Genomic DNA, 57671 nt, shown 5'->3' with positions numbered 1-57671 from the left:
GGCGCTTGCGCTGATCACGGAGAAGGCCGGTAAGGCGCCTGCCGGCAAGACGAGCAAGGCGAAAGCCAAGCCGAAGGCGGCGGCCGCCGAAGCCAAGACCACCAAGACGGCGGCCAAGCCGAAGGCAACGAAGGCGAAAGCGCCCGCGAAATCGAAAAAGAGCTGACGTGAGCAGAATACCGCGCGACAGAACGAACCCTGCGGGCAAGCGCCCGGGCAAGATCGGCCGTGCCGGCAAGGATGCTCCCGCCGTCGAGCCGCTGAACATCGTCCACGGCGCGCTGCCGTCGCGGGAGGTGATCCTGCGCTTCATCGCCGATCATCCGCAGAAAGCTTCCAAGCGGGAACTCGCCAAGGCTTTCGGCCTGAAGGGCGACAACCGCGTCGAGCTCAAGCACATGCTGCAGGAGCTCGAGCAGGAAGGCATGCTGCAGAAGAACCGTAAGTCGCTGATCCGTCCCGGCGCGCTGCCGCCGGTCACCGTTCTCGATATCACCACGCGCGACAAGGACGGCGATCTGATCGGCCGGCCGGCGGAATGGCCTGAGGATCAGGGTGTCGCACCCGCCGTCGCCATCCGCCAGCAATCGCCCGCAGGCCGTCAGGGCAAGGGCAAGGCGCCGGTCGCCGGCCTCGGCGACCGCATTCTGGCGAAGATCTTCCCGGCCGTCGATCGCGGCGGACCGGCCTATACGGCGCGGATCATCAAGGTGATCGACAGGCGCCGCGGCGCCTCGATGGGCGTTTTCCGCGCAGCACCCGGCGGCGGCGGCCGGCTGCTGCCGATCGAGCGGCGCGGCGAGGAGATGGTGATCGATCCCGACTTCACCGGCGGCGCCAAAGATGGTGACCTGGTCGAGATCGAAGTCGCCCGTCTCGGCCGCTTCGGCCTGCCGCGCGCCAAGGTCCTTTCGGTCGTCGGTTCGGTCGGCTCGGAAAAGGCGATCTCGATGATCGCCATCCATGCGCACGGCATTCCGCATGTCTTCCCGCCCGCCGTTACAGCCGAGGCGGAGGATGCAAAACCCGCGACGATGTCGCATCGCGAGGACTGGCGCGACGTGCCGCTGATCACCATCGATCCGGCCGATGCCAAGGACCATGACGACGCCGTCTATGCCGAACTCGACCCCTCGCCCGACAATCCCGGCGGCGTCATCGTCACCGTGGCGATTGCCGACGTCTCCTGGTATGTCCGCCCGAAGTCGCCGCTCGACCGCGAGGCGCTGAAGCGCGGCAACTCGGTCTATTTCCCGGATCGTGTCGTGCCGATGCTGCCGGAGCGAATTTCCAACGATCTCTGCTCGCTGAAGGAAGGCGTCGACCGCCCGGCGCTTGCCGTGCGCATGAGCTTTTCTGCGGAAGGCCGCAAGATCGGCCACACGTTTCATCGCGTCATGATGAAGAGCGCGGCCAAACTCTCCTACCAGCAGGCGCAGGCGGCGATCGACGGCACGCCGGACGATAAGACCGGACCGATGCTCGAGCCGATCCTGAAGCCGCTCTGGCACGCCTATGCGGTGATGAAGCGCGGACGCGACCGGCGCCAGCCGCTCGAACTCGACATGCCGGAGCGCAAGATCCTGCTGAAATCCGACGGCACCGTCGACCGGGTCTACGTGCCGCCGCGGCTCGACGCACACAAGCTGATCGAAGAGATGATGATCCAGGCGAACGTCTCGGCCGCCGAGACGCTGGAAAAGAAACGCCAGCCGCTGATCTACCGCATCCATGACGGCCCGACGCTTGCCAAGCAGGAAATCCTGCGCGAATTCCTGGCGACGCTCGGCATCCCGCTTGCCAAGGGCGGCAATATGCGTGCCAACAACTTCAACGGCATTCTGGCGAAGGCGGACGGCACGCCGCACCAGACCATGGTCAACGAGATGGTGCTGCGCTCGCAGAGCCAGGCGATCTACGGCCCGGAGAATATCGGCCATTTCGGCCTCAACCTGATGAAATACGCGCATTTCACCTCGCCGATCCGCCGTTACGCCGATCTCATCGTGCATCGCGCCCTCGTCGGCTCGCTCGGCTTCGGCGAAGGCGGCATCACGACAGAGGAAGAGGCAGGCCTCGACGATATCGCCGCGGAAATTTCGACCTTCGAGCGCCGGGCCATGGCGGCCGAGCGTGAGACGGTCGACCGGCTGATCGCGCATCATCTGAGCGGCCGCGTCGGCGAGGAATTTGCCGGGCGGGTCTCGGGCGTTACGAAATCCGGGCTTTTTGTCGCCCTGCCGGAGTATGGTGCCGATGGTTTCGTCCCCATATCGACGCTCGGCAGCGACTATTTCATCTATGACGAGGCGCATCAGGCGCTCTCCGGTGAACGGACGGGGCTCGGCTATCGCCTTGGCGACAACGTCACCGTGAAGCTTGCCGAAGCGATCCCGCTTGCCGGGGCGCTGCGCTTCGAGATGGTCAGCGAAGGGCGCGAGATGCCGACGGCGGTGCGCTCCTTCCACAAAGCCGGCCACCGCGACCGGGGCCAGGTTCGCAAGAAGCCGGGAACGAGGCCACCGCGCGGGCGGCATTGAAATGTTCCAGCTGTCCGAAAGCGGCATTGGGCGAGATTCACGAGCCCATGCGGCCTGAAGAGGAATATGCGATGAGCACACCGACCGAACCGGTCGTCCGCTATGGCGACAGACCCGAGGCCGAGCGTCCGCTGGGACGCTCCATCCTGCGTGGGCTGATGAACCGCTGCCCGGCCTGCGGCAGCGGCAAACTTTTCCGTGCCTTCCTGAAGCCGGTCGATCATTGCGCGGCCTGCGGCGAGGCGATGCATCACCAACGCGCCGACGACCTGCCGCCCTATATCGTCATCCTCGTTCTCGGCCACGTCGTGGTCGGCGGCTATATGCTGACCGACATGACCTTCGTGCTGCCGGTATGGGTGCATATTGCCATCTGGGCGCCGATCACGGTCATCACCGCGCTTGCCTCGATCCAGCCGATCAAGGGCGGCGTCATCGGCCTGCAATGGGCGCTGCGCATGCACGGTTTCGGCGGCGAGAGCGACGGTCCGGACGATTATGACATCCCCGGACGCCCGGATTGATCGCTTTCACCTTCCAGACATATTTACCGTGTAGTGCCAGCGCTCCACCGACCACTACCCAAATGCGGCAGCCGACGATCCTCAACCCGACATGGTAAGCATTTCTTGGCCGAACGGGCTTTACATTCCGCAGATGGTCACTCACATCGGAAATACTGCGAAGCGGCATCCGTCACCCGGATTTGGCACGTTTGTGTCTATCTGTCCGACGGGACCGGCCGATTCGCTCGCGCAGCTTTCTAAGGATGGATAAATGTCTCAGCCGAGAAACGGCACACCGGGCGATGTCGAGGAAATCCATTGGCCTTCTCTGGTGGCAGCCATCTCGTCGATATCAGCCGTTGGCATAGCAATCGGCCTCGGGCTCCCGCTTCTCAGCATCATCCTGGAAAAACGCGGCATCTCGTCCACCCTGATCGGGCTGAACACGGCGATGGCAGGCGTCGCCGCGATGGCCGCTGCGCCCATCACCACCAGGCTCGCGCATAAATACGGCGTTGCGCCGACCATGCTCTGGGCGGTGCTGATTTCGGCGCTGAGCGCACTCGGCTTTTATTATGCCCAGGATTTCTGGATGTGGTTTCCGCTGCGTTTCGCCTTTCATGGCGCAACGACGACGCTGTTCATCCTTTCCGAATTCTGGATCAATGCCGCCTCGCCGCCGTCCAAGCGCGGCTTCGTGCTCGGCATCTATGCGACGGTGCTTTCCCTCGGCTTTGCCGCCGGGCCGCTGTTGTTTTCGATCCTTGGCAGCGACGGCATCTTCCCCTTCCTGATCGGCGCCGGCGCCATCCTGCTGGCCGCCATTCCGATCTTCATCGCCCGCGACGAGAGCCCGGTGCTCGAGGAAAAACCGGAGCTGCATTTCATGCGCTACGTTTTCCTGGTGCCGACGGCAACGGCGGCGGTCTTCATCTTCGGCGCGGTCGAAGCGGGCGGGCTGTCGCTTTTCCCGATCTTTGCCGTGCGCGCCCATTTCACCGAATCGCAGGCCGCACTTCTGCTCACCATGATGGGCGTCGGCAACGTCATCTTCCAGATCCCGCTCGGCCTGCTTTCCGACCGTATTCCCGACAAGCGGCCGCTTCTGGCCGGCATGGCGCTGATGGGCTTCGTCGGCTCGATGATGCTGCCGCTGCTGGTCGACAACTGGCTGCTGATGGCCGGACTCCTGCTTTTCTGGGGCGGCTGCGTCTCCGGCCTCTATACGGTCGGCCTCAGCCATCTCGGCTCGCGGCTGACGGGCTCCGACCTTGCCGCCGCCAATGCAGCCTTCGTCTTCTGTTATGCGATGGGAACCGTGGCCGGGCCGCAGGCAATCGGTGCGGCGATCGATGTCGCCGGAAATAACGGTTTTGCCTGGGCGATTGCCGCGTTCTTCGGCCTCTATGCCCTACTTTCCGGCATCAGACTGATGTTCATTCGAAAACGGACTTGACTTTTCGGGCGGGATTCGTAGTTTCGCGCCAGGATTTGCCGTGGAGCCCATCCGGCTTCCACGGCTTTCATTTTCTTAAAGGCAGGACGACCATGGCCAAGGCTACAACAATCAAGATCAAGCTGCTGTCGACAGCCGACACCGGTTTCTTCTACGTCACGACGAAGAACAGCCGTACGATGACGGACAAGATGACGAAGACGAAGTACGACCCGATTGCTAAGAAGCACGTCGAGTTCAAGGAAACTAAGATCAAGTAATCACTTGGTTGCCGGATTTCGCAAAAAGCGCGCGCCCTCGGTTGCGCGTTTTTTATTGCCCGAATTGGCCCTCTTGGCGATGACAGCGCAAACAGAAAAACGCCGCCCTTCCATCTTCGGGAAGTGGCGGCGTTTTCTTGAAAGGGGGTCGGCCAGCATGCAAAACGGCACGAGGAACCGCTATAACTTGCCTACTAGCCGACCGACCCCACGACCCAGGAGATGCGGCGGACCTGAGCATCATGGGGTATCGACAACTCCTCAGCGGGAGCGCTTCTCTTATGAGCCGATAATTTGCGCAAAAATGAAAGAAAATCAACAAATTCTTAATGATGATTTTTGCGGACTTGATTCTATGGTTAAAAGTCCAGTTTTGGTACATACAAAGATTTATCGCCTCTGCTTAAGGATGAAGCCTAGGCGCTGACCCACCCAAGAAATTCGACAATATAACGTAATAACCTACACCTCCCCTCCCGCTACGTGAGGTGGTGCGGCGGCACTCTATTTCCGCCCATCGGCGGAAGGCATTTTTTATAGTCGGCATTTTATTTTTAGCTATGGCCGGACGCCTTGAAGACTATCGGGCAGCGGCGCATCCGCAGCAAAGCCGGAAATCCATTTTTGGGCTATTTGATTGCAAATTTTTCACGCCGCGCTGTGCGGGCGAGCATTAAAAATCGGTAACAATCCGCTTACCACGGTGGAAAACCCATAAACGGCACATAAGGCGACAGGTGATTCGTCAGGCGGCCGCGGCGACGACGCGATTGCGGCCGGTATTCTTGGCCTCGTAAAGCGCAAGATCGGCCTGCTTCATCAGCTGATCCGGGGTCAGCACCGAGCCGATGCGCGAAGCGATGCCGAAGGAAGCGGTGACATTCAGCGCCTCCCCCGCGTGTTTCAGCATGAAGGGCGCGTTTTCGACGGCCGCGCGCAGGCGCTCGGCAACAGCGGCGGCAATTTCCGGCGAGGTATCGGGCATGACGACGACGAATTCCTCCCCGCCGTAGCGGCAAGCGAGGTCGGCGCCGCGAATGGTCGAGCGGACGCGGTTGGCAAACTCCCGCAGCACTTCGTCGCCGCCGTCATGGCCATAGGTGTCGTTTACCTGCTTGAAGCGATCGATATCGGTGATCAGCACCGAAAGCGGCCGGCCCCGCGCCATCGAACGGTTGAAAAGCACGTTCAGGTGATTGTCGAGATAACGCCGGTTATAAAGGCCGGTCAGCGGATCGGTCACGGCAAGCTCGATCGTCTGCTTGACGCTGGCGCGCAGGCGGTCGTTGCAGCGCTTGCGACGGATCTGCGTCAGGCTGCGGGCAACCAGCTCGTTGGGATCGACCGGGCGGATGATGTAATCGTTGACGCCGAGATCGAGCGCGCGCACGACCATCTCGTCCGCGCCCTGCTCGGTGATGATCAGGATCGGCAGGAAGCGGGTACGCTCCAGCGAGCGCAGCTGCGAGCAGAGGCGCAGCGGATCGTAGTCGTCGAAATTGGCGTTGACGATGACGAGATCGAAGGCGCTTTCGGCCGCCTCGAAGAGCGCTGCCTGCGGATCGGAAAGGGCAAGCACGTCGGCGACGGGCTTCACCGCCTTAATGATGCGCTCCTGCGAATTGGCGCGGCCGTCAACGAGCAGGATCTGACCGGTCTCGTCGGCGCGGCCCTCGCCTGCCCGCATGAGATCGTCGATGCCCATCGTATGGGCGGTGTCGGCGCGGATGCGCAGTTCATCGCTCAACGTCTTCAGCCGCAGCAGGCTCTTCACCCGTGAGATCAGCTGAAGGTCGTTGACCGGCTTGGTGAGGAAATCGTCGGCACCGGCCTTCAGACCGCGGACGCGATCGGCCGGCTGATCCAGTGCCGTGACCATGACGACAGGAATATGGGCAGTCTTGCGGTTGGCCTTCAGCCGCTCGCAGACCTCGAAGCCGTCTATGCCGGGCATCATGATGTCGAGCAGGATCAGATCGACCTGGTTGCGCTCGCAGATCGCCAGCGCCGTGTAGCCGTCAGCCGCGGTCATCACGTCGAAATACTCCGCAAGCAGCCGCGCTTCGAGCAGCTTCACATTGGCCGGAATATCGTCAACCACCAGTATTCGCGCAGTCATAGCTGTCTTTCCGATGCGTCAGGCATCGCCCAGATAGGTCTTGATCGTCTCGATGAATTTCGGAACCGAGATCGGCTTGGAAACATAGGCTTCGCAGCCGCCCTGGCGGATCCGCTCCTCGTCGCCCTTCATCGCGAAAGCCGTGACGGCGATGACGGGAATCACGTGCAGCTCGTCGTCTTCCTTCAGCCATTTGGTGACTTCGAGGCCGGAGACCTCGGGAAGCTGTATATCCATCAGGATGAGGTCGGGGCGATGCTTGCGCGCCAGATCAAGCGCCTCCATGCCGTTTCTGGTCTGGATCGTGGTATAACCGGACGCCTCGATGAGGTCGCGAAAGAGCTTCATGTTAAGCTCGTTATCTTCTACAATCATCACCTGTTTGGGCATGACAAGCTGTCCCTACGTCCGTTCGCGCAGCGGTTCGTCCCATGAGAAAGGCACATGCGGACAATTGCTCCGTGAAACCGATAGCGCACGCTAGCGGTATTTGGTTGAAGAAAAGGTAACTTACCCCTCGAAATGCAAAGCAACTTCAAGACTTCGAAACAACCGGCCGCCGACCCGCACGCGACCGCGATCGCCGTGCTCGGCTGGCTTGCCGACGATCCCGACATGTTCGGCCGATTTCTTGCGCTGACCGGTGTTGCGCCCGGCCAGGTGCGCAGCGCCGTCAACGATCCCGGCTTTCTCGCCGGCATGATGGATTTCCTGATAAACCACGAACCGACGGCGATGGCTTTCTGCACGGCGAGCGGCATCAGCCCGGAAACGGTCACCGCCGCCTGGCAGCATTTCTCCTCGCCGGGCCTCGATTCCGGGGAATATTGACGGTGACCGGCATAGCGCAACTCGATACCTCGCATATCCGGCTCGGCGAACGGCCGCTGATCGTCTGCGACGTCGACGATGTCGTGCTGCAGTTCATCGGCCCGTTCCAGCTTTTTCTTGAAAGCCGGGGGCATGCCTTCCTGCCGCGCTCGTTCCGGCTCCACGGCAACATCGTCTCGCAGGCCGATGGCGCGGAGATCGAGGATCAGCGGGTCAGCCGGCTGATCGAGGAATTCTTCGAGGCGCAAGAGCTGTGGCAGACGCCGCTCGATCGCGTCGTCGAGACGCTCGGCCGGCTTTCCGAGGCCGCCGACGTGCTTTTCCTGACGGCCATGCAGCCGCGGTTCCAGGACCAGCGCCGCCGCCTGCTCGACAGGATGGGCCTGCTTTTTCCGCTGCTTGCCAGCGAAGAGCCCAAAGGGCCGATCGTTCACGCTTTGCATGCCAGCCGCTCCCTTCCCGTCGTCTTCATCGATGATATGGCGCGCAATCTGCATTCCGTTAGGGAACATGTTGCCGATTGCCTGCTGATTCACCTGATGCCCGACTCCCCCGTCCATCGTTTCGCGCCGGCGGCAGCCGACGACATCACCCGCGTCAGCGACTGGACTGATGCCGCCGCGCTGATCGAGGCGCACTTCCTTGCCGGCGCTTTCAGCCCTGCAGTTCCAGCCGCATGAGCGGTCGGCCGTCCTTGCGCCGCGCCACCGTCTCGAAACCGGCCGCATCGAAGATCGCCGTCGAGCCGATGCACAGTGTCACCGATTTCGACTGCTTCACATGATCGATCGGACAGGCTTCGAGCAACCGCGCGCCCTGGCGCCGCGCATGATCGATCGCCAGCGAAAGCAGGCGATGGCTCATGCCCTTGCCGCGGAAGCGCGGCAGCAGGAAGAAGCAGCTGACGGCCCAGATCGACGGATCGTCCGCATCACCCTTCTCCAGCGGCCGCGAAACCGTGCGCGGCGAATTGAACTGCGGCACGTCATGGCGCGGCCCGACCTGCACCCAGGCGACCGGCGCCCCGTCGGCATAACAGAGAATGCCCGGCGGCGGCCCGGCCTTGATCCGGTCGTGCATATGCACCTTGCGCTCGTCGGCCGCCATCTTCGTTCTGATCGCATGCGGCAGGCGCAAGGCGACGCACCAGCAATTGTAGAAGGCACCCTGCGGTCCGAACAGGGTTTCGAAGTCGTCCCAGCGTTCTGCCGTTACCGGCTCGAAACGAAGATCGTTATCCAAAGGCAAAGCTCCCGCCTCTCTTGAGACTCGGAAGCTTAAGGCGTAGTGTCGCGGCGTTCAACCTTTGTTCTCATGATGACGCCCGCGCCCGACAAGACACCCGGCTTCTGTCGCGACTGCCTTGCCGAGCAGAAGGGCGAGGCGCGCCGCTGCGTGTCCTGCGGCAGCCCGCGTCTGGTGCGCCATCGCGAGCTCTATGCCTTGACGCTTGCGCATATCGATTGCGACGCCTTTTATGCGGCCGTCGAGAAACGCGACAATCCGGACCTTGCCGACAAGCCTGTGATCATCGGCGGCGGCAAACGCGGCGTCGTTTCCACCGCCTGCTATATCGCCCGCATCCACGGCGTGCGGTCGGCGATGCCGATGTTCAAGGCGCTGGAAGCCTGCCCCGAGGCGATCGTCATCCGCCCCGACATGGAAAAATACGTCCGGGTCGGGCGCCAGGTCCGCGCCATGATGCAGGATCTGACGCCGCTGGTGCAGCCGCTGTCGATCGACGAGGCCTTTCTGGAGCTTGGCGGCACCGAGAGGCTGCATCACGACCCGCCGGCCCGCACCCTGGCCAAATTCGCCCGCCGGGTCGAGAAGGAGATCGGCATCAGCGTGTCGGTCGGGCTTTCCTATTGCAAATTCCTCGCCAAGGTCGCCTCCGACCTGCAGAAGCCGCGCGGCTTTTCGGTTATCGGGCGCGAGGAAGCGGTCGAGTTTCTGGCGCCGCGTCCGGTGACCACGATCTGGGGCGTCGGCAAGGCCTTTGCGGCGACGCTGGAGGCTGATGGTATCCGCACCATCAGCCAGTTGCAGCAGATGGAGGAAAACGACCTGATGCGCCGCTACGGCAGCATCGGCCAGCGGCTCGCCCGGCTGTCGCGCGGGATCGACGACCGTGAAGTGCATCTCAACGACGCGGCCAAGAGCGTTTCAGCGGAGACCACCTTCTTCGACGACATCTGGCGTTATGACGATCTGGTGCCGATCCTGCGCAATCTCTCGGAAAAGGTCTCCTGGCGGCTGAAGAAAAACGACATCGCCGGCCAGACCGTGGTCCTGAAGCTAAAGACCGCCGAGTTCAAGTTACGCACGCGCAACCGCAAGCTCGAAGACCCGACCCAGCTTGCCGACCGGATCTTTCGCACCGGGCTCGAGCTTCTCGAAAAGGAGACGGACGGCACGAAGTTCCGGCTGCTCGGCATCGGCGTCACCGATCTCAGCGATGCCGCCCGTGCCGATCCGCCCGATCTCATCGACCGGCAATCGGGCCGGCGGGCGGCGGCCGAAGCGGCGATGGACAAGCTGCGCGACAAGTTCGGGAAGAACACCGTCGAGACCGGCTACACCTTCGGCAGCGGCAAGCGCGATCACTAAAGCGTGAGCCGTGAGCGCCGCGCGGCCCATAAAATCTTCCTTAAACTTCGTCCCATAATGTGCCGGGCAAGTATTGCGTATGGTTGGCTATCATGTTCTCGCGTCTCGTCTTCGGCCTCGGCTTGCTGTCGGCCACCGCACTCGTGCACCCTGCTCTTGCCGCGGATGCGCGCACGCTGCAGATCATCGTCTCGAAGGACAAGCAGTCGCTTGCGGTCTATGACGGCACCGAGGTCGTCGCGACCTCGAAGGTCTCGACCGGCAAGGACGGGCACGCGACGCCGAGCGGCATCTTCTCGGTGCTCGAAAAGCAGAAGTACCACGAATCCAATCTCTATTCGAACGCGCCGATGCCCTTCATGCAAAGGCTGACATGGTCGGGCATTGCGCTGCACGAATCCAATTCCGTGCCGCGTTATCCGGCCTCGCACGGCTGCGTGCGCATGCCCGGCGCTTTTGCAAAAAAGCTTTACGGGATGACCGAGCCCGGCATTCCGGTCATCATCAGCGACGGCGAAGTCGTGCCGCAGCCGATCGACCATCCGACCCTTTTCCATCCAGAGGCGCCGGCGCCGATGCTGCTGCTTTCGGATGTCGAACTGCGGCCCTCGATGCCCGACAGCCCGGGCGCACCGGTGCAGGTGGCGATGAACGACACGGCTGCGATGCCGATGCCGGCAGCACCGCCGGCTGCGGCGCCCGAAGCCGAGCGGCCGTCCGAACCGATCAGCATGCTGATCACCCGCCGCACGCTGCGCGAGACGGTGATCGACATCCAGACCCTGCTCAACCAACTCGGCTTTTCCGCCGGCGATCCGGACGGGTTGCTCGGGCCGGCGACCGTGCAGGCGATCAAGACGTTCAAGACGCTGCGGCCGGCGGAATTTGCCGGCGACAGGAGCCTCATCTCCGACACGCTGCTCAAATCGGTCTATGCCGCCACAGGCAAGGGCGAACCGCCGAACGGCGTCATCATGGTGCGTCGGGCGTTCAAGCCGATCTTCGAAGCGCCGGTGACGATCGCCGATCCGGGCTTGGCGCTCGGCACGCATTTCTTCACGCTGCATGCACTCGATGAAAAGGCCGGCACGACGGATTGGCTCGGCATCACGCTCGAAAACAATCTCTCGCGCGAGACGATGAAGCGGCTCGGTGTCACCAATCAGGAAAGCTCGATCGTCAGCGGCAGGCCGATCGCCCGGTCGCTCAGCCGCATCACGATCCCGGAGGAAACCCGCCGCAGGATCGAGGCGCTGATCGCGCCCGGCTCGACACTGACGATCTCCGATACCGGCCTTGGCCGGGATACCGGCGAAGGCACGGATTTCATCACCATCACCCGGGGTTGATCGCAATCACCCCGGGATGATCAAATCGCGCGGGTTGATGTGCATCACCCCGAGATGATCAGACAAGCTCGACATCGACGACGCCGGGGGCGGCGCGGAGAGCGGCGGCGATCTCCGGCGTGATGCGGTATTTCTCCGCCAGCGCCACTTCCACCTCACGTTTGCCCTCCTCCTTGATGACGATGAAGGAAACGAGGCCATCACCCCTGGCGTTGAGATGGCCGGCGACCATCTTCAGAGGCCCGGAATCTCTGACATAGACGCGCAACGCCTTCTGCATCTGCAGCGACTTTTCCTCCAGCGACTGGATCGTCTGGATGCGCAGGCCGATGCCCTCCGGCCGCTCCTCGCCGGTGGCCGTCAGCACGAAGGATTTTCCCGACTCCAGCACGTCGCGATACTGGTTCAGCATTTCCGAAAACAGCACCGCTTCGAACTGGCCCGAAGAATCGGAAAAGACGATGATGCCCATCTTGTTGCCGGTGCGGGTCTTGCGCTCCTGCTTCGAAATGACGGTGCCGGCGAGGCGCGCATTGAAGGCGCCCTGTTTGATCGCCTGGGAAAACTCGGCAAAGGTCTGAACCCGCATCTTCTGCAGGAGGTTGTTGTAGGAATCGAGCGGGTGGGCGGTGAGATAGAAGCCTAGCACCTGGAATTCCTTGAGCAGCCGCTCGGAGGCAAGCCAGGGCGAAAAAGGCGGGAGGGAAATCTTCTCGGGCCCCGAGGTCAAGGTGCTGCCGAAAATATCCGACTGGCCGCTCAGCTTGTTCTCCTGGGCGCGCTGGGCATAACCGAGGATACGGTCGAGGCCGGCTGAAAGCTGGGCGCGATCAGTGCCGAAACAATCGAAGGCGCCGGCAAAGATCAGGCTTTCGAGCACACGGCGGTTGACCTGGCGCGGATCGATGCGCAGGCAGAAATCCTCGATGCCGGCAAAGGGCTTGTCGCCACGCACCTCGACGATATGGTCGACGGCGGATTCGCCGACGCCCTTGAGGGCGGCCAGCGCGTAATAGATGCGGTTGTCGCCGGTCTGGAAATGGCGGAAGGAGGTCTGCACCGAAGGGGCGATCACCTCGATGCCGAGCCGCTTGGCATCCTGGCGGAAATCATTGACCTTTTCCGTGTTGGACATGTCGAGCGTCATCGAGGCGGCGAGGAATTCGACCGGATAATGCGCCTTCATATAGGCCGTCTGGTAGGAGACGATGGCGTAGGCGGCGGCATGCGACTTGTTGAAGCCGTAATTGGCGAACTTCGCCAGCAGTTCGAAAATATTGTCGGCCTGCGGCTTCGAGACGCCGTTCTTGACGGCGCCGACGACGAAGCGTTCGCGCTGCTGGTCCATCTCGGCCTTGATCTTCTTGCCCATGGCCCGGCGCAGAAGATCGGCCTCTCCGAGCGAGTAGCCGGACAGGACCTGGGCGATCTGCATCACCTGTTCCTGATAGACGATGACCCCTTGGGTTTCCTTGAGCAGGTGGTCGATCATCGGATGGATCGATTCCAGCTCTTCGTCACCGTGCTTGCGGGCATTGTAGGTCGGGATATTCTCCATCGGGCCCGGGCGGTAGAGCGCCACCAGCGCGATGATATCCTCGATGCAGTCCGGCTTCATGCCGATCAGCGCCTTGCGCATGCCGGCACTTTCCACCTGGAACACGCCGACCGTCTCGCCGCGCGACAGCATCTCGTAGGTCGGTTTGTCATCGAGAGGAATGGCCGCGAGATCGACATTTATGCCGCGTTTGGCGACGAAATCGACGGCGACCTTCAGGACGGTCAGCGTCTTCAGGCCAAGGAAGTCGAACTTGACGAGGCCGGCCTGCTCCACCCATTTCATGTTGAACTGAGTGACCGGCATGTCCGAGCGCGGATCGCGATACATCGGCACCAGCTTGGAAAGCGGGCGATCGCCGATGACGATGCCGGCGGCATGCGTCGAGGCATGGCGGTAAAGCCCCTCGATCTTCTGGGCAATGTCGAGCAGGCGCGCGACGACAGGCTCTTTCGCCGCCTCCTCCTGCAGCTTCGGCTCCTCCTCGATCGCCTTGGAGAGCGGCGTCGGATTGGCCGGATTGTTCGGCACGAGTTTGCAGATCTTGTCGACCTGGCCGTAGGGCATCTCAAGCACGCGGCCGACGTCGCGAAGGGCGGCGCGCGCCTGCAGCGAACCGAAGGTGATGATCTGCGCCACCTGTTCGCGGCCATACTTGGCCTGGACATAGCGGATCACCTCTTCGCGGCGGTCCTGGCAGAAGTCGATGTCGAAGTCCGGCATCGAGACGCGTTCGGGATTGAGGAAGCGTTCGAAGAGCAGCGAAAACCGCAGCGGATCGACGTCGGTGATCGTCAAGGCGTAGGCGACAAGCGACCCGGCGCCCGAACCGCGGCCGGGACCGACCGGGATGTCGTGCTGCTTGGCCCATTTGATGAAGTCGGCAACGATCAGGAAGTAACCGGGAAAACGCATGCGCTCGATGACGCTGAGCTCGAAATCCAGCCGCTCGCGATAATCCATTTCCTCGTAGCCCGGCGACATGCCGAGCGTTGCAAGCCGCATGTCCAGCCCCTCCACAGCCTGGCGGCGCAACTCGCTCGCCTCGGCGCGTTCGGCCTCCTCGGCGTCGTCGGTCGCGCCGGTGAAGCGCGGCAGGATCGGCTTTCGCGTCTTCAGCACGAAGGAGCATCGCTTGGCGATCTCGATCGTGTTTTCCAGCGCTTCCGGCAAGTCGGCAAACAGCTTGGCCATCTCGGCCCGGCTCTTCAGATAATGGTCCGGGGTGAGGCGAAAGCGGCTGTCGTCGGAGACGATGGCATTGTGGGCGACCGCCATCAGCGCGTCATGAGCGTCGTAATCGTCGCGTGTCGGAAAGAAAGCCTCGTTGGTCGCAACGAGCGGCAGGTCATGGGCATATGCGAGCCCGACAATCTTCTGCTCGTGGCGTTTGTCGTAAGTGCCGTGCCGCTGCAATTCGACATAGAGCCGGTCGCCGAAGAGACGCTTCAGCGCAAGCAGCCGGGCTTCCCCTTGCGCGGGATGGCCTTCCTTGATCGCCGCGTCGACAGGCCCGGTTAGGGCGCCGGTCAGGGCGATCAGCCCTTCCGTGCCGGCCTCCTCCAACCACGAGGCACGGATATGGATCGCCTGGTTGCTTTCACCGCCGAGATAGGCGCGGCTGACGACATCGACGAGCCGTTCGTAACCGGCATCCGTGGCGGCAAGAAGAACGATCGACGGCAGCTTGACCAGCGCCTGCTGGCCGCCGCGCTTTTCCGTTTCCAACCCGTCTTCCATGTCGATCGAGACCTGGCAGCCGATGATCGGCTGCAGGCCGTCGTCCATCGCCTTCTGGGAGAATTCCAGCGCAATGAACAGATTGTTGGTATCGGTGATGGCGATCGCCGGCTGGCTGTCGCCGGTCGCCTTGTAAAGTATCTTCTTCAGCGGCAAGGCGCCTTCGAGAAGCGAATAGGCGGAGTGGACCCTCAGGTGGATGAAGCCCGGCGTACCGCCGGTCGCCTCACCCGTTGAACCCATTGCCATATCCGCCATGTCATGCCTTCCCAATCACCCGAATGAATCGGACGCATTGTCGGCATAGAGGGCGATGATGTCCAGAAGAAGTCCCGCGTCCGGACCGCATGTTTGGCATGCGGTCCCCTGAAAACTTTAGATCGCCATGACGATGAGCGAGAAGCTGGCGACGAACATTGCGATGGAGGTGAATGCTGCGATATCACGGATCATGTCAGTCATTTGGCTCTCCTTTACTCGTTATGTTTTCAATTTGTTCGATATATGTTCCATTGTCAACAGGAATCTTTTCCTTCTTTCTTGCGTTTGAAAATCCCGGGACGCGCATCGCGAATCGGCGGGGACCTGTGCGCGATCCGTTGGGCCGCTCCGGTCCTTTCGCAATCGGTGACGCTGGGACATGCTGCTTGCGCGGCAGACCGCCTCTTACGGCGACCCGCTTGCTTCCCATTATTGTTCTGTTTTTGTTCTTTACATGCCGCAGCATATTTGCCAGCATCCGGCGGAGAGGAGAACGGGATATGCTCGACATTGCAATGCTCAATGAATTCGTCGTGGAAGCCAAGGCTGCGACCTATGTCGGCGGCGGTGTCCCACGCGCCCTGCCGGCCGGGTGCCCACGATATCGGTTATGAGCGCGGCGACTGGCGCTATCTCGACAGTTATTTCGGCGGCACCGATTTCGCCGGACAGGAGGTTGTCTGGTTTGCCGGCGAGCCTGTCTGGGTGATGAATTATTTCGGTTGGATCGTTGCACCGGATCTCATCGACGGCGCTGCCGCCGGTGCGGTGATCAAGGCGGCACTTTCAGCCATGTATCGCCAGCGGCGCTTTCTCGGCGGAATGGAATTCGATCATCCGCTCGGCCGCTATATCGATCACAGCGAAGGGAACTGCGAGCGGTTCAGCGGCAATGAATGCATCATGGTCGATAACCGGAAAGCCTATATGCTCGATTATCGCGGCGGACTGGTCATCCCCTAAAGCACGTCGCATCAAACTTGATTCACGCGACGCGTTTTAAGCTCAGCGTCAGAAATCGACGATCTTGCCATCCGAGATCGTCACGCGCCGATCCATGCGGCGGGCGAGCTCGTGATTGTGGGTGGCGATGAGGGCCGCGAGGCCGGACTGACGCACCAGCGCCTCCAGCGCATCGAAGACGTAGCTTGCCGTTTCCGGATCGAGATTGCCGGTCGGCTCATCGGCAAGAAGCAGGGTCGGCGCGTTGGCGACGGCGCGGGCGATGGCCACGCGCTGCTGCTCGCCGCCGGAAAGCTCGCCAGGGCGATGGGCGCCGCGGTGGCCGATGCGCATGTAGTCGAGAAGCTGGCCGGCCCGCTCTCCGGCTTCCTTCCAGGACAGCCCGGCGATCAGCTGCGGCATCATGATGTTCTCAAGTGCGGAAAATTCCGGCAGCAGGTGGTGGAACTGGTAGACGAAGCCGATTTCGCTGCGGCGGATCGCGGTGCGTTTCTCATCGCTCAGGCCGTCACAGGCATGGCCGCTGATGTTGACTTCACCGCCGTCCGGATGCTCCAGAAGACCGGCGATATGCAGCAGGGTCGATTTGCCGGTGCCGGAGGGAGCGACGAGAGCGACGATCTCGCCCTTCGACATCGAAAAATCCGCGCCCTTCAGGATCGGCAGCAGCGTATCGCCCTGCCCGTAATGGCGCTCGACGCCGGTAAGATTGAGAACGACGTTGCGTTTCATGAAGGCGGCATTCCTTATTCGTAGCGCAGGGCCTGCACCGGATCGAGCCTGGAGGCGCGCCAGGCCGGAAAGATGGTCGCGATGAAGGAGAGCGTCAGCGCCATGACGACGATCGAGATCGTTTCGCTGAGCTGCATCTCGGCCGGCAGCTGACTGAGGAAATAGACCTGCGGATTGAAGATCACCGTGCCTGAAATCCAGGAGAAGAACTGGCGGATGGATTCGATGTTGACGCAGACGAGGACGCCGAGCAGCACGCCGGCAACAGTGCCGACGATCCCGATCGCCGCCCCGGTCATGAAGAAGATGCGCATGATCGCGCCGGCGCTGGCGCCCATGGTGCGGAGAATGGCGATATCGCTGCTCTTGTCCTTCACCAGCATGATCAGGCCGGAGATAATGTTCAGAGCCGCGACAAGCACGATCAGCGTCAGGATCATGAACATGACGTTGCGCTCGACCTGCAGCGCCGAAAAGAAGGTCTGGTTGCGCTGGCGCCAGTCGGTAAGGTTGATCTGGCGGCCCGCCGCTTCCTCCACCTTGGGCCGCAGAGTGTCGATATCGTCGGGGTGATCGACGAAAAGCTCTATCGACTGCACCAGTCCCTCGGCATTGAAATACAGCTGCGCTTCCTCGAGCGGCATGAAGATGATCGAGGAATCATATTCCGACATGCCGATCTCGAAGAGGCCGGAGATCTTGTAGGACTTGACGCGCGGGCTGACGCCCATCGGCGTAATGTCACCATCCGGTGACGTCAGAGTAATGAGGTCGCCGACGCTCAGGCCGAGCTGGTTGGCCATGCCGGTGCCGATCAGCACGCCCTGGCCGGAGGCAAAGCCCACCATGTCGCCTGATTTGATGTTGCCGGAGATCGTCTTGAGCTTGGTCAGGTCCTCGGCGCGGGCGCCGCGCACCAGCGCACCGGTGCTGCCGCCAGCCTGGGCCGAGGCAAGCACTTGGCCTTCCACCAAGGGCAGCGCCATCTTCACTCCCGGCACGGCGGCCAGCCTGCTGGAGAGGTCGGCATAATCGGTGAAGGGGCCATCGGACGGCTGGACGATCATATGGCCGTTGATGCCGAGGATGCGTGAGACGAGCTCGGTGCGGAAGCCGTTCATGACGGCCATGACGATGATCAGCGTCGCAACGCCGAGCATGATGCCGACGAAGGAGAAGCCGGCGATCACTGAAATGAAGGCCTCCTTGCGGCGGGCGCGCAGATAGCGCCACGCCACGAGGCGTTCGAAGGTGGAAAATGGCTTGCCAGCCGGACCCAAGCCGGATTTCGAACTCCGGTCCACTGCTGCCTCTGCCATTTCGCCTCCGTTTCCTTAAGCCACGAACCTGTTGATCGCCGCTTCGATGGTCATCGTTTCGCGGGCGCCGGTCTTGCGGTCCTTCACCTCGACTTCGCCGTTGGCGACCGCGCGCGGGCCGGCGATGATCTGGAAGGGCACGCCGATCAGGTCGGCGGTCGCGAACTTCGTGCCGGCCCGGTCGTCGGTATCGTCGTAGAGCACATCCTTGCCGGCCTTGGTCAGCGCGGCATAGATCAGCTCGCAGGTATCGTCGCAGGCCTGATCGCCCGCCTTCATGTTGATCACCACGATATCGAAGGGCGCGACCGACGCCGGCCAGATGATTCCGTTGTCGTCATGCGATGCTTCGATGATGGCGGGAACAAGGCGTGTCGGGCCGATACCGTAGGAACCCATGTGAACGAAGTGTTCCTTGCCGTCGGGCCCCTGCACTTTCGCGCCCATCGCCTCGGAATATTTCGTGCCGAAATAGAAGATATGGCCGACTTCGATGCCGCGCGCCGACAGGCGGTCGCCTTCGGGAACGGCGTTGAAGGCCGCCTCGTCATGCATTTCCGAGGTCGCCGCATAGAGCGAGGTCCACTTGTCGAAGATCGCCTTCAGGCCGTCGACGCTGTCGAAATCAGTGCGGTCGTCGGGAATATCGAAGCCGACGAAATCCTTGTGGCAGAAGACTTCGGACTCACCGGTGTCGGCAAGGATGATGAATTCATGGCTGAGATTGCCGCCGATCGGGCCGGTGTCGGCGCGCATCGGAATGGCGCGCAGGCCGAGCCGGTCGAAGGTCCTGAGATAGGCGGCGAACATCTTGTTGTAGGAATGCTCCGCCCCTTCGCGCGTCAGATCGAAGGAATAGGCATCCTTCATCATGAATTCGCGCGAGCGCATGGTGCCGAAGCGCGGGCGGATCTCGTCGCGGAACTTCAGCTGGATATGGTAGAGATTGAGCGGCAGGTCCTTATAGGACTTGACGGAGGAGCGGAAAATATCCGTCACCATCTCCTCGTTGGTGGGGCCATAGAGCATCGGCCGGTCCTGGCGGTCCTTGATGCGCAGCATCTCCTTGCCATAGGCGTCATAGCGGCCGCTTTCCTGCCAGAGTTCGGCCGATTGCAGGGTCGGCATCGACAACTCGATCGCGCCTGCCCGGTTCTGCTCGTCGCGGATAATGGCGTTGACCTTGTCGAGCACGCGTTTGCCGAGCGGCAGCCAGGAATAGATGCCCTGCGACTGCTGGCGGATCATGCCGGCGCGCAGCATCAGCCGGTGGGAGACGATTTCCGCCTCCTTGGGGTTTTCCTTGAGGATGGGCATGAAATAGCGGGACAGACGCATGGCGGATTCCGAAGCAGTTGAGATCCCGCCGCAAGCGGAATCGAGAGACAATGGTTAATGTCGGGAGCGTTCATAGCCGCTTCGCGGCAGGAAGGAAACCCGCAACTGATGTCGGCAACCTCCCGCACGCGCATGTTCAGCCCCGCAAAATGACAGGGCATGAAAAAGCGCGTGTTTATAAGGACTTGAACGAAAATCTTGTCAACAGAAAAATTTTGCTAGAGTGTAGCAAAAATGCAAAAAAAGCTAATGACAAAGCCCAATGTTTGAGCTAGCTTTAGCTCACAAAACAGGCAGGAAGGATAAATTCTTGCCGAATTCGCGGTCAAGTCTTGGGAGGATCAGATCTTAGGCGCGCTCGTCGCTGCCCCGGCAACGGTTACAGATCACGCGATACTTAAAACAAGGCTTTTAGCCTTGTTTTTTTTTGGCTTTTCGGCTTCATCCGCCCCTAAAAATCCAGCCAACTTTCGTAAGGGAATGATCCTCATTCCGTTACGGCAGCTCTTTGCCGCAACAGCATGACGCTGGTATGACGAAGGTCGCTTTTTAATGATATACATATGCCCAAAGTTTGGGCAAAAGTTTGATCTTAATAGAAGCTCGGCCCGAGTTGTGGAAGGGCATCGAAGCCCCAGCCGAAATAGGTGTCGCAGACATACCAGGTGCCGTAGATCAGAGCGGAAATCAGCGTCGTCAGCGAAAAGGTGAAGACGGCTCGAAAGCGGCTCGGCGCGCTCGGAACAGTGCCGAGCACGACGTCATTGTCCTCAGCCTGGGTGCGCAGACCGATCGGCAGGACAGCGAAAAGCGTCATCCACCAAATGATGAAATAGACGGCAAATCCCTGAAGAAAAATCTGAAGCATTGGGGTTCCCGATAGTGTCGCGCCGACAGCATGCGACAGACGTTCTGTCACTTCCAGTTCGGCCCTTATACGGCGGAATGGCAGCCAACTCAAAGCCGATGAAGCGTGTGGCCGCCTAGAGGGCATTCTGCCGCAGGCTTCACGCCTGTTCGAGTTCGATCAGCGTGCCGAAGAAATCCTTGGGGTGCAGGAAAAGCACCGGCTTGCCATGCGCGCCGGTCTTCGGCTGGCCGTCGCCGAGCACCCTCGCCCCGGCCGCGACCAGCCGGTCACGTGCAAGCAGGATATCGTCCACCTCATAACAGATATGGTGCATGCCGCCGGAGGGGTTCTTTTCGAGGAAGGTTGCGATCGGCGAGGTTTCCCCAAGCGGCTGCAGCAATTCGACCTTGGTGTTCGGCAATTCGACAAAGACGACGGTGACGCCGTGCTCCGGCAGAGCCTGCGGCTGCGATACGGCAGCACCCAGCATGTCGCGATAGGCGGCGGTCGCCGCTGCCAGATCGGGAACGGCGATGGCGATGTGGTTTACCCGGCCGAGCATGATCAGACCTTGGTAACGAAGGCGGTGACAACCGGCTTCTTGCCCCAGGCATGGTTTGCCGCGGCGCGGATGGCGCGGCGCACCGCCTCCTGCACCATGTCGATATCCTTGCGGCGGGCGCGCGGAATGCTTTCGATGGCACTGATCGCCGCATCGAAGAGCGTATCTTCCATCTCCTCGCCCTCGTCGTCATAAACAGGCAGGCCGATCGAAACGAGATCGGGATCACCGACGATGTCATAACGCGCGTCGAGCACGACGCTGACCGCGACATGGCCGACATAGGAGAGCTTCTTGCGCTCGCCGATCCCCATCTCGTCGAAATCGCCGATCAACGAGCCGTCCTTGTAGATGCGGCCATGCGGCGCCTGGCCGATCACCTCGGCGGGACCGGGCGCCAGCCGCAGAATATCGCCGTTGCGCACGCGCGGCACCAGGGCGATGCCGGATTGCTCGGCAAGTTCCTTATGCGCCGTCAGATGCGTCGCCTCGCCATGCACCGGCACGACGATCTTCGGCCGCGTCCACTCGTACATCCGCTGCAGCTCGTTGCGGCGGGGATGGCCGGAAACATGAACCAGCGCCTCGGTATCGGTGATGATGTGCACGCCCTGCTCGACAAGGCCGTTCTTGATGTCCTGGATCGCCTTCTCGTTGCCGGGAATGGCGCGGGAGGAAAAGACGACGATATCGCCTGCCGCAAAGGCAACATTGCGCATCTCGTCGCGGGAGAGCTTGGCAAGCGCTGCCCGCGCCTCCCCCTGGCTACCGGTCAGGATGACGACGACCTTATCGCGCGGGATGTAGCCGTATTCCTCCTCGGAAATGAAGGGTTTTACGCCCTCCATCAGGCCGATATCCTGGGCGACGTCGACGACCCGCTTCAGCGAGCTGCCGAGCAGCAGCACTTCGCGGCCGGCCGCCTCGGCAGCTTCGGCAACGGTGCGGATGCGCCCGACATTCGACGAGAAGGTGGTGATCGCCACCCGGCCCTCGGCATCCTCGATAATCTTGCGCAGGCTTTCCGAGACATCCTTTTCGGAGGGCGAAACACCGTCGCGCAGCGCATTGGTAGAATCGCACATCAGCGCCAGAACGCCCTCGTCGCCGAGCTGGCGGAACCGCGTCTCATCGGTCAACGGGCCGAGCGAGGGCTCGTGGTCGATCTTCCAGTCGCCGGTATGGATGACGTTGCCGACCGGCGTGCGGATCATCAGCGACATCGGCTCGGGGATCGAATGGTTGACGGCCACGCCTTCGATGCTGAAGGGGCCGACATTGATCGTGTCGCCTGCCTTGAACGGCGTCACCGGCACTTCGCCGATCCTGGCCTTTTCGAAATTACGCTTGGCTTCGAGCAGACCAGCGGTAAAGCCCGAGGCATAGACCGGCACATTCAGGCCCGGCCAGAGATCGGCGAGCGCGCCATAATGGTCTTCATGGGCATGGGTGATGATGATCGCCTTGAGGTTCTTGCGCTCGCTGGCGAGGAAGCGGATATCGGGCAGCACGAGGTCGACGCCCGGCAGGTCGGGGCCGGGAAAGGTGACGCCGCAATCGACCATGATCCATTGGCGATGCTCGGGCGGGCCGTAGCCATAAAGAGCGAGATTCATGCCGATCTCGCCAACGCCGCCCAGAGGCAGGAATACCAACTCGTCCTGTTTCGCCATAATTTTCGTTTTTTCCGCTATCCAAAAAACACATCACCGGCAGCAATGGGCATTATCCTGCCAGTGCCGGTATCGAGCATCAACAAGCCATTATCATCAATTCCGGCGAATTGTCCGGAAATCGATCGGTCCGGCAAATTCACCGTGATCTTTTCGCCGATGCCGCAGGCGATGGCGCGCCAGCGTGCGGTGATCTCGGCAATACCGCGGCCCTCATCCCATTGATCAAGCACATCCGCCGTCGCCGCGAAGAGATGGGCGAAGAGTTCCTCCGGCGACGCCGCACTTGCATGGTGACGCAGGCAGGTGACGGGGTAGAGCGGATTATCCGGCATGACCGAGACATTGATACCGATGCCGACGATCAGCGCGTAACGGCCGTCCGGCAGCCTCTCGCCTTCGACGAGAATGCCGCAGGTCTTCTTGCGGCCGATGAGGATATCGTTCGGCCATTTGACCTCGAGCGGCTCGGCGCCCGGCGGCAGCACCTGGCGGATCGCCTGGTGCACGGCAACGGCGACGGCAAGCGGCAGGGAACTCAGGCGCTCCATCGGCGCCGGATCGATCAGCAATAGAGAGGCGTAGAGATTGCCGCGTTCGGACACCCAGAGCCGGCCGCGGCGGCCGCGGCCGCCGGTCTGGCGTTCGGCCGTCACCCAGAGATTACCGCCGTCGCCCGCCCGAGCCCGGGCGAGGCATTCGCTGTTGGTGGACGACGTTTCCGACAGAGCCTCGTGCCTGAAATCGCCGAGCGATATCCGGCGCCGCCCGTCGGAAGCCATCAAAAGAGCGTCGCGGCGGCAAGCTCTGCCGCGCCGCCGATCGGGCCGCCGATCAGGACATAGGCAGTGACGAACAGACCGGAGAGGCCGAAGACCAGACGCAACGAACCGGAGACACGGGCGAATTCGCCGGTCGCCTCATCGAACCACATCAGCTTGATGACGCGCAGATAATAATAAGCGCCGACGACCGAGGCGAGAACGCCGATGATGGCGAGCGCATAAAGCTTCGCTTCGATGGCAGCGACAAAGACGAAGTACTTGGCGAAGAAGCCGGCGAGCGGCGGAATGCCGGCGAGCGAGAACATCAGCGCCGTCAGCACCACCGCCATGAACGGGTTGGTGGTGGAGAGGCCGGCGAGATCGTTGACCTCCTCAACGACGGTACCGTCCTTGCGGCGCATCGACATGATGATCGCAAAGGTGCCGAGGGTCATGACCATATAGATGACCATGTAAAGCATGACGCCGGAAACGCCGGTCTGGTTGCCGGCGGCAAGGCCGACCAGCGCGTAACCCATGTGGCCGATCGACGAATAGGCCATCAGCCGCTTGATGTTCTTTTGGCCGATTGCGGCAAAGGAGCCGAGCAGCATCGAAGCGATCGAGATGAAGACCACGACCTGCTGCCAGTCGGCCAGAACCGGCTGGAAGGCGGTGATGACGATGCGGGTCATCATTGCCATGGCGGCAACCTTGGGGGCTGCGGCCAGGAAGGCGGTGACCGGCGTAGGCGCGCCTTCATAGACGTCAGGCGTCCACATATGGAAGGGAACGGCCGAGATCTTGAAGGCGATGCCGGCGAGGATGAAGACCAGGCCGAAGATCAGACCGAGCGAACGCGCACCCTCGACCGAGAGCGCCTGGGCAATCTCGGAGAAGTGGGTGTGGCCGGTAAAACCATAGACCAGCGACATGCCGTAGAGCAGCATGCCGGAGGAAAGCGCGCCGAGAACGAAATATTTCAGGCCGGCTTCGGTCGACTTCAGGCTGTCGCGGTTGATCGCGGCGACGACGTAAAGCGCCAGCGACTGCAGTTCCAGCGCCAGATAGAGCGAGATCAGGTCGTTGGCCGAGATCATCAGCAGGATGCCCAGGGTCGCCAGCACCAGAAGAACCGGGAACTCGAACTTGTCGAGCTGGTTTTCGCGGGCGTGACCCATCGTCATGAACAGGGCGACCAGCGAACCGATGAGCGCTACCAGCTTCATGAAGCGCGAGAAGCCGTCGGCCATGTAGACGCCGCCATAGGCAAGGCCTTCCGCCGGCACGAAGAGCAGCCACAGGCCGGCGGCAAGCAGCAGCACGATGGCCAGGCCAGTGACGACGAGGCCAGACCGCTCGCCTGAGAAGACGCCGACCATCAACAGGACAAGGGCGCCGACCGCGAGGATGAGCTCCGGCGCGGAAAGATGCAGACTGAGGAGAATTGTTTCAGCGGTCATGTCCGATAAGTCCCGTCATCAATTCATAGACAGCGCAATATTCTGCGCTGCGTGCACGGCGGCCGTGTAGTTGTTGACCAGCAGATCCACCGAGGCGGCCGTCGCATCGAAGACCGGGGCCGGGTAAACGCCGAAGAAGATGGTCAGTGCGACCAGCGGGTAGAGGATCAGCTGTTCGCGTCTGGAAAGATCGAGCAGCGCCTTCAGCTTTTCCTTCTCGAGCGCGCCGAAGATCACCCGGCGATAAAGCCAGAGCGCATAGGCGGCCGAGAGGATGACGCCGGTGGCGGCAAAGAGCGCGACCCAGGTGTTGACCCGGAAGACACCCAGCAGCGTCAGGAATTCACCGATGAAGCCCGAGGTGCCGGGAAGCCCGACATTGGCCATGGTGAAGACCATCATGGCCACGGCATATTTCGGCATGTTGTTGACGAGGCCGCCATAGGCGTTGATCTCGCGGGTGTGGGTGCGGTCGTAGACGACGCCGACGCAAAGGAAGAGCGCGCCGGAGACGATGCCGTGCGAGAGCATCTGGAAGATCGAGCCCTGAACACCCTGCATGTTGGCGGCGAAAATGCCCATGGTGACATAGCCCATGTGCGCCACGGAGGAATAGGCGATCAGCTTCTTGATATCGTCCTGCATCATCGCCACCAGCGAGGTGTAGATGATGGCAATGACCGACAGCGCGAAGACGAACGGTGCGAAATAATCCGATGCGACCGGGAACATGCCGAGCGAGAAGCGGATCAGACCGTAGCCGCCGAGCTTCAGGAGCACGCCGGCCAGGATCACCGAGCCTGCTGTCGGCGCCTGAACGTGGGCGTCGGGCAGCCAGGTATGAACCGGCCACATCGGCATCTTCACCGCAAAGGAGGCGAAGAAGGCAAGCCATAACCAGGTCTGCAGCGCCGGCGGGAACTTGTAGGCGAGCAGCGCGGTGATATCGGTCGTGCCGGCCTGCCAGTACATCGCCATGATGGCAAGCAGCATCAGCACCGAACCGAGCAGCGTATAGAGGAAGAACTTGTAGCTCGCGTAGACGCGGTCCTTGCCGCCCCAGACGCCGATGATCAGGAACATCGGAATGAGGCCCGCCTCGAAGAAGACGTAGAAGAGCACGATATCGAGCGAGACGAAGACGCCGACCATCATCGTTTCGAGGATGAGGAAGGCGATCATATATTCCTTCAGGCGCTTCTCGATCGAGAGCCAGCTCGCCAGCACGCAGAAGGGCATCAGGAAGGTCGACAGGATGACGAACAGCATCGAGATGCCGTCGACGCCGAGATGGTAGCCGATGCCGGTGCCGAGCCAGTCATGCTTTTCCAACATCTGGAAGCCCGGATTGGCATTGTCGAAGCCGATCCAGATGAAGAGCGAGACGATGAAGGTGAAGACGGTGGTGATCAGCGAGATCCACAGCACGTTCTTGCGGCCGGTTTCGCTCTCGCCGTTCATCAATAGCAGGAGCACCACGCCGACGAGCGGCAGGAAGGTGACCGTTGTAAGAATAGGCCAATCGGTCATCAGAAGGAACTCCCGAGCATCATCCAGGTAACAAGCGCCGCAATGCCGATCAGCATCGCGAAGGCATAGTGATAGAGGTAACCGGTCTGCAGGCGGACGACGCGGTCGGTGACGGCGACGACCCGGGCGGCCACACCGTTCGGGCCATAGGTGTCGATGACGCCGACATCACCCTTCTTCCACAGGAAGCGGCCAAGCGCCTTGGCGGTGCGGACGAAGAGGAAATCGTAGAGTTCGTCGAAGTACCACTTGTTCAGCAGGAACTGGTAGAGAACGCGGTGCTGCCTGGCGAGGGTGCGCGGCGTCTGCGGCGAACGGATATACATGTACCAGGCGAGGACGAAGCCGAGCAGCATGGCAATGAAGGGGCTCAGGCCCACGAGCGCCGGCACGTGATGGAACTGTTCGACCAGTTCGTTCTCGGCGCCGGTAAACAGCGCGCCCTTCCAGAACTCGGCATATTCCTCGCCGTAGAACCGGCCTTCGAAGATCACGCCGGCAAACACGGCGCCGATCGCCAGGAGATAGAGCGGCACCAGCATGACCTGCGGCGATTCATGGACGTGGTGCATGACCTCGTGCGAAGCGCGCGGCTTGCCGAAGAAGGTCATGAAGATCAGGCGCCAGGAATAGAAGCTCGTAAACAGAGCCGCGATGACCAGCAGCGAGAAAGCAAAGCCTGCGACCGGCGAATGCGAAGCATAGGTCGCCTCGATGATCACGTCCTTGGAGAAGAAGCCGGCAAAGCCGATCGGCGTGAACGGAATGCCGACGCCGGTGATCGCCAGCGTGCCGATGATCATCAGGATGCCGGTAACTTTGATATGCGGATACAGGCCGCCCATGTAGCGCATGTCCTGCTCGCCATCGACGGAATGGATGACCGAGCCGGCGCAAAGGAACAGCAGCGCCTTGAAGAAGGCGTGCGTGAACAGATGGAAGATCGCCGCGCCATAGGCCCCTACCCCGAGCGCCACGAACATGTAGCCGAGCTGCGAGCAGGTGGAATAGGCGATGACGCGCTTGATGTCGTTCTGCACGAGGCCGACGGTGGCCGCGAAGAAGGCGGTGATCGCGCCGATCACGGTGACGACGACGAGCGCATCCGGCGACAGTTCGAAGAGCGGCGACATGCGGGCGACGAGAAAGACGCCGGCGGTGACCATGGTGGCGGCATGGATGAGGGCCGAGACCGGGGTCGGGCCTTCCATGGCATCCGGCAGCCAGGTATGGAGCAGGAACTGCGCCGACTTGCCCATGGCGCCCATGAACAGCAGCAGGCAGACGCCGGTCAGCGCGTGCGCCTTGTCGAGCTGCATGCCGAAGAGGTTGAGGATGACTTCGCTCGCCTCGCCGCCGCCTTCATGCGGGGCGAAGTTCGAGGCATTGGCGAAGATCGTGTCGAAGTTGATCGAACCGAACAGCACGAAGACGCCGGCAATGCCGAGGACGAAGCCGAAGTCGCCGACGCGGTTGACGATGAAGGCCTTCATCGCCGCAGCCGTTGCCGACGGCTTCTTGAACCAGAAGCCGATCAGCAGATAGGAGGCGAGACCGACGCCTTCCCAGCCGAAGAACATCTGCGCCAGGTTGTCGGCCGTCACCAGCATCAGCATGGCGAAGGTGAAGAGCGAGAGATAGGCAAAGAAGCGCGGGCGATGCGGATCGGTGTGCATGTAACCGATCGAATAGACGTGAACCAGCGTCGAGACCGTGTTGACGACGATCAGCATGACGGAGGTCAGCGTATCCACGCGCAGCGACCAGGAGACGTCGATGCCGCCGGACTGGATCCAGCGCAGCACCTCGACCTTGATCGGGCCGCCTTCGGCATGGCCCATGCCGACCGTGAAGAACACGATCCAGGAGAGGATGGCGGCGATGATCATCAGGCCGCTGGTGACATATTCCGAAGCCTTGGCGCCGATGGCGCGGCCGAACAGGCCGGCAACGATCGCACCGATCAAGGGAAGAAAGACGATAGCCTTATAGAGGAACATGAGCCACTCAGCCCTTCATCATATTGACGTCTTCGACCGCGATCGAGCCGCGGTTGCGGTAGAAGACAACGAGAATTGCAAGACCGATCGCCGCTTCGGCAGCCGCGACCGTCAGGATGAACAGCGCGAAGACCTGGCCGACGATGTCGTTCAGGAAGGAGGAGAAGGCGACCATGTTGATGTTGACGGCGAGCAGGATCAGTTCGACCGACATCAGGATGACGATGACGTTCTTCCGGTTCAGGAAGATGCCGAAGACGCCGAGCGTGAAGAGGATGGCGCTGACCGTCAGGTAGTGGGAAAGTCCGATGACCATGTTCTTTGTTCCTTGACCTGCCTTAGACGCCCTGCCCGGGCTTAACCGACACCACCTCGACGGCGGTGGCGGGCGTGCGGGCAACCTGCCTCGGGATATTCTGCCGCTTGATATTGGTGCGGTGCCGCAGCGTCAGCACGATTGCGCCGATCATCGCGACCAGCAGCACCAGACCGGCGATCTCGAAGAAATAGACGTAGTTGGTGTAGAGCACGTCGCCGAGAGCTGCCGTATTCGTGCGCTCGCTGAGCGCCGGGATCGGCATGGCGACGGATTTGGCGATCTCGGGCGAGATGACGCTGCCGCCGATGACGACGATCAGCTCGGCTGCGAGAATGATCCCGATCAAGCCGCCGATCGGCGCATATTCGAGAACCCCTGCCCTGAGCTCGGTGAAGTCGATATCGAGCATCATCACCACGAAGAGGAAGAGCACGGCAACGGCGCCGACATAGACGACGAGCAGGATCATCGCCAGGAATTCGGCACCGAGCAGCAGGAAGAGGCCGGCCGCATTGAAGAACACCAGGATCAGGAACAGAACCGAGTGAACCGGGTTCTTCGCCCAGATGACCATGAACGCCGACGCCACCGCGACAAAGGCGAAAAGATAGAAAAATAGAGCCTGCAGACCCATGTTGGTGCCTTTTTCATCTTCCCCCGGGCAGCCGGGAGTTTTTCTGCCCGATAGAGTTTGCGCGGCTGACCGGCAAAGCTCCTGTGCATATTGACCGCGACCGGAGCAGCGAAGCTCCCTTGCGGCATTTCAAAACTCGATCAGCGGTACGGCGAGTCGATCGCAATGTTGCGGGCGATTTCACGCTCCCAACGGTCTCCGTTGTCGAGAAGGCGCGCCTTGTCGAAATAGAGCTCTTCGCGGGTTTCCGTCGCAAATTCGAAATTCGGGCCCTCGACGATCGCATCGACCGGGCAAGCCTCCTGGCAGAAGCCGCAATAGATGCACTTCACCATGTCGATGTCGTAGCGCACCGTGCGGCGGGTGCCGTCGTTGCGGCGGGGGCCGGCCTCAATGGTGATGGCCTGGGCAGGACAGATCGCCTCGCAGAGTTTGCAGGCAATACAGCGTTCCTCGCCGTTCGGATAACGGCGCAGCGCATGCTCACCACGGAACCGCGGGGAAACCGGTCCCTTTTCGAAGGGATAGTTGATCGTCGCCTTCTGGCGGAAGAAATAGCGCATCGACAGAAAGAACGCGCCGAAGAATTCCTTGAGGAACAGCGAGCTGATGGAGCTGGACAAGCTTCCCATCTTCAACCTCCAATTTTGCCGGAAACGAGAGAGGGCGTCATCATGCCCATCCCATCAGCTTCAGCACGAATGCAACGATGATGACCATGGCGAGCGACAGCGGCAGGAAGACCTTCCAGCCGAGGCGCATGAGCTGGTCGTAGCGGTAGCGCGGGACGAAAGCCTTGACCATCGCGAACATGAAGAACACGAAGCAGGCCTTCAGCATGAACCAGATGATGCCCGGGACCCAGTTGAGGATCCAGATGTCGACCGGAGGCAGCCAGCCGCCGAGGAAGAGGATCGTCGTCAGCGAACACATCAGGCAGACGGCCGCATATTCGCCGAGCATGAACATCATGTATGGCGAGGAGCCGTATTCGACCATGAAGCCGGCAACGAGTTCCGATTCTGCTTCCGGAAGGTCAAAGGGCGGACGGTTCGTTTCGGCGAGCGCCGAAATGAAGAAGATGATGAACATCGGGAAAAGCGACAGCCAGTGCCAGTCGAGGAACGATGCCGGCAGGCCGAGCATGGTGCCGAGGCCGGTATGCTGCGCATTGACGATATCGGTCAGGTTCAGCGAACCGACGCAGAGAAGCACCGTGACGATGACGAAGCCGATCGAGACTTCATAGGACACCATCTGCGCGGCCGAGCGCAGCGCACCCAGGAACGGATACTTCGAGTTCGAAGCCCAGCCGCCCATGATGATGCCGTAAACTTCGAGCGAGGAGATCGCGAAGATGTAGAGGATGCCGACATTGATGTTGGCGATCACCCAGCCATCGGCGAGCGGCACCACCGCCCAGGTGGACAGTGCCAGAAGCACCGTCACCAGCGGGGCAAGCAGGAACACCGCCTTGTTGGCCCCAGCCGGAATGATCGGCTCCTTGAAGACGAATTTCAGAAGGTCGGCGAAAGACTGGAACAGGCCGAAGGGGCCGACGACATTCGGGCCGCGGCGCAGCTGCACGGCCGCCCAGATCTTGCGGTCGGCGAGCAGAACATAGGCGATGAAGACGAGCAGGCAGACCAGAAGCAGCAGCGACTGACCGATCATGATGATCGCCGGCAAGACATAGGTCGAAAAGAAAGAATCCATAGTCCCCTGCCCTTACTCTGCCGCGACTTTGAAGTTGTTGCGGGCCAATGCCGAGCACTCCGCCATCACTGCCGAGGCACGCGCTATCGGGTTCGTCAAATAGAAGTCTTTCACCGGCGACGCAAACCCTGACTTGTTCATCTTGCCGGCTTTTTTCGCAACTGCGGCAATTTGGGCGCTATCGGTTTCGGCGATCTCGTCGATGGCGGCGAAATGCGGGAAAGCGGCATAGAGCCGGACGCGCAATTCGCTGAGCGAATCGAAGGGAAGCTTCTTGCCGAGTACGTCGGAAAGAGCACGGATGATCGCCCAGTCCTCGCGGGCGTCGCCCGGCGCAAAGCCTGCGCGGTTGCCCATCTGGACGCGGCCTTCGGTGTTGACCCAGGTGCCGGACTTTTCGGTATAGGCTGCGGCCGGCAGGATGACGTCGGCATGATGGGCGCCGTTATCACCATGCGAGCCGATATAGACGGTGAGCTTGGCCTTCTTGGCGGTGAAGTCGAGTTCGTCGGCGCCGAGCAGGAAGAGCACATCCATCGCCGTCAGCATTTCGGCGGCGTTGACACCCTTGGCACCCGGCACGAAGCCGAGGTCGAGGCCGCCGACGCGCGAGGCGGCGGTGTGGAGGACGGCAAAACCGTTCCAGCCTTCGACGACTGCACCGACCGAACCGGCAAGCTTGGCGGCACTGGCGAGAACACCGGCGCCGTCGGTGCGCGACAGCGCGCCCTGGCCGATGATGATCATCGGCTTGGCGGCGTTCTTCAGCACCTCGGCGAAGGCGTGGCCGCCGTCGACCAGATCCTTCAGCGTGTCGGGACCACCGCCGAGATAGTCATAGCTGTAGCGCAGTTCGCCCGGCTCGCCGATGACGCCGATCGGGAACTTGCCGCGGCGCCAGCGCTTGCGGATGCGGGCGTTGAGGATGGCTGCTTCGAAGCGCGGATTGGCGCCGATGATCAGCAGCGCGTCGGCCTGGTCGATGCCTGAAATGGTCGGGTTGAAGAGGTAGCTTGCACGGCCGAGCGACGGATCGAGTGCCGCCCCATCCTGGCGACAGTCGAGATTGGCAGATCCGAGCGATTTCACCAGTTCGGAAAGCGCATACATTTCCTCAACCGAGGCAAGGTCGCCTGCGATCGCGCCGATCTTGTCGCCCGACGTGGCGCCGACGGCGGCCTTGATGGCGCCGAAGGCTTCGGCCCAGGTGGCGGGCTGCAGGCGGCCGTCGCGGCGGACATAGGGCCGGTCGAGGCGCTGGGTCTTCAGGCCGTCCCAGATGAAACGGCTCTTGTCGGAGATCCACTCTTCGTTGATCGCCTCGTTGACGCGCGGCAGGACACGCATGACCTCGCGGCCGCGGGTGTCGACGCGGATCGCCGAACCGACGGCATCCATGACGTCGATCGATTCGGTCTTGTTCAATTCCCAGGGGCGCGCGGTGAAGGCGAAGGGCTTGGACGTCAGCGCACCCACCGGGCAAAGGTCGACGACATTGCCCTGCAGCTCGGAGGTCATCGCCTGTTCGAGATAGGTGGTGATTTCGGCATCTTCGCCGCGGCCGATCAGGCCAAGCTCGGAAATGCCGGCGACCTCGGTGGTGAAGCGGACGCAGCGCGTGCAGTGGATGCAGCGGTTCATCACCGTCTTGACGAGCGGGCCGATATACTTGTCTTCGACGGCGCGCTTGTCTTCCTGATAACGCGAGGTGTCGATGCCGAAGGCCATCGCCTGGTCCTGCAGGTCGCATTCGCCGCCCTGGTCGCAGATCGGGCAATCGAGCGGATGGTTGATCAGCAGGAACTCCATCACGCCTTCGCGGGCCTTCTTGACCATCGGCGTGTTGGTGAAGACCTCGGGCAGTTCGCCGTTCGGGCCGCCGCGGATGTCGCGTACGCTCATGGCGCAGGAAGCCTGCGGCTTCGGCGGGCCGCCCTTCACCTCGACAAGGCACATGCGGCAATTGCCGGCAACCGACAGGCGCTCATGGAAGCAGAAGCGCGGAACCTCGGCACCAGCATCCTCGCACGCCTGCAACAGCGTGTAGTGATCCGGAACTTCGATCTCGTTGCCGTCAATCTTCAGTTTTGCCATCGTCGCTCAGTCCTGTTTCCCGTTTGCCTGATGACGGCAAACAAACCTATTTTTGCAACAGTCTCATTGCCAAGCCGGATCTTTCGTCCTGCCGACATCTGATGCCGCCCAAATTCTCTGTCGCGTGTCCCAGGTCCGGAACCCGCATCGGCTTCTGCAGCGTGAGGCCCCCGCCCGTCCGCCGATCCGCCCATCTTTCCGGCCGATTGCACGGCCGGACAGTTCATTTTTTCCGACGGCCCCGCCCGGCCAGAACTTTCGCCTGGCCGCTCCAGTCGTCACGCCCGATGCGGCCGTTGAAGCCAAGCTCGGCGTCGAGCCGGGCGATGTCCTCATCGCTCCAAGCGGCGATTTCGGCAAAACTGCGAATGCCCTTGGCGTTCAGCACCTGCTCCAGCTTCGGGCCGATGCCGGCGATCAGCTTCAGATCGTCGGCCTTTTTCGCCCGCGCGACCGGTTTTGCCTTCACAGCCGGCTTCGGCTGGCTTGCCGGCACCGGTTCGCTGACCGGCCTGACAACCGTCAATTTCGGCCCTGCCCTCTTCGCGGCCGCCGGCTTGGCGACAACCTTGACGGCAGGGCGAATATTCTCCGGTCGGATCTCGACGTGGGGCGCGAGCTCGTCCGGCGGCGTATCATCGAGGGCGGCGGCGACCTTGCCGGTCGTTTCCAGCGCGCTCTGGAAGGCGCCGAAGAAAGCGCCCGCCATCTGCGTCGAGAGGCCGAAGCCGATCGCCGTTGCAGCAGCAAAGGCAGCGGCCGGATGCGCCATCAGCGGATGCACCGGCATTGCCCGTGCATTTTCCAGCATCTCTGCGGCAAGACGGCCGAAGCCGGCCGCGAAATCGGCGGCGTCTTCCTTCTTTCCACTCTTCGATGCGTTGTCCGCCATGATTATTCAGCCGCCTCCAGAACCGCGCCGTGATCGAGCGCGCTTGCCGTATACTGGTCGATGCGCTTTTCGATCTCGGGACGGAAGTTACGGATCAGACCCTGCACCGGCCATGCGGCGGCATCGCCGAGCGCGCAGATGGTGTGGCCTTCGATCTGCTTGGTCACCTGGAACAGCATGTCGATTTCGCGCTTCTGGGCATTGCCCTTGGCCATGCGCTCCATCACGCGCCACATCCAGCCCGTCCCTTCGCGGCAGGGCGTGCACTGGCCGCAGCTCTCATGCTTGAAGAAGGCGGAGATGCGGGCGATCGCCTTGATGACGTCGGTGGACTTGTCCATGACGATCGCAGCCGCCGTGCCGAAGGAGGAACCGACGCCGCGCAGGCCGTCGAAATCCATCGGGCAGTCGATGATGTCCTTGGCCGGCACGATCGGGCAGGATGCGCCGCCCGGAATGACGGCGAGCAGATTGTCCCAGCCGCCGCGGATGCCGCCGGCATGGCGGTCGACCAGCTCGCGGAAGGTAATGCCCATTTCCTCTTCGACCGTGCACGGCTTGTTGACGTGGCCGGAGAGCATGAACAGCTTGGTGCCGACATTGTTCGGGCGGCCGATGGCCGAGAACCAGCCGGCGCCGCGGCGCAGGATCGTCGGGGCAACGGCGATCGATTCGACGTTGTTGACAGTCGTCGGGCAGCCATAGAGGCCCATATTGGCCGGGAAAGGCGGCTTCAGGCGCGGCTGGCCCTTCTTGCCCTCGAGGCTTTCGAGCAGCGCGGTTTCCTCGCCGCAGATATAGGCGCCGGCGCCGTGATGGACGAAGATGTCCATGTCCCAGCCGAGCTTGTTGTTCTTGCCGAGCAGGCCGTAATCATAACATTCGTCGATCGCCGCCTGCAGCGCTTCGCGCTCGCGGATATATTCGCCGCGCACATAGATATAGGCGGCATTGGCGCCCATGGCGAAGCTGGCGATGACACAGCCTTCGATCAGCGTATGCGGATCGTGACGCATGATGTCGCGGTCTTTGCAGGTGCCGGGCTCCGATTCGTCGGCATTGACGACGAGGTAGTGCGGGCGGCCGTCGCTTTCCTTCGGCATGAAGGACCATTTGAGGCCAGTCGGGAAGCCGGCGCCGCCGCGACCGCGAAGGCCGGATGCCTTCATCTCGTTGATGATCCAGTCGCGGCCCTTTTCGAGGATCTGCTTGGTGCCGTCCCAGTGGCCGCGGCTCATCGCGCCCTTCAGGGATTTGTCCTTGAGGCCGTAGATGTTGGTAAAGATGCGGTCTTTATCTTGTAACATGCTTCACCTCTTTACCGCGGCTTCTTGCCGAAGACCTTGATATATTCCGCTTCGCCGCCCTTGGCGAGCGCCTTGGCCTGCTTGACCCAGTCGTCGCGCTCGATGCGGCCGCGGAAGTTCAGGTAGCCGTCGACCCATTCGCGTTCGGCCTTCTTCCAGCCCGCAACCTGCGAGAAGGTAAAGATGCCGATCTCGTTCAATGTCGCCTCGATCTTCGGGCCGACGCCCGAGATCATCTTCAGGTCATCCGATGCGGCGGGCTTTTCGATGCCGGCCGGACGGTTCTTGTCAGTGAGCGCTGGCTTTGCCGCCGGGGCGGCTTCGGCCTTGGCCACCGGCGCCGGTTCGGCAGCCGCGGTGCCGGAAACCGGCTGCTGCTCGGCTGCCTTGGCATTCCTGGCAGCCGCTTTCGGCGCCGTTGCCGGCGTCTTCAGCGCGGCATTGGTCTCGGCATCGGTGCTCTTCGGGCGGGCGGCCTCGGAGGGCGGGACCGGAGCAGCGTCGACAACCGGAGCCGACACGGTTTCCGCATCGGCCTTCTTGGCGCGTGTTCGCGCCTTTGGCTCTTCCGTCGCCAGCGACGTCAGGCCGCCTTCAGGGGCGGAGAATATCCGGTCGATCTGGGTGCCAGGCCTGATGCTCGCGCCGTTGCCGGCGGCAAAGGTATCGATGATCTCTTCGAGACGCGCCGGCGTCAGGTCCTCATAGGTGTCCTTGCCGATCATCACCATCGGGGCGTTGACGCAGGCGCCAAGACATTCGACCTCTTCCCAGGACAGCGTTCCCTCGGCATTGCGCTCGAAGGCATGGGCATGGATCTTGCTCTTGCAGACCGACATCAGCGCTTCCGAGCCGCGCAGCATGCAGGGCGTCGTGCCGCAGACCTGGACATGGGCGCGGGTGCCGACGGGATGCAGCTGGAACTGCGTATAGAAGGTCGCGACCTCGAGCACCCGGATATAGGCCATATCGAGCATGTCGGCGATCTTTTCGATCGCCGCGCGCGTGACCCAGCCATCCTGCTCCTGCGCCCGCATCAATAGCGGGATGACCGCCGATTGCTGGCGGCCGGCGGGGTATTTCTGGATCGTCTTGTCCGCCCAGACCGCATTTTCATCGCTGAAAGCGAATGCGGCAGGCTGAAATTGATCTTCGGCTAATCGACGAACGGACATTCTTCCTCACGCCTTGTCAGTTTAGGGTTCCACACCGCGAAGCGGTCAAAGACTGCATTTCGCAGGCATAGGCCGACTGGTCTTTCTGCATAAACACTACGAATTTGCTGCCATTCGGAATGGCAGCCTTGATCTGATAGCCCTTGGACAAAAGATCGCCCATGGACGTTTGCGCCGCCGGCGGCGTCACTTCCTTACGACCGAGCGGCGTGCCGAGCGTATCGGTCTCCTGAGCCGAAACCCCGGATGCCGCAAGAAAAAGGGCGACAGCAAGCGGCAGACGCTGCATCAGCGGTCCACCTCGCCGAAGACGATGTCGAGCGAGCCGAGTACGGCCGCGACGTCGGCAAGCTGGTGGCCGCGGCACATGAAGTCCATCGCCTGCAGATGGGCATAACCCGGCGCGCGAATCTTGCAGCGATACGGCTTGTTGGAGCCGTCGGAGACCAGATAGACGCCGAACTCGCCCTTCGGCGCCTCGACGGCGGCGTAAACCTCGCCGGCCGGCACGTGGTAGCCTTCGGTATAGAGCTTGAAGTGGTGGATCAGCGCTTCCATCGAGCGCTTCATCTCACCGCGCTTCGGCGGCACGACCTTGCCGTCAATCGACGAGAAAGGACCGGTCTTGGCATCCGACAGCAGGCGATTGACGCACTGCTTCATGATGCGGACCGATTCGCGCATCTCGATCATGCGGATCAGGTAGCGGTCATAATTGTCGCCGTTCTTGCCGATCGGGATGTCGAATTCGAGATCGGAGTAACATTCGTAAGGCTGGGAGCGGCGCAGATCCCAGGCAGCGCCCGAACCGCGCACCATGACGCCGGAGAAGCCCCAGGCCCAGCAATCCTCCAGCGAGACGACGCCGATATCGACGTTGCGCTGCTTGAAGATGCGGTTGCCGGTCAACAGATTGTCGATATCGTCGAGCGCCTTGAGGAAGGGATCGCACCAGTCGCCGATATCCTGGACGAGCTGTTCCGGCAGGTCCTGGTGGACGCCGCCCGGACGGACATAAGCGGCATGCATGCGCGAGCCGCTGGCGCGCTCGTAGAACACCATCAGCTTTTCACGCTCTTCGAAGCCCCAGAGCGGCGGCGTCAGCGCCCCGACGTCCATGGCCTGCGTCGTGACGTTCAACAGATGCGAGAGGATGCGGCCGATTTCGGAATAGAGAACGCGGATCAGCTGGCCGCGAATCGGGATCTCGATGCCGAGCAGCTTTTCCACCGCCAGCGCATAGGCATGCTCCTGGTTCATCGGCGCCACGTAATCGAGCCGATCGAAATAGGGCACGGCCTGAAGATAGGTCTTGGTCTCGATCAGCTTCTCGGTGCCGCGGTGCAGCAGGCCGATATGCGGATCAACCCGCTCCACAATTTCGCCGTCAAGCTCCAGGACAAGACGAAGAACGCCGTGCGCCGCCGGATGCTGCGGTCCGAAATTGATGTTGAAGTTGCGGACGTTATGTTCTGTCATGGCGATGCGCTCGCGTTCTCAGATAACCAGTGAATGGCAGGCACAAACCCACCAGCCGCCTTGAATTTATTGCTTCGCTTTTTCATCGCCGGGCAGCACGTAGTCCGTGCCTTCCCAGGGCGACATAAAATCGAAATTGCGGAATTCCTGTTTGAGCTCAACCGGCTCATAGACGACTCGCTTGGCGGCGTCGTCGTAGCGGACCTCGACGAAACCGGTGGTCGGGAAGTCCTTGCGCAGCGGATGGCCTTCGAAGCCGTAGTCGGTCAAGATGCGGCGCAGGTCCGGATGGCCGGTGAAGAGCACGCCGTACATGTCCCAGGTTTCGCGCTCGAACCAGTCGGCACCGGGATGGACGGCACAGGCCGAGGGAACCGGCGTATCTTCGTCGGTCGCGACCTTGACGCGGATGCGCACATTCTGCTTCGGCGACAGCAGGTGATAGACGACGTCGAAACGCAGCTCGCGCTGCGGCCAGTCGACGCCGCAAATATCGATCAGGTTGACGAAACCGCATTTGGCGTCGTCACGCAGGAAGGTCAAAAGCGCGATCAGGTTTTCACCCGTCGTCGTCAGCGTCAGCTCGCCATACTTCATCTGCGATGCGGCGATCAGATTGCCGCGCGCTTCGCCAAGGTAGGACGCAAGCTCAGTCAGGGCTTCACTCATATGCCTTGTCCTTAACCCTTAGCGTTCGATCGTGCCGGTGCGCCGGATCTTCTTCTGCAGCAGAAGCACGCCGTAAAGCAGCGCCTCTGCCGTGGGGGGACAGCCCGGCACGTAGATGTCGATCGGCACGATGCGGTCGCAGCCGCGCACCACCGAGTAGGAATAATGATAGTAACCGCCGCCATTGGCGCAGGAACCCATCGAGATGACGTAGCGCGGCTCGGGCATCTGGTCGTAGACCTTGCGGAGCGCGGGCGCCATCTTGTTGGTCAGCGTGCCGGCGACGATCATGACGTCGGACTGGCGCGGCGAGGCGCGCGGCGCAAAGCCGAAACGCTCGACGTCGTAACGCGGCATCGACAGCTGCATCATTTCGACGGCGCAGCAGGCGAGACCGAAGGTCATCCACATCAGCGAGCCGGTACGAGCCCAGTTGATCAGCTCGTCGGTCGAGGTGACGAGGAAACCCTTGTCGGCGAGCTCATTGTTGATCTCGCCGAAAAACGCGTCATTGCTGCCGATCGGCTTGCCTGTGGAGGGATCGATGATCCCCTTCGGCTGCTGGGCGACGAGCGGCTGATTGCTCACAGGGGCTACTCCCATTCCAGGGCTCCCTTTTTCCATTCATAGATAAAGCCGATGGTCAGCACGAAGAGGAAGACCATCATGGACCAGAAGCCGAACCAGCCGATGGCGCCGAAGGAAACGGCCCAGGGGAAGAGGAAGGCGACTTCGAGGTCGAAGATGATGAAGAGGATCGACACGAGGTAGAAGCGAATATCGAACTTCATGCGGGCGTCATCGAACGCGTTGAAGCCGCATTCGTAAGCCGAGAGCTTTTCCGAATCGGGCGCTTTGAAAGCGACGGCGAACGGCGCAATGAGCAGCGCCAGGCCGATAACGAGCGCGATAGCGATGAAGATAGCGATCGGAATATAGGAACTGAGCAGTTCAGTCATCATGTTCATCCCTGCTTGCCGGAGGCGCCAGGCGGCGCATTTGGGCAAATGCCCGGCAAGCGAACGTGCGTTGCAACAAGCCGTGGTTAGCGCAGCCGAAGCCCCGGCGCAAGAGATTTACAGAGGCAATTCGACGCGCCGCGCGCGGACATTATCAAGCAGATGCAACGATGTCGCGACAAATCCACACAAACCGATTCAAGCTGCATGCCTGACCCTTGGAAACTGCATGGCTTTCGGAAGAGAATGGCGCGAGTGACGGGGCTCGAACCCGCGACCTCCGGCGTGACAGGCCGGCACTCTAACCGACTGAGCTACACCCGCGCATTGATGGGCCATCTGCGGCCGCTGGGATGAAGAAACCGGACAAACGACAAATCACATTTGCGTTCTACAAGACTTGAAATGGCGCGAGTGACGGGGCTCGAACCCGCGACCTCCGGCGTGACAGGCCGGCACTCTAACCAACTGAGCTACACCCGCAATTCATTTCAAGTAGTCCGGATGCCTTCGCACCCTCACCAAAACGGCTGCCCGTTTCGATGAGCGGCTAACTACGGGGTTCGTCTTTTAGTGTCAAGCAGGTTTGGAGACAAAACCATGACAGTCGTTTGAATTGTTTCGGCAAGGCCGGCAATTCCGCGCCCCGCCGTGGCACTGACGCCCGAACGAAGCCGGCGGCGCAGTCGAAGTCGACAGGCCCCCTCCCCTTTATCCACAGCCCGGCAGCGCTCCAGCCGCACCACAAGGAGCGAGACCGCCACCAAAAAAATCAAAAAATCTTCACAAACACTCTTGCGGTTTTGCCGCGATCCGCATAGATCACGGCCACCAACGCGGCAGGCCGATCCGGCTTCGTCAGCGATGGGCGATTAGCTCAGTTGGTAGAGCGCCTCGTTTACACCGAGGATGTCGGGAGTTCGAGTCTCTCATCGCCCACCATTTTTCCCCTTAAGTGCCAAATAGCAGCTTTCGCAGGCGAACGCCTCAGCTGCGTCGTCATGTATCTGGAATTCCAATTGGATCCATTGGCGCGTCCGGCAGGTCGCGATGCGGCGCGGCGTCTGAAAATAACGCTCCACCAGAACGGACTACTCCGGGCGCCGCGCCACCTCCTATTGGGCGAATGGATGGGCGCGGGCAAAAGTGGGAGAATTCGCCGCCCGGAAAATCTCCGCGCTTGCTACACCTGGAGGTGTTCCATGAGGACTCTCTGCTCCGCATTGACGCTGTGCATCGCGGTCGCCCTTTATGCACCAAGCGCCAGATATGTCAGCCTGCCCGGATACGCCTTCAAGACGAATCCGCAATGCCAGCGGCACGAACCAAAGACGCGGTTTGACAGGAGGTGCGACTGGCCGAGACTGGGCTTCAAGGACTTTACGCCGCCGCTTGTGACCGTGCTGGGGATCTGAAGCTCAGCCTCTCCACGAATCATCGCAGTCCTGGCGCGTGTTGTAGCCAAGGGTCATGGCTCTGTGACTGCGACTGGATTCTGCCTTTGCTCAGGCTTGCCACCAGACTCTATATAGCCCTTCGGAATCCCGAAATTGGTTGCGGGATTGAAATCATTGCATGATTTTTTCTGTCGACACCGCACAAAGCGCGGCGAATTTCGGAATCCCGAAGCGGGGAATTTCGGGATTCCGAAGTGGCGTTCTGGAATCGGGAAACGGCCGGGGCCGATCGGCCGCCATTTCACCCCTTCGCCAGTTCCTTATCCACCGCCGAAACCAGCCGCGAATCATCGGCCGTCACATCGGGGGCGAATCGGGCAGCGACTTTACCGTCGCGGCCGATCAGGAATTTTTCGAAGTTCCAGAGGATGTCGTCCTCGTCGCCGCCCGATATGCCGTGGGATTTCAGGCGTTCGCGCATCGGGCCGTCACCTGTGGTCTTCACGCCCGATTTGGTCAGTTGCCGGTAGAGCGGGTGCTGGCTCTCGCCCTTGACCGAAATCTTCGAGAAGATCGGGAAGGTGACGTCGTAGGTGCTGGTGCAGAAGTCGAGGATCTCGGCGTCGGTGCCGGGCTCCTGGCCCTTGAAGTCGTTGGCGGGGAAAGCGGCGATGACGAAGCCGCGTTCGCGCTTTTCCCCATAGAGCTTTTCGAGGCCCTCATATTGAACAGTCAGCCCGCATTTCGAGGCGACGTTGACGACCAGGAGCACCCTGCCTTTGTATTCGCTGAGTGTGGTTTCACGGCCATCCACTGATTTGACAGGGATATCCAGCACATTGCCCGCCACGGGAACCTCCAATTTAATAAGATACGTCTCGCCAACTTAGCGATATCGCCGCCGTTGTCATCAACGTCGGAATCAACTCGGCGTTAGCAGGACGCCGGTGCGGGCTACGGCCTGCACCGGCGGTCAGCACATCAGGCGGGAGATGTTTCCTTCACGTCGTCGAGCAGGAAGTGCACGACGATATAATCCGTCTTGTAATGCCGACCGCTGTCCGACACCGAATCGACGCTGCCGCCGTCCTTCGGGTGCCAGGCGTGGTAATGGGGATTGGTGGTGATCAGGGTGATGGCCTTGCCATCTTTTTCGCCCAGCCGGAAGCGCATCTCGGCCAGCGGCCAGATCCGCTCGTAATCCGCCATGCTGATGCGCGCCTTCAGCGCCTTGCGATGCAGCGGCGCTTCGCCGGCCTCTGCGGGTGCTTCCAACATCACCTCCTCGGCTCCGTTGATGATGGCGTTGAACTCTTCAGGCCACATGCGTCTCATGAAATCGCTCCTCCCGGGGCTCTCGTCAGTCCACAGGTGAAACTTAGCGATTTGTTCGAAAGAAGCAAATTCCCGTCATGTGGTTGTCATCGAGGTCCGCTGCTCCTACGTTCGCCGCAGACCGCATCAGGGCCGTCAGTCGCCCGCAATCCCGAGATCAGAGATGAAGACACGTGAAGACAGGCAGGCGCTCCGGGCGAGCATGCCGCGCACTCCGCTCAGCGCCCATCATATGGAAAATGCCCGCCTGCTGCCCGATCGCGGCGAGCTGCTCTACCGCATCCCCAACGGCGGCATCGGCGTCGAGGTGGGGGCTGCCTTCGGCGAATATACGGCAGAGATCCTGGAAAAGAATCGCCCAGCGCAGCTCTACCTCATCGATCCCTGGTCGATGGACCGCTACAGCTCCGGCCTCGATGCGATCCACACCAAGTTCGCGGCCGAGATCGAGGCCGGCCGGCTGCATCTGATGCAGGGCACTTCGCTGGAAAAGCTCGCCGAATTCGACGACGACTTCCTCGACTGGGCCTATATCGATACCGACCATTCCTTCGAGCTCACCTGGCAGGAACTGCTGCTCTGCGAAAAGAAGGTGAAGCGGACGGGGCGCATTGCCGGGCATGATTTCTGCACCGGCAATACGGTCAAGCCGATCGTCTATGGCGTCGTCGAGGCGGTCACCAAGTTCTGCAAGGATTACGGCTGGCAATTCGAGTTCCTGACGGTCGAATCACATGCGCATTTTTCCTATTGCCTGAAACGGCTCTGAGAAGAACTACACTTCGCCGGAATACTGCGCGTCGCTGACCTTTTCCATCCAGTCGACATGCTTGCCATCAAGCGCCTCGTGAATGGCGATGTGCGTCATGGCCGTGTCGTGGCCAGCGCCATGCCAATGTTTTTCGCCCGGCGAGAACCAGACGGTGTCGCCGGCGCGAATCTCGCGGATTTCCCCGCCCCAGCTCTGGGCGAGGCCCTTGCCAAAAGTGACGATCAGCGTCTGGCCGAGCGGATGCGTGTGCCAGGCGGTGCGAGCGCCTGGCTCGAAGGTGACTGAGGTTGCCTTCACCCGGGCCGGTGCCGGCGGCTCCATCAATGGGTCCTGGCGAACGGCGCCGGTGAAATAGTCGGCCGGTGGCGTCATCGAGGGGCGAGAGCCGGCGGGTTTGATCTCCATGATCTTTCCTTTTCCATTCCATTGCGGTTGAAGCCTTGTAACCCGACGATATTTCATCGAGGCAACCAATCAAGGCCGGATCGACAATTGCCGCATCCTCGCCCGGCTGATAGGCCAATCTAAAAGCGCGTCGCATTAACTTGGTTGATGAGACGCGCTTTAGTTCTCTGTTTTTACGCATGTCGTTATCCCGGATTCGCTGCACACTTCCGGGCAACATGCATTGGGAGATTTTCTCATGAAACACCATGCTTTCGGCCGCATGCCCTTCACCGTCACCAATGTCGGCTTCGGCGCCTGGCAGATCGGCGGCTCCTGGGGCGATATCAGCGAAGCGGATGGGCGCGCGGCGCTGAATGCCGCGCTCGATGCCGGCATGACCTTCATCGATACGGCTGACGTTTATGGCGACGGCCGCTCGGAAAGGATCATCGCCGACGTGCTGAAGACGCGCGGCGGCGAGCGGCCGATGGTCGCTACCAAGGCGGGCCGCCGGCTCAACCCGCATGTCGCCGAAGGTTATACCAAGGCCAATCTCGAAGGCTTCATCGACCGCAGCCTCAAAAATCTTGCCATCGACAGCCTCGACCTCGTGCAGCTTCACTGCCCGCCGCGCGAGGTATTTTACCAGCCGGAGGTCTTCGAAGGTCTGGGCGCCTTGCAGAAGGCCGGCAAGATCAAGGGTTACGGCGTCAGCGTCGAAAAGGTCGAGGACGGGCTGAAGGCGATCGAATATCCCGGCATCGTCAGCATCCAGATCATCTACAACATCTTCCGCCAGCGCCCCGACCATCTGTTCTTCCAGGAGGCGCGCCGCCGGAACGTGGCGATCATCGCCCGCGTGCCGCTGGCCAGCGGTCTGCTCGCCGGCAAGATCACCCGGGAGACGCACTTTGCCAGCGACGACCACCGCAATTTCAACCGTCACGGTGAAGCCTTCGATGTCGGCGAGACCTTTGCCGGCGTGCCCTTCGAGGTCGGCCTGCAGGCGGTCGAGGAGGTGCGCAAGCTGGTGCCCGCAGGCGCCACCATGGCGGCCTTCGCGCTGCGCTGGATCCTGATGGCAGAAGCCGTCACCGTCGTCATCCCCGGCGCCCGCAATGGCGAACAGGCAAGAGCCAATGCGGCCGCCGCCGATCTGGCACCGCTTGCGGCCGATGTCATGGCGGCAACGCGCGAGATCTACGAGCGGTTGATCGCGCCGTATGTGCATCAGCGTTGGTAGGGTTGGGGCTGCTTGTTTTTAAGGGCTGTGGGAAGCGTCGATGAGTCGCCCTTGTTGAAGGTCTCACAGCTTTCGTCCGTCATATCCCAGGCCTTGCGCCGAGCATCCACTCGCACGCGTGAGAGGCCGCGGCATGGATCCTCGGCTCAAGGCCGAGGATTACGGAGTGTGGGGAGGTGTCCATGCCAAACTCCAACCTCACCGCACCTGCACGCTGTTGGAATTGCTCCAGCATCTCGCCTCCTGCCGGTCACGTCCTCCCAATTTCCGTCATGCTCGGACTTGATCCGAGCATCCATGCCAAAGCACTCTGCTTGCAAATGTTCTTCGGTCGGATGCCCTCGCCTTTCGGCTGCGAATGTGGACACCCTATGCATCAAAAAAGAGAGGCCGGGCTTTCGCCCGGCCTCTTCCGTCTATCCCTCTATCCCAACTCAGTTCGTCGCGTTCAGCTCGACCGGGAAGAACAGCGTCTCGCCTGAGGAATCGCTGACGCCGTCGTTGTCGGTGACGGCGTAGGGCTTGCCTGAGGCGTCGAAGGTGAAGCCTTCGAGCTTGTCGAGCACATAGCCGTTGGTCGCGGTCTTCAGTTCGCCGAGGAAGTCGTGGGCTTCGGTCTTCTTGACCACAGGCAGTTCGCCGCCGAGCTTGGCGGGGTTCAGCTCCGAGATCGCCACCTTGTAGAGCTTCTTCAGCTTGGCGGCGTCGCCGACGAGGTTGTCGCGTTCGATGATGTAGACGCTGTCGCCCTGCGCCGAGATTTCGGACAGGCCGACCCAGCCGCTTTCCGTCTTGTCGAGCGGATAGCGCACGGCACCCCATTCCTTCTTCTTCGGATTGTAGGAGACGAGCTTGACGAAGCCCTTTTCATCATCACCCCATTCGCGCTGAACAGCCATCCAGAGCGTGGCATCGTCGCCGGTGCCGACAATGGTGACGCCTTCGAAGCCGTAGCGGATTTCGTTGGCGGCGAGTTCCTTCGGCAGGGCGATCTCGGCCTTGATGTCGCCCTTGGCGTTGACGTTGTAGAGGGCGTGCGGGACGAGACGCTCGCTGTAACCTTCCGAGGCAAGCCAGAAGGAGCCGTCGGCGGCCACTGCGATGCCTTCGATGTCGAGCTTCTGGGCCGGGGCGCCGTCACGCTTGACGACGAGAGCATCGGTGATCACCGCCGGCTTCTTGCTGGCATCGATCGTGTAGATCGTCGGCTGCGAGCCGAGAACGCTGTCGCTGACGGCATAGAGCATTCCCGGCTTGCCGGGAACGGCAGCGAGACCCGAAAGGGCTGCGAAGCCGATCGGATTGCCGTCCTTGTCGGCCGAGACGATCTGAGGATAGGCTTTCTCGCCTTCCGAACGTTCATAGATCATCACATGCGAGCGCGTGCCGCCGTCCTTGCCGAGGTCGAGTTCGTTGGCGGTGGCGAAGAGATTGCGCGCCGGGATGGCAATCCCGCCTTCCGGCGAAATGCCCGACGGCAGCAGCTGCACGAGTTCGGGATCGGCGCCGGTATCCTTATAGACGCCGACGACCGAGGCGCGCTCGGCGAGCAAGAAGAAATATTGGTCGTCGCCGAACTTGGCGGCTTCGAGGCCTTCCGGTTCGACGCCCTTCGATCCCGAACGGCTTTCCGGGTAGTGGCCGATATGGGCGACGGCGCGTTCGAAGGATGCGCCCGATTCGTAGAGCAGCTTGCCCGTCTTGTCGAAGATGGTGAAACCGCGCGAGCCGCCCTGGTAATCGCCTTCATTGGCGATGACAAGACGGTTATCATCAAGCCACTTCACGGCGTCGGGCTCACGCGGAACGCCCTTCAATTCGCCGGTGAATTTCAGGGCGCCGTCCCGCTTGGTGTCGATGCCGGTGAGATCGACGCTGCCGGCGGAGAAATGTGTTTTCACCTCAGCCGTCGTGGCGTCGATGATGACGATCTCGTTGTTTTCCTGCAGCGTCAACGCGATCTCGTTCAGGCCGTTGAAGGCGACGAATTCCGGCTCCGGATCCTCAGGGGCGACGCCGGCAAGACCGGTCAGCACCACGTGCTTGATGGTGCCGCAATCAACAGTGCCGTTCCTGACCTGGAAGACGACCAGATCGCCGGCCGGCATCTGCGGGATCTTGCCGTCATTGACCTCTTCGTCGCGCTCGTTTTCGATCGCGATGGCGCCGAGCGTCTTGTCCTTGTTGAGCGCGATCGAATCCGGCTGGCCGCCGAGATCGCAGCTGTTTTCGATCTTCTTCGTCGCCACGTCGACGATTGCCAGACGGCCCGAGGGTTTTGCCTTGCTTTCGGAGGTATTGACGGCGACCAGCGCCTTGCCGGCGCTCGAGGTGACCGATGTCGGCTCGCCGTCCATCATCAGCGCGCCGCCTGATTTCGGGGCCCTGGCGTCGGTGATGTCGATGAAGCCGATCGCGCCGAGCGGGCTGTCGCTATAAATCAGCGTGTTGCCGTCGTCGGTCGCGGTGATGATTTCGGCTGAGGTCGCCGAGAGCTTGTCCTTGTCGGCAGGCAGGTTCTGGGCGACCGGGAAGGAGGCGATGCGGTTGAAAACCGGCTCGGCGGCGGCCGGGAAGGCAACGGAAGCGAGAAGCACGGCAGCAAGCGCTGCCTTGCGCGATGAAATGGTCATGAAATCCCCCATGTATCGAACATTCGAAACATGGGTTTTCTGCGGGAGAGGCATGACAGAGGCATGACAGGTGCGGCATTTTGCGCCGGATCACGTCAGGCGGGCTGCCGCTCCCTGCGCATCTCGTTGCGCATGATGAAGAGCGAGGCGGAAAGGATGAGGGCTGCTCCGAGCCAGAGGTAGCCCGCCGGCGCATAACCGAAGAACAGCCAGCCGGCCAGCACATTCAGCGGCAGCTTCAGATCGTCGAAGGGCTGGACGTAGGCGGCATCGGCTGCGGCATAGGCAAGCGTCAGGAAATACTGCGCTGCTGCGGTCAGCAGCCCCGCCAGCAGGAACAAGGCAAGTGTTGCACCCGTCGGCACCGCAAAGCCTGCCGCAAGCGCCAGCCCGCCGTTTATCGGCGTCAGCAACACGAGCAGCCAGACGGTGATCGTTTCCGGGCGCTCGATGCCCGTCAGGCTCTTGGTGATCAGCGACGAGGCGCCCCACAGCAGGGCCGAGAGCACCGGCAACAGAGCCGCCCAGCCAAAGCCGTCCGACCATGGCTGCAGGATGATCATCGCGCCGGTGAAACCCGCAGCGGTCGCCGCCCAGCGGGCCGGGCCGACGCGCTCGCCGAGGAAAAGCCGGGCGCCGAGAATGATGAAGAAGGGCGAGGTCATCACCAGTGCGATCGCCTGCCAGATCGGCACCGCGGCAAGACCGGCCACCCAGGCCTCGACGCCGAGCGCGGCAAGCACGACACGCGCGAGGTGGCGCCAGGGATAGTGCGTGCGCATCGCCGCCAGGCCGAGCCTGCGAAGGAAGGGCAGCGAAAAGGCGAAGGCGAAGCCATATTGCCAGAAGGCTGCCGAGGCCGAGGGAAAGGCAAGCTTCATCGTCAGCCATTGGGTGACGACGTTGAGCAGCGAAAAGGCGATGCCGGCAAGGACCATCCAGAGGGCACCGACAAGGGCGCGGGACGGCTCGACTGCAAGGGAATTCTGATTCATGTCTTTCATCCAAAACCAGGGACCAACATAAATCAGGACGCATGAGGGGCCGGCGACGAACGACAGGGCAGCTCCCCGCCCCTCGCACGGCCGACACTCATTCTCTTCCATCCGGACTTTAACCGTCGGCTCCGGAATCGCGCCGGATCTGCTGACCCCTCTCAAGCCACAGCTTGAGAGAGCGCTCGCGGGCTTGGGCCGAGACCCTTACCGCCGGTGGGGAGTTTCACCCCGCCCTGAGAACAGAATTGTCGTAAATCAAAGCCTGCATGGCGGCAAGGGCCACCCAAGAGCAAAAGGGCGCACAAAGCAAAGGGGTCCGGCAAAGCCGAACCCCTCCCAAATCCTGCGCAGCCGGTCTCGTTTACGGCTGGCGGATAATCTCAGATCAGCCGTTGACGGCGTCCTTCAGGCCCTTGCCGGGCGTGAACTTCGGCACGTTGCGAGCCGGAATGTCGACTTCAGCGCCCGTCGACGGGTTGCGGCCCTTCGATGCGGCACGATGAGAAACGGTGAAGCTGCCGAACCCTGCGAGACGGATGTCGCCCTTGTTCTTGAGTTCACCCTGGACAACGTCAAAAACCGCGTCAACAGCGGAAGCCGCGTCAGACTTCGTCAGTCCTGCCTTTTCGGCGACTGCGGACACGAGTTCATTCTTGTTCATGTTTCCACCCCTTTCTAAATGGTACGAAACGACTCAAAAGTAAGCTAGGCGCAGAATAGGTTTCATCAGGCCCGCCGGGAACCCAAAAGCCCTGCAAATCAAGGAAAAGCAAGCGTCTACATGACGTTTTCACAAAAAAGGCTGGCGTTTTCGCCAGCCTTTTTCCGTCTTTTCAGCCAATGGGGCATAAATGTGGCCTAGGCCACTCAATGCGCTATGGTCGCGCCCGTCTCGTCCAGGCCTTCGACCGAGGTGATGACAGGCGTTTCCACCGTGCCATCCCATTCGATCGGCTCCGGCCGCCGGATCAGCGCATGCTTGATCACCTCGCCCATGCGGGACACCGGGATGATCTCCATGCTGTTCTTCACGTTGTCCGGAATCTCCGCCAGGTCCTTGGCGTTTTCCTCCGGAATCAGCACCTTCTTGATGCCGCCGCGAAGCGCTGCGAGCAGCTTTTCCTTGAGACCGCCGATCGGCAGCACACGGCCGCGAAGGGTGATTTCACCGGTCATGGCCACGTGCCTGTTCACCGGGATACCGGTCATGATCGAGACGATCGCAGTCGCCATGGCGACGCCGGCCGAGGGGCCATCCTTCGGCGTCGCGCCTTCCGGCACGTGCACGTGGATGTCGCTCTTGTCGAAGCGCGGCGGCTCGATGCCGAAATCGACAGCGCGCGAGCGGACATAGGAGGCCGCCGCCGAGATCGATTCCTTCATGACTTCCTTCAGATTGCCGGTGACCGTCATGCGGCCCTTGCCCGGCATCATCACGCCTTCGATGGTCAGCAGTTCACCGCCGACTTCCGTCCAGGCAAGACCGGTGACAACGCCGACCTGATCCTCGCCCTCGGCTTCGCCATGGCGGAAGCGCGGGACGCCCAGATAGTCGGAGATGTTGGCGGCCGTCACATGCACGGACTTCGTCTTGCCCTTGATGATCTCGGTGACCGCCTTACGGGCGAGCTTCATCAGTTCACGTTCGAAGCTGCGCACGCCGGCTTCACGGGTGTACTGCTGGCTGATCGCCATCAGGGCTTCGTCGCTGACCGAAAATTCTTCCGGCTGCAACGCATGTTCCTTGATGGCCTTCGGCAACAGATGCCGCTTGGCGATCTCGCGCTTTTCGTCTTCGGTGTAGCCGGCGATACGGATGATCTCCATGCGGTCCATCAGCGGCGCCGGGATGTTCAGCGTATTCGCCGTCGTGATGAACATCACGTCCGACAGGTCGTATTCGACTTCCAGGTAGTGGTCCATGAAGGTCGAGTTCTGCGCCGGATCGAGCACCTCGAGCAGGGCCGAAGACGGATCGCCGCGATAGTCCTGGCCGAGCTTGTCGATTTCGTCGAGCAGGAAGAGCGGGTTGGACTTCTTCGCCTTCTTCATCGACTGGATGACCTTGCCGGGCATCGAGCCGATATAGGTGCGGCGGTGACCGCGGATTTCGGCTTCGTCGCGAACGCCGCCGAGCGCCATGCGGACATACTCACGGCCGGTCGCCTTGGCGATCGACTGGGCGAGCGAAGTCTTGCCGACACCCGGAGGGCCGACGAGGCACAGGATCGGGCCCTTGATCTTGGTGGCGCGGGCCTGCACGGCCAGATATTCGACGATGCGTTCCTTGACCTTGTCGAGACCGAAGTGATCGGCTTCGAGGATCTTCTCGGCATTGTTGAGATCGGCCTTGATCTTCGACTTCTTGCCCCACGGAATGCCGAGCAGCCAGTCCAGATAATTGCGCACGACGGTGGCTTCAGCCGACATCGGGCTCATCTGGCGCAGCTTCTTCAGCTCCGCGTCGGCCTTTTCACGGGCCTCCTTGGACAGCTTGGTCTTGGCGATGCGCTCTTCCAGTTCGCTCATCTCGTCTCGGCCTTCCTCGCCGTCGCCGAGTTCCTTCTGGATCGCCTTCATCTGTTCGTTCAGGTAGTATTCGCGCTGGGTCTTTTCCATCTGGCGCTTGACGCGCGAGCGGATGCGCTTTTCGACCTGCAGGACCGAAATCTCGCCTTCCATGAAGCCGAGCGCCTTTTCGAGGCGGGCCTTGACGCTGGTGGTTTCCAGCATCTCCTGCTTCTCGGTGATCTTGATCGACAGATGCGAAGCGACCGTATCGGCGAGCTTGGAATAGTCGTCGATCTGGCTGGCCGCACCGACAACCTCGGGCGAAATCTTCTTGTTGAGCTTCACATAGCTTTCGAATTCGGAAACGACCGAACGCGACAAGGCTTCCAGCTCGACCGGATCGTCGTGCGGCTCTTCAAGCACATGGCCGAGCGCCTCATAGAAATCCTCGCGGCTGGTATAGGTGTCGATCTCGGCGCGGGCGCGGCCTTCGACCAGAACCTTGACGGTGCCGTCGGGCAGCTTCAAGAGCTGCAATACGTTGGCCACGGTGCCGACCTTGTGGATCGCGGAAGGATCCGGATCGTCGTCACTGGCGTTGATCTGCGTCACCAGCATGATCTGCTTGTCGGAACCCATGACCTCTTCGAGCGCACGGATCGACTTTTCCCGTCCGACGAACAGCGGCACGATCATATGCGGGAAAACCACGATGTCGCGCAAAGGCAGAACAGGGTAGGCAGTACTGCTCGCTACAGACGTTTTCTTCGTCATTTTTCAGTCCTTTCCATCGTCCCGTTACCGGGCTCTCTGCACGGCCGCTTGGGACCGGCCGGCACTCTCACTTGTTGCTACAAGTGGAGGTTCTGACTACGCTTTTCAAGCCACGCTAACGCCCGCGTTCCCCGGATGTGACAGCTTTATTACAACGGAACGCCAACACTATGAAGCGCGTGGCTGGACCGGCGCTTACCACTTCCAACCGGCTAAAATACAAGCACCGACAACAGGCTTACGGAATCACGGCATCATTGCCAAGCAGTCTTCCTTGCGCAACATCGGCCCCTTCCCAACATCGGCAAAGTCAATTCCGGTTCCCACCGGCAAAATACTAACAGTGCCTCGGATGGTTTTTCAAATAGAAAGGGGCCTGCCGATGGCAAGCCCCCAAAATAATCGTGCGAAAGCGCAAAGGTTACGCCGAAGCGTTGGCCTTTTCTTCCTGACGATCGGCATAGATGTAAAGCGGGCGGGCCGAACCGCGAACCACTTCCTCGGAGATAACGACTTCGCGCACGCCTTCCAGCGTCGGCAGTTCGAACATCGTGTCGAGCAGGATCTTCTCCATGATCGAGCGAAGGCCGCGGGCGCCGGTCTTGCGGACGATCGCCTTGCGGGCGATTTCGCGCAGGGCATCCTCGTGGAAGGTCAGTTCCACGTCTTCCATCTCGAACAGGCGCTGATACTGCTTGATCAGCGCATTCTTCGGCTCGGACAGGATCTGGATCAGCGCATCCTCGTCGAGGTCCTCGAGCGTCGCCAGAACCGGCAGACGGCCGATGAACTCGGGAATGAGGCCGAACTTGACCAGGTCTTCCGGCTCCAGTTCGCGCAGGACTTCGCCGACGCGGCGGTCGTCCTGGGCCTTGACGGTCGCGCCGAAGCCGATCGAGGTCTTCTCGCCACGGGCAGAGATGATCTTGTCGAGGCCGGCAAAGGCGCCGCCGCAGATGAACAGGATGTTGGTCGTGTCGACCTGCAGGAACTCCTGCTGCGGATGCTTGCGGCCGCCCTGCGGCGGAACGGAAGCGACCGTGCCTTCCATGATCTTCAACAGCGCCTGCTGCACGCCCTCGCCCGACACGTCGCGGGTGATCGACGGATTGTCGGACTTGCGCGAAATCTTGTCGACTTCGTCGATGTAGACGATGCCCCGCTGGGCGCGCTCGACATTGTAGTCAGCCGACTGCAGAAGCTTGAGGATGATGTTTTCGACGTCCTCGCCGACATAACCTGCTTCGGTCAGCGTCGTCGCATCGGCCATGGTGAAGGGAACGTCGATGATGCGGGCGAGCGTCTGGGCGAGATAGGTCTTGCCGCAGCCGGTCGGGCCGACCAGCATGATGTTCGACTTCGCCAGCTCGACTTCGCCGTTCTTGGAGGCGTGCGCGAGACGCTTGTAATGGTTGTGAACGGCGACCGACAGGATCTTCTTCGCCTGCCGCTGGCCGATGACGTATTCGTCGAGGACCTTGATGATGTCCTGGGGCGTCGGAACGCCGTCGCGGGACTTGACCATCGAGGACTTGTTCTCCTCGCGGATGATGTCCATGCACAATTCGACGCATTCATCGCAGATGAAGACGGTCGGCCCGGCAATCAGTTTCCGGACTTCGTGCTGGCTCTTTCCGCAGAACGAACAATAGAGTGTGTTCTTGGAGTCGCCGCCGTTGCTGCCGCTGACCTTGCTCATATCACTTTCCTTCCAGCACGCCGCATTTCAAGGCGAAATCGCGGTCCACTCAATCAGCTCCTGGCGGCACTCCGTCACCGGAGCCTTTGCCGAGAAGGGCTTCAGGGGCTACGAACCGGGCCCAATCGATCATGTCCGGGTTCCGGTGGCAACGAATTCCCCTTCGAATGCCGATGCTATGTCATAAAATTTCAACATAGCATTAATAGCTACTATTAGCGTCTTCGTCGCCAGTTGAAAGCCTTGTTCGATCACAAATGAGATAGAACTGTGGCGACGAAAACACCATCCCAATTAATTACTAGGCCTGTTCGCCTTCCATTTCGAGGCGCGACGTCAGAACCTTGTCGATCACGCCCCAGCCCTGGGCTTCATCCGCATCCATGAAATGGTCACGATCGAGCGTCTTTTCAACTTCTTCGTAGGTGCGGCCGGTGTGCTTGACATAGACCTCGTTCAGGCGGCGCTTCATCTTGAGGATGTCGCGGGCGTGGCGCTCGATGTCCGAGGCCTGGCCCTGGAAGCCGCCCGAGGGCTGATGCACCATGATGCGGGAATTCGGCGTGGCGAAGCGCATATCCTTGTGGCCGGCGGCCAGCAGCAGCGAGCCCATGGATGCGGCCTGGCCGATGCAGAGCGTCGAAACCGCCGGCTTGATGAACTGCATCGTATCGTAGATCGCCATGCCGGCGGTGACGACGCCGCCCGGCGAATTGATGTAGAGGGCGATTTCCTTCTTCGGGTTTTCGGCCTCGAGGAAGAGAAGCTGGGCGCAGACGAGCGTTGCCATATGGTCTTCGACGGCACCGGTGAGGAAGATGATGCGTTCCTTCAACAGGCGGGAATAGATGTCGTAGGAGCGTTCACCGCGGTTGGTCTGTTCCACGACCATCGGCACGAGGGCCATTGCGGTATCGACTGGGTTTCTCATGTGCGTCCTTTGTCAGCGTCTCGCCGGCCGGCGCCGGGAATCAAAGAAAATGTCTTATCCCTACATAGAGTGTCCGTGCCCTTCTCTTCAAGACACGCATGCGGATAACGTTAAGAAGGCGGGCAAGGCGGCCCTGGCTGTAGCCTCTTTCCAACAAGCGCCTGTTAACGGCGAGCCCATGGCAACGCCTTCCCCGGCTTTTCTCCATGACAGGATGAAGGAAAGCTTACTCCATTCGAGAGTGCTCACACACATTTACCCGGCAGAAAGCCTACCGGGAGATATCCGCCCAAAACCATGCCGCAGCGCAGCAGCATTAAGGAAGTGGCGAGCTTCCTCGGCAAGGATGCAGGCCAACAAATCGGGGCCGGCAGACAAGGCCACCGATAAGACAGACGGGCAAGGGGTTGCTGCCGTGTTCAATATCGCTACAGGTCTCGCCATCTGGTGTTCGGAGGCCATGACGCTCGCTTTGGTGCTGTTCGTCGCCTGGCGCCACAATGTCCGGAACGAGGCCTATCTCTATTGGGGCCTCGGCTTTCTGCTGACCGGCATCGGCTTTGCGATGATCGCGCTGCGCGACCAGGTGCCCAGCTTGCTGTCGATAGAGATCGGCAATGCCATCGCGCTGCTCGGCCAAAGCGCCTGGGTGGCGGGCTTTCTGGCGCTCGACCGCAAGAAGATCGAGTGGTGGGCGCTGCTGCCGCCGGCGATCTGGCTCGCCGGCGTCTTCCTGCCCTGGGTCAACAGCGACTATTCAAACCGGGTGGTGCTCTACAATCTCGCTTCGGCGACGGGTGCGACGGCGCTTGCCCTGGCGGTCGCCGCCGGCGACATGCGCCGCGAGCGTACCCGCGTCAAGCTGATGGGCGTCTTCGTCATCCAGGGCTGCCTGTGCTTCGGCTCGGCGCTGACGATGGCGCTGACGCTGCCAAGCGATATCGAGGCAACCAATCTCGGCGGCGCCTCCGCCATGGCAAGCGCCTTCCTGCTCACCATCGCCTTTGCCTTCACCTGCCGGCTGATCATGGAGCGCTCCGAGCGGCACCTGCGCGCCCTCACCCTGACCGATTCGCTGACGGGTGTGCTCAACCGCCGCGGCCTGCTCGGCTATTTCGACGCCATCCAGGAAAAAGCCCATGACGAGCAGCACCAGGTCGCGGTGATGCTCTTCGATCTCGACCATTTCAAGCGCGTCAACGACCGTTTCGGCCATCAGTCCGGCGATGCCGTGCTGACCGCTTTCGCCCGCATGGCCCGCCAGTATATTCCGAACAGCATCTTCGGCCGCATGGGCGGCGAAGAATTCGCAGCCTTCGCCGCGGTCACGGACCAGACGGAAGCCGAGGCGATCGCCGAAGCGATCCGCACCGAATTCTGCCGCCTGCCCGTCAGCACCGGCGAAGCCATCGTCCCGGTCACCGTCAGCATCGGCATCGCGCTCGCCTCCTCGCTCGAAGCCAATATCGACAAGCTGATCTCGGCCGCCGACCGCGCGCTCTATGCCGCGAAGGCTGCCGGCCGCAACTGCACAGTCACCTTCGGCGAAGCCGAGGCGGCGGCCCCGGCACCGGCGACGCCCAGCACCACCGCCGGCGAACTCGTGCCGACGGTCGACGACCAGGTCGAGGCGCTGCGGCGCATGGGTACGCTGTCGCGGGCCGGTTAGAGCTCGGCTTTACGCGAGTCGTTACCCCCCGGAACCGCTGCACACCTTCGGGCGACAGGCGTTGGCATAACCCTGAAATCGGAATCGAATCTTTGGGTTGGACGCAATCCTTAATGTGATGGTGCGTCCGGCCTAAAATCAACTGATCCAGGATCGCCCCTGCCCCGCATCTTTCCGAGGCCCGGCAAATCCGCTAAGCCTCGGGGCATGATGATACCGCCCTTTCTCTCGATCGACCGCTCAAGCCGCCACGTCTCGCTGGACGCCCGCAATCCGGCCTTCTACGGCGACCCGAATGCCGTCTATGCCGCCCTTCACGCCCATTGCCCGACCTTCTACTGGAGCGAACAGAAGCAGTGGTTCTTCACCGGCTACGACCATGTAAACGGACTGCTGCGCGACCGCCGATTCGGCCGGCAGATCCTGCACATCGCCAGCCGCGAGGAGCTCGGCCTTGCCGAGCCGATGCCGCATCTTGCCAGTTTCGATCTCTCGGAACGCTATTCCCTGCTCGAACTCGAACCGCCGGAGCACACGCGGCTGCGCACGCTGGTCAACCGCGCCTTCGTCTCCCGCCATGTCGAGAAGATGAAGCCGGAGCTTGCCGAACTCGCCAACCGGCTGATCGACGGCTTCGCCGACAAGGGCGAGGTCGAGCTGCTGTCGGCCTTTGCCGACATCATCCCGGTGACGATGATCGCGCGGATGATCGGCATCCCCGAGGAGATGGGGCCGCAGCTGCTTGCCTGGTCGCACGCCTATGTCCGGATGTACATGTTCGGCCGCACGCGCGAGCAGGAGGATGAGGCCGAACGGGCGGCGAAGGAATTTTCAGACTACGTCAGAACCGTCATCACAGAGCGCCGCGCTGAGCCGCGCGACGACCTGCTCACCCACATGATCCATACCGAGCACAAGGGGCAGTATCTCACCGAGGAAGAGCTGATCTCGACGACGATCGTGCTGCTCAATGCCGGGCACGAGGCGACCGTGCACCAGATCGGCAATTCCGTGCGCATCATCCTCGAGAGCGGCTCAGATCCGGCGGACCTCTTCCGCGACGAGGCGACGACCGAGCGCACCGTCGAGGAAACCCTGCGGATCTGCGCGCCGGTCCACATCTTCCAGCGCTGGGCGCTGGAGCCCGCCGAAATCGACGGCATCTCCTTCCAGCGCGGCGACAAGGTCAGCCTCATCCTCGCCGCCGCCAATCTCGATCCGGCGAAATTCACCGATCCGCTCGCCTTCCGGCCCGACCGCAGCGAGGCGGCAAACCTTTCCTTCGGCGCCGGCATTCATTTCTGCATCGGCGCGCCGCTGGCGCGACTGGAGCTCAACGTCGTGCTGCCGATCCTGTTCGAGCGGCTTTCCGGTCTGAAGCTGGCGAAGACGCCCGTGGTCAAGGATGTCTACCATTTCCACGGGCTGGACAGGCTGGATCTGCAGTGGTGATCCAGTCCTGACAGATCAGCCGTAGCGGCCGGTGATGTAATCTTCGGTGCGCTTGACCTTCGGCGACTGGAAGATTTCGGCCGTGGGGCCGTATTCGATCAGTTCGCCGAGATACATGAAGGCGGTGTTGTCGGAGATGCGGCTTGCCTGCTGCATGTTGTGGGTGACGATGACGATGGTGAACTCGCCCTTCAGCTGCGCG

The 57671-nt window shown here is 61.5% G+C and carries 50 protein-coding genes, 3 tRNA genes, 1 pseudogene and 1 riboswitch (2 of these 55 cut by a window edge); of the genes and pseudogenes, 15 read left to right on the top strand and 39 right to left on the bottom strand.

All coding sequences use genetic code 11. The annotated features are described in order from the left end of the window. The 5 genes from topA to rpmG all read left to right on the top strand — a co-directional run. Positions 1-166, top strand: partial view of a type I DNA topoisomerase gene (gene topA, locus FHX14_RS17650; RefSeq protein WP_184377919.1) — the final stretch only. 2489 nt of this gene lie to the left of the window's left edge; 166 of the gene's 2655 nt are visible here — the last part of the coding sequence; the start codon falls outside the window, past its left edge; the stop codon is at positions 164-166. Position 167: 1 nt separating this feature from the next. Next, the gene (gene rnr, locus FHX14_RS17645) at positions 168-2540 is read left to right on the top strand and encodes a ribonuclease R (protein WP_184377918.1); all 2373 of its coding nucleotides are present in this window, start codon (positions 168-170) and stop codon (positions 2538-2540) included. Positions 2541-2611: 71 nt separating this feature from the next. Next, on the top strand, positions 2612-3064 hold the full coding sequence (locus tag FHX14_RS17640) for a DUF983 domain-containing protein (protein WP_184377917.1): 453 nt from the start codon (positions 2612-2614) through the stop codon (positions 3062-3064). A 253-nt stretch (positions 3065-3317) separates the two neighbouring features. Further along, positions 3318-4502, top strand: a complete 1185-nt coding sequence (locus FHX14_RS17635) for an MFS transporter (RefSeq protein WP_054181885.1) — start codon at positions 3318-3320, stop codon at positions 4500-4502. Positions 4503-4594: 92 nt separating this feature from the next. Continuing rightward, positions 4595-4762, top strand: coding sequence for a 50S ribosomal protein L33 (rpmG, locus tag FHX14_RS17630; protein WP_003587245.1), 168 nt, complete (start codon positions 4595-4597; stop codon positions 4760-4762). A gap of 745 nt (positions 4763-5507) precedes the next feature. On the opposite strand, the gene FHX14_RS17625 is transcribed toward rpmG, so the two are convergent. Both FHX14_RS17625 and FHX14_RS17620 read right to left on the bottom strand, forming a co-directional pair. Beyond that, the gene (locus FHX14_RS17625; RefSeq protein ID WP_003587247.1) at positions 5508-6881 is read right to left on the bottom strand and encodes a PleD family two-component system response regulator; all 1374 of its coding nucleotides are present in this window, start codon (positions 6879-6881) and stop codon (positions 5508-5510) included. A gap of 18 nt (positions 6882-6899) precedes the next feature. Further along, positions 6900-7271 carry a response regulator gene (locus FHX14_RS17620; protein ID WP_003547430.1) on the bottom strand — a complete coding sequence of 124 codons (372 nt, stop codon included), beginning with the start codon at positions 7269-7271 and terminating at the stop codon, positions 6900-6902. Positions 7272-7403: 132 nt separating this feature from the next. Between FHX14_RS17620 and FHX14_RS17615 the strand changes: the two genes are divergently transcribed. Both FHX14_RS17615 and FHX14_RS17610 read left to right on the top strand, forming a co-directional pair. Further along, positions 7404-7712, top strand: a complete 309-nt coding sequence (locus FHX14_RS17615; protein WP_054181884.1) for a DUF3572 domain-containing protein — start codon at positions 7404-7406, stop codon at positions 7710-7712. A 2-nt stretch (positions 7713-7714) separates the two neighbouring features. Continuing rightward, positions 7715-8392, top strand: coding sequence for a hypothetical protein (locus FHX14_RS17610; RefSeq protein ID WP_003587251.1), 678 nt, complete (start codon positions 7715-7717; stop codon positions 8390-8392). On the opposite strand, the gene FHX14_RS17605 is transcribed toward FHX14_RS17610, so the two are convergent. Continuing rightward, entirely contained in the window at positions 8367-8954 is a 588-nt protein-coding gene (locus FHX14_RS17605) for a GNAT family N-acetyltransferase (RefSeq protein ID WP_184377916.1), read from the bottom strand. The two genes, FHX14_RS17610 and FHX14_RS17605, sit on opposite strands and share 26 nt — an antisense overlap. 75 nt (positions 8955-9029) lie before the next feature. Here FHX14_RS17605 and FHX14_RS17600 point away from each other — a divergent pair, with 75 nt between their 5' ends. After that, positions 9030-10322, top strand: coding sequence for a DNA polymerase IV (locus FHX14_RS17600; protein ID WP_184377931.1), 1293 nt, complete (start codon positions 9030-9032; stop codon positions 10320-10322). Between the two features lie 92 nt (positions 10323-10414). Next, positions 10415-11671, top strand: coding sequence for a L,D-transpeptidase family protein (locus FHX14_RS17595; RefSeq protein WP_184377915.1), 1257 nt, complete (start codon positions 10415-10417; stop codon positions 11669-11671). Positions 11672-11729: 58 nt separating this feature from the next. Here FHX14_RS17595 and dnaE read toward each other — a convergent pair whose 3' ends face one another. Beyond that, complete coding sequence (dnaE, locus tag FHX14_RS17590; RefSeq protein WP_184377914.1) at positions 11730-15227, bottom strand: DNA polymerase III subunit alpha; 3498 nt, start codon at positions 15225-15227, stop codon at positions 11730-11732. A gap of 503 nt (positions 15228-15730) precedes the next feature. Between dnaE and FHX14_RS17585 the strand changes: the two are divergent. Then, positions 15731-16193: pseudogene (locus FHX14_RS17585) on the top strand (DUF5680 domain-containing protein). A gap of 48 nt (positions 16194-16241) precedes the next feature. Here the strand turns inward: FHX14_RS17585 and FHX14_RS17580 are convergent. The 25 genes from FHX14_RS17580 to FHX14_RS17460 all read right to left on the bottom strand — a co-directional run bounded on the left by FHX14_RS17580 (position 16242) and on the right by FHX14_RS17460 (position 40151). Next, positions 16242-16925, bottom strand: coding sequence for an ABC transporter ATP-binding protein (locus FHX14_RS17580; RefSeq protein ID WP_003587257.1), 684 nt, complete (start codon positions 16923-16925; stop codon positions 16242-16244). A gap of 14 nt (positions 16926-16939) precedes the next feature. Then, positions 16940-18244: a lipoprotein-releasing ABC transporter permease subunit gene (locus FHX14_RS17575; protein ID WP_003587258.1), complete on the bottom strand. Its 1305-nt coding sequence runs from the start codon at positions 18242-18244 to the stop codon at positions 16940-16942. Between the two features lie 15 nt (positions 18245-18259). Next, on the bottom strand, positions 18260-19582 hold the full coding sequence (gene proS, locus FHX14_RS17570) for a proline--tRNA ligase (RefSeq protein WP_003587259.1): 1323 nt from the start codon (positions 19580-19582) through the stop codon (positions 18260-18262). A gap of 592 nt (positions 19583-20174) precedes the next feature. Beyond that, positions 20175-20450: a DUF1467 family protein gene (locus tag FHX14_RS17565; protein WP_003587260.1), complete on the bottom strand. Its 276-nt coding sequence runs from the start codon at positions 20448-20450 to the stop codon at positions 20175-20177. A 139-nt stretch (positions 20451-20589) separates the two neighbouring features. Further along, positions 20590-20994: a methylmalonyl-CoA epimerase gene (mce, locus tag FHX14_RS17560; RefSeq protein ID WP_003587261.1), complete on the bottom strand. Its 405-nt coding sequence runs from the start codon at positions 20992-20994 to the stop codon at positions 20590-20592. 2 nt (positions 20995-20996) lie between these two features. Continuing rightward, positions 20997-22667, bottom strand: coding sequence for a ribonuclease J (locus tag FHX14_RS17555; protein ID WP_003587263.1), 1671 nt, complete (start codon positions 22665-22667; stop codon positions 20997-20999). Between the two features lie 17 nt (positions 22668-22684). Further along, positions 22685-23449, bottom strand: coding sequence for a biotin--[acetyl-CoA-carboxylase] ligase (locus tag FHX14_RS17550; protein WP_184377913.1), 765 nt, complete (start codon positions 23447-23449; stop codon positions 22685-22687). Next, entirely contained in the window at positions 23449-24894 is a 1446-nt protein-coding gene (gene nuoN, locus FHX14_RS17545) for an NADH-quinone oxidoreductase subunit NuoN (protein ID WP_003587266.1), read from the bottom strand. The genes FHX14_RS17550 and nuoN overlap by 1 nt, the downstream gene beginning before the upstream one ends. 18 nt (positions 24895-24912) lie before the next feature. Then, a complete protein-coding gene (locus FHX14_RS17540; RefSeq protein ID WP_012557335.1) occupies positions 24913-26424 on the bottom strand; it encodes an NADH-quinone oxidoreductase subunit M in 1512 nt (503 codons plus the stop codon). Next, positions 26424-28424, bottom strand: coding sequence for an NADH-quinone oxidoreductase subunit L (gene nuoL, locus FHX14_RS17535; RefSeq protein WP_012557334.1), 2001 nt, complete (start codon positions 28422-28424; stop codon positions 26424-26426). Before nuoL ends, FHX14_RS17540 begins: the two co-directional genes overlap by 1 nt. 7 nt (positions 28425-28431) lie before the next feature. Next, a complete protein-coding gene (gene nuoK, locus FHX14_RS17530) occupies positions 28432-28740 on the bottom strand; it encodes an NADH-quinone oxidoreductase subunit NuoK (RefSeq protein WP_003587269.1) in 309 nt (102 codons plus the stop codon). Positions 28741-28762: 22 nt separating this feature from the next. Next, positions 28763-29377: an NADH-quinone oxidoreductase subunit J gene (locus FHX14_RS17525; protein WP_003573901.1), complete on the bottom strand. Its 615-nt coding sequence runs from the start codon at positions 29375-29377 to the stop codon at positions 28763-28765. A gap of 140 nt (positions 29378-29517) precedes the next feature. Continuing rightward, positions 29518-30009 carry an NADH-quinone oxidoreductase subunit NuoI gene (gene nuoI, locus FHX14_RS17520; protein WP_003587270.1) on the bottom strand — a complete coding sequence of 164 codons (492 nt, stop codon included), beginning with the start codon at positions 30007-30009 and terminating at the stop codon, positions 29518-29520. A 40-nt stretch (positions 30010-30049) separates the two neighbouring features. Further along, positions 30050-31093 carry an NADH-quinone oxidoreductase subunit NuoH gene (gene nuoH / locus FHX14_RS17515; protein ID WP_003587271.1) on the bottom strand — a complete coding sequence of 348 codons (1044 nt, stop codon included), beginning with the start codon at positions 31091-31093 and terminating at the stop codon, positions 30050-30052. Positions 31094-31105: 12 nt separating this feature from the next. After that, positions 31106-33187: an NADH-quinone oxidoreductase subunit NuoG gene (nuoG, locus tag FHX14_RS17510; protein WP_054181876.1), complete on the bottom strand. Its 2082-nt coding sequence runs from the start codon at positions 33185-33187 to the stop codon at positions 31106-31108. 223 nt (positions 33188-33410) lie between these two features. Continuing rightward, positions 33411-34079: a 5' DNA nuclease gene (locus FHX14_RS17505; RefSeq protein WP_184377912.1), complete on the bottom strand. Its 669-nt coding sequence runs from the start codon at positions 34077-34079 to the stop codon at positions 33411-33413. A gap of 2 nt (positions 34080-34081) precedes the next feature. After that, entirely contained in the window at positions 34082-35386 is a 1305-nt protein-coding gene (gene nuoF / locus FHX14_RS17500) for an NADH-quinone oxidoreductase subunit NuoF (protein WP_003547378.1), read from the bottom strand. 11 nt (positions 35387-35397) lie between these two features. Next, the gene (locus FHX14_RS17495) at positions 35398-36561 is read right to left on the bottom strand and encodes an NADH-quinone oxidoreductase subunit E (RefSeq protein WP_184377911.1); all 1164 of its coding nucleotides are present in this window, start codon (positions 36559-36561) and stop codon (positions 35398-35400) included. Between the two features lie 16 nt (positions 36562-36577). Next, entirely contained in the window at positions 36578-36850 is a 273-nt protein-coding gene (locus FHX14_RS17490) for a hypothetical protein (protein WP_184377910.1), read from the bottom strand. After that, a complete protein-coding gene (locus FHX14_RS17485; RefSeq protein WP_183691701.1) occupies positions 36850-38040 on the bottom strand; it encodes an NADH-quinone oxidoreductase subunit D in 1191 nt (396 codons plus the stop codon). Before FHX14_RS17485 ends, FHX14_RS17490 begins: the two co-directional genes overlap by 1 nt. A gap of 66 nt (positions 38041-38106) precedes the next feature. Further along, on the bottom strand, positions 38107-38709 hold the full coding sequence (locus tag FHX14_RS17480; protein WP_012557330.1) for an NADH-quinone oxidoreductase subunit C: 603 nt from the start codon (positions 38707-38709) through the stop codon (positions 38107-38109). Positions 38710-38727: 18 nt separating this feature from the next. Next, the gene (locus FHX14_RS17475; protein WP_003578567.1) at positions 38728-39312 is read right to left on the bottom strand and encodes an NADH-quinone oxidoreductase subunit B; all 585 of its coding nucleotides are present in this window, start codon (positions 39310-39312) and stop codon (positions 38728-38730) included. After that, the gene (locus tag FHX14_RS17470) at positions 39303-39668 is read right to left on the bottom strand and encodes an NADH-quinone oxidoreductase subunit A (protein WP_007626195.1); all 366 of its coding nucleotides are present in this window, start codon (positions 39666-39668) and stop codon (positions 39303-39305) included. The genes FHX14_RS17475 and FHX14_RS17470 overlap by 10 nt, the downstream gene beginning before the upstream one ends. A gap of 247 nt (positions 39669-39915) precedes the next feature. After that, a tRNA-Asp gene (locus FHX14_RS17465) sits at positions 39916-39992 on the bottom strand. A gap of 82 nt (positions 39993-40074) precedes the next feature. Continuing rightward, positions 40075-40151: transfer RNA gene (locus FHX14_RS17460), tRNA-Asp, on the bottom strand. Between the two features lie 383 nt (positions 40152-40534). Between FHX14_RS17460 and FHX14_RS17455 the strand changes: the two genes are divergently transcribed. Next, a tRNA-Val gene (locus tag FHX14_RS17455) sits at positions 40535-40610 on the top strand. 756 nt (positions 40611-41366) lie between these two features. Here the strand turns inward: FHX14_RS17455 and FHX14_RS17450 are convergent. Both FHX14_RS17450 and FHX14_RS17445 read right to left on the bottom strand, forming a co-directional pair. Further along, on the bottom strand, positions 41367-41915 hold the full coding sequence (locus FHX14_RS17450) for a glutathione peroxidase (protein WP_003587331.1): 549 nt from the start codon (positions 41913-41915) through the stop codon (positions 41367-41369). Positions 41916-42046: 131 nt separating this feature from the next. Beyond that, positions 42047-42400: a hypothetical protein gene (locus FHX14_RS17445; protein ID WP_054181872.1), complete on the bottom strand. Its 354-nt coding sequence runs from the start codon at positions 42398-42400 to the stop codon at positions 42047-42049. 163 nt (positions 42401-42563) lie between these two features. Between FHX14_RS17445 and FHX14_RS17440 the strand changes: the two genes are divergently transcribed. Next, the gene (locus FHX14_RS17440; RefSeq protein ID WP_054181871.1) at positions 42564-43169 is read left to right on the top strand and encodes a class I SAM-dependent methyltransferase; all 606 of its coding nucleotides are present in this window, start codon (positions 42564-42566) and stop codon (positions 43167-43169) included. Positions 43170-43175: 6 nt separating this feature from the next. Here the strand turns inward: FHX14_RS17440 and FHX14_RS17435 are convergent, their stop codons facing one another. Further along, a complete protein-coding gene (locus FHX14_RS17435; protein ID WP_184377909.1) occupies positions 43176-43577 on the bottom strand; it encodes a cupin domain-containing protein in 402 nt (133 codons plus the stop codon). 238 nt (positions 43578-43815) lie between these two features. Between FHX14_RS17435 and FHX14_RS17430 the strand changes: the two genes are divergently transcribed. Further along, on the top strand, positions 43816-44802 hold the full coding sequence (locus tag FHX14_RS17430) for an aldo/keto reductase (protein ID WP_184377908.1): 987 nt from the start codon (positions 43816-43818) through the stop codon (positions 44800-44802). A gap of 434 nt (positions 44803-45236) precedes the next feature. On the opposite strand, the gene FHX14_RS17425 is transcribed toward FHX14_RS17430, so the two are convergent. The 6 genes from FHX14_RS17425 to clpP form a co-directional block, all read right to left on the bottom strand. Beyond that, on the bottom strand, positions 45237-47435 hold the full coding sequence (locus FHX14_RS17425; protein WP_003587343.1) for an esterase-like activity of phytase family protein: 2199 nt from the start codon (positions 47433-47435) through the stop codon (positions 45237-45239). A gap of 95 nt (positions 47436-47530) precedes the next feature. After that, positions 47531-48430 carry a DMT family transporter gene (locus FHX14_RS17420; RefSeq protein WP_080589093.1) on the bottom strand — a complete coding sequence of 300 codons (900 nt, stop codon included), beginning with the start codon at positions 48428-48430 and terminating at the stop codon, positions 47531-47533. Positions 48431-48525: 95 nt separating this feature from the next. Beyond that, positions 48526-48678: riboswitch (FMN riboswitch) on the bottom strand. Positions 48679-48818: 140 nt separating this feature from the next. Then, positions 48819-49094 carry a DNA-binding protein HupB gene (hupB, locus tag FHX14_RS17415; RefSeq protein WP_003573937.1) on the bottom strand — a complete coding sequence of 92 codons (276 nt, stop codon included), beginning with the start codon at positions 49092-49094 and terminating at the stop codon, positions 48819-48821. A gap of 206 nt (positions 49095-49300) precedes the next feature. Next, positions 49301-51718: an endopeptidase La gene (gene lon, locus FHX14_RS17410; protein ID WP_003587346.1), complete on the bottom strand. Its 2418-nt coding sequence runs from the start codon at positions 51716-51718 to the stop codon at positions 49301-49303. A gap of 421 nt (positions 51719-52139) precedes the next feature. Further along, positions 52140-53417, bottom strand: a complete 1278-nt coding sequence (clpX, locus tag FHX14_RS17405) for an ATP-dependent Clp protease ATP-binding subunit ClpX (RefSeq protein ID WP_003573940.1) — start codon at positions 53415-53417, stop codon at positions 52140-52142. Between the two features lie 301 nt (positions 53418-53718). Further along, entirely contained in the window at positions 53719-54348 is a 630-nt protein-coding gene (gene clpP / locus FHX14_RS17400) for an ATP-dependent Clp endopeptidase proteolytic subunit ClpP (RefSeq protein WP_003573944.1), read from the bottom strand. Between the two features lie 214 nt (positions 54349-54562). Between clpP and FHX14_RS17395 the strand changes: the two genes are divergently transcribed. Beyond that, positions 54563-56017, top strand: coding sequence for a GGDEF domain-containing protein (locus tag FHX14_RS17395; RefSeq protein ID WP_184377930.1), 1455 nt, complete (start codon positions 54563-54565; stop codon positions 56015-56017). A 207-nt stretch (positions 56018-56224) separates the two neighbouring features. Continuing rightward, entirely contained in the window at positions 56225-57469 is a 1245-nt protein-coding gene (locus FHX14_RS17390) for a cytochrome P450 (RefSeq protein ID WP_184377907.1), read from the top strand. Between the two features lie 15 nt (positions 57470-57484). Here FHX14_RS17390 and pstB read toward each other — a convergent pair whose 3' ends face one another. Beyond that, a protein-coding gene (gene pstB, locus FHX14_RS17385; protein ID WP_003587352.1) for a phosphate ABC transporter ATP-binding protein PstB crosses the window boundary here: on the bottom strand, positions 57485-57671 show its final stretch. The gene runs 620 nt beyond the window's last position; the window shows 187 of its 807 coding nt (coding positions 621-807); the start codon falls outside the window, past its right edge; it ends in the stop codon at positions 57485-57487.

This window comes from Rhizobium sp. BK619 (assembly GCF_014195245.1).
In the GTDB taxonomy this organism is placed as follows: domain Bacteria; phylum Pseudomonadota; class Alphaproteobacteria; order Rhizobiales; family Rhizobiaceae; genus Rhizobium; species Rhizobium acidisoli.
Note: the sequence above shows the minus strand (reverse complement) of the source record. Positions and strands in the feature narration are given on the sequence as shown.

What these genes read in the sequence shown, in the direction of transcription:
- FHX14_RS17640 (WP_184377917.1), top strand. Translation starts at nt 2,612, where the DNA reads ATGAGCACACCGACCGAACCGGTCGTCCGCTATGGCGACAGACCCGAG.
- FHX14_RS17635 (WP_054181885.1), top strand. Translation starts at nt 3,318, where the DNA reads ATGTCTCAGCCGAGAAACGGCACACCGGGCGATGTCGAGGAAATCCAT.
- rpmG (WP_003587245.1), top strand. Translation starts at nt 4,595, where the DNA reads ATGGCCAAGGCTACAACAATCAAGATCAAGCTGCTGTCGACAGCCGAC.
- FHX14_RS17625 (WP_003587247.1), bottom strand. Translation starts at nt 6,881, where the DNA reads ATGACTGCGCGAATACTGGTGGTTGACGATATTCCGGCCAATGTGAAG.
- FHX14_RS17620 (WP_003547430.1), bottom strand. Translation starts at nt 7,271, where the DNA reads ATGCCCAAACAGGTGATGATTGTAGAAGATAACGAGCTTAACATGAAG.
- FHX14_RS17615 (WP_054181884.1), top strand. Translation starts at nt 7,404, where the DNA reads ATGCAAAGCAACTTCAAGACTTCGAAACAACCGGCCGCCGACCCGCAC.
- FHX14_RS17600 (WP_184377931.1), top strand. Translation starts at nt 9,030, where the DNA reads ATGACGCCCGCGCCCGACAAGACACCCGGCTTCTGTCGCGACTGCCTT.
- FHX14_RS17595 (WP_184377915.1), top strand. Translation starts at nt 10,415, where the DNA reads ATGTTCTCGCGTCTCGTCTTCGGCCTCGGCTTGCTGTCGGCCACCGCA.
- dnaE (WP_184377914.1), bottom strand. Translation starts at nt 15,227, where the DNA reads ATGGCGGATATGGCAATGGGTTCAACGGGTGAGGCGACCGGCGGTACG.
- FHX14_RS17580 (WP_003587257.1), bottom strand. Translation starts at nt 16,925, where the DNA reads ATGAAACGCAACGTCGTTCTCAATCTTACCGGCGTCGAGCGCCATTAC.
- FHX14_RS17575 (WP_003587258.1), bottom strand. Translation starts at nt 18,244, where the DNA reads ATGGCAGAGGCAGCAGTGGACCGGAGTTCGAAATCCGGCTTGGGTCCG.
- proS (WP_003587259.1), bottom strand. Translation starts at nt 19,582, where the DNA reads ATGCGTCTGTCCCGCTATTTCATGCCCATCCTCAAGGAAAACCCCAAG.
- FHX14_RS17565 (WP_003587260.1), bottom strand. Translation starts at nt 20,450, where the DNA reads ATGCTTCAGATTTTTCTTCAGGGATTTGCCGTCTATTTCATCATTTGG.
- mce (WP_003587261.1), bottom strand. Translation starts at nt 20,994, where the DNA reads ATGCTCGGCCGGGTAAACCACATCGCCATCGCCGTTCCCGATCTGGCA.
- FHX14_RS17555 (WP_003587263.1), bottom strand. Translation starts at nt 22,667, where the DNA reads ATGGCGAAACAGGACGAGTTGGTATTCCTGCCTCTGGGCGGCGTTGGC.
- FHX14_RS17550 (WP_184377913.1), bottom strand. Translation starts at nt 23,449, where the DNA reads ATGGCTTCCGACGGGCGGCGCCGGATATCGCTCGGCGATTTCAGGCAC.
- nuoN (WP_003587266.1), bottom strand. Translation starts at nt 24,894, where the DNA reads ATGACCGCTGAAACAATTCTCCTCAGTCTGCATCTTTCCGCGCCGGAG.
- FHX14_RS17540 (WP_012557335.1), bottom strand. Translation starts at nt 26,424, where the DNA reads ATGACCGATTGGCCTATTCTTACAACGGTCACCTTCCTGCCGCTCGTC.
- nuoL (WP_012557334.1), bottom strand. Translation starts at nt 28,424, where the DNA reads ATGTTCCTCTATAAGGCTATCGTCTTTCTTCCCTTGATCGGTGCGATC.
- nuoK (WP_003587269.1), bottom strand. Translation starts at nt 28,740, where the DNA reads ATGGTCATCGGACTTTCCCACTACCTGACGGTCAGCGCCATCCTCTTC.
- FHX14_RS17525 (WP_003573901.1), bottom strand. Translation starts at nt 29,377, where the DNA reads ATGGGTCTGCAGGCTCTATTTTTCTATCTTTTCGCCTTTGTCGCGGTG.
- nuoI (WP_003587270.1), bottom strand. Translation starts at nt 30,009, where the DNA reads ATGGGAAGCTTGTCCAGCTCCATCAGCTCGCTGTTCCTCAAGGAATTC.
- nuoH (WP_003587271.1), bottom strand. Translation starts at nt 31,093, where the DNA reads ATGGATTCTTTCTTTTCGACCTATGTCTTGCCGGCGATCATCATGATC.
- nuoG (WP_054181876.1), bottom strand. Translation starts at nt 33,187, where the DNA reads ATGGCAAAACTGAAGATTGACGGCAACGAGATCGAAGTTCCGGATCAC.
- FHX14_RS17505 (WP_184377912.1), bottom strand. Translation starts at nt 34,079, where the DNA reads ATGGCGGACAACGCATCGAAGAGTGGAAAGAAGGAAGACGCCGCCGAT.
- nuoF (WP_003547378.1), bottom strand. Translation starts at nt 35,386, where the DNA reads ATGTTACAAGATAAAGACCGCATCTTTACCAACATCTACGGCCTCAAG.
- FHX14_RS17495 (WP_184377911.1), bottom strand. Translation starts at nt 36,561, where the DNA reads ATGTCCGTTCGTCGATTAGCCGAAGATCAATTTCAGCCTGCCGCATTC.
- FHX14_RS17490 (WP_184377910.1), bottom strand. Translation starts at nt 36,850, where the DNA reads ATGCAGCGTCTGCCGCTTGCTGTCGCCCTTTTTCTTGCGGCATCCGGG.
- FHX14_RS17485 (WP_183691701.1), bottom strand. Translation starts at nt 38,040, where the DNA reads ATGACAGAACATAACGTCCGCAACTTCAACATCAATTTCGGACCGCAG.
- FHX14_RS17480 (WP_012557330.1), bottom strand. Translation starts at nt 38,709, where the DNA reads ATGAGTGAAGCCCTGACTGAGCTTGCGTCCTACCTTGGCGAAGCGCGC.
- FHX14_RS17475 (WP_003578567.1), bottom strand. Translation starts at nt 39,312, where the DNA reads ATGGGAGTAGCCCCTGTGAGCAATCAGCCGCTCGTCGCCCAGCAGCCG.
- FHX14_RS17470 (WP_007626195.1), bottom strand. Translation starts at nt 39,668, where the DNA reads ATGACTGAACTGCTCAGTTCCTATATTCCGATCGCTATCTTCATCGCT.
- FHX14_RS17445 (WP_054181872.1), bottom strand. Translation starts at nt 42,400, where the DNA reads ATGAGACGCATGTGGCCTGAAGAGTTCAACGCCATCATCAACGGAGCC.
- FHX14_RS17440 (WP_054181871.1), top strand. Translation starts at nt 42,564, where the DNA reads ATGAAGACACGTGAAGACAGGCAGGCGCTCCGGGCGAGCATGCCGCGC.
- FHX14_RS17435 (WP_184377909.1), bottom strand. Translation starts at nt 43,577, where the DNA reads ATGGAGATCAAACCCGCCGGCTCTCGCCCCTCGATGACGCCACCGGCC.
- FHX14_RS17430 (WP_184377908.1), top strand. Translation starts at nt 43,816, where the DNA reads ATGAAACACCATGCTTTCGGCCGCATGCCCTTCACCGTCACCAATGTC.
- FHX14_RS17425 (WP_003587343.1), bottom strand. Translation starts at nt 47,435, where the DNA reads ATGACCATTTCATCGCGCAAGGCAGCGCTTGCTGCCGTGCTTCTCGCT.
- FHX14_RS17420 (WP_080589093.1), bottom strand. Translation starts at nt 48,430, where the DNA reads ATGAATCAGAATTCCCTTGCAGTCGAGCCGTCCCGCGCCCTTGTCGGT.
- hupB (WP_003573937.1), bottom strand. Translation starts at nt 49,094, where the DNA reads ATGAACAAGAATGAACTCGTGTCCGCAGTCGCCGAAAAGGCAGGACTG.
- lon (WP_003587346.1), bottom strand. Translation starts at nt 51,718, where the DNA reads ATGACGAAGAAAACGTCTGTAGCGAGCAGTACTGCCTACCCTGTTCTG.
- clpX (WP_003573940.1), bottom strand. Translation starts at nt 53,417, where the DNA reads ATGAGCAAGGTCAGCGGCAGCAACGGCGGCGACTCCAAGAACACACTC.
- clpP (WP_003573944.1), bottom strand. Translation starts at nt 54,348, where the DNA reads ATGAGAAACCCAGTCGATACCGCAATGGCCCTCGTGCCGATGGTCGTG.
- FHX14_RS17395 (WP_184377930.1), top strand. Translation starts at nt 54,563, where the DNA reads ATGAAGGAAAGCTTACTCCATTCGAGAGTGCTCACACACATTTACCCG.
- FHX14_RS17390 (WP_184377907.1), top strand. Translation starts at nt 56,225, where the DNA reads ATGATGATACCGCCCTTTCTCTCGATCGACCGCTCAAGCCGCCACGTC.